The sequence below is a fragment of the Cupriavidus sp. GW822-FHT06G04 genome (assembly GCF_058799075.1).
The window spans coordinates 638,669-695,526 of the sequence record NZ_JBXALD010000002.1 but is presented as its reverse complement, the minus strand read 5'-3'; the positions used below and the strand labels follow the sequence as shown (position 1 = coordinate 695,526).

The 56,858-nt window shown below is 64.2% G+C and carries 52 protein-coding genes and 1 tRNA gene (2 of these 53 running past the window's edge); 35 read left to right on the top strand and 18 right to left on the bottom strand.

What is annotated here, in order from left to right; all coding sequences use genetic code 11:
* A protein-coding gene (locus tag AC1RKI_RS07225; RefSeq protein ID WP_061955244.1) for a long-chain fatty acid--CoA ligase crosses the window boundary here: on the top strand, positions 1-154 show its 3' portion. 1,529 nt of this gene lie to the left of the window's left edge; only the last 154 of its 1,683 coding nucleotides appear in the window; its start codon lies beyond the left edge, outside the window; it ends in the stop codon at positions 152-154.
* Between the two features lie 81 nt (positions 155-235).
* Here the strand turns inward: AC1RKI_RS07225 and AC1RKI_RS07220 are convergent, their stop codons facing one another.
* The 4 genes from AC1RKI_RS07220 to AC1RKI_RS07205 form a co-directional block, all read right to left on the bottom strand.
* On the bottom strand, positions 236-700 hold the full coding sequence (locus tag AC1RKI_RS07220; RefSeq protein WP_492794361.1) for a hypothetical protein: 465 nt from the start codon (positions 698-700) through the stop codon (positions 236-238).
* Positions 701-735: 35 nt separating this feature from the next.
* The gene (locus AC1RKI_RS07215; RefSeq protein WP_061955247.1) at positions 736-1,242 is read right to left on the bottom strand and encodes a MarR family winged helix-turn-helix transcriptional regulator; all 507 of its coding nucleotides are present in this window, start codon (positions 1,240-1,242) and stop codon (positions 736-738) included.
* Between the two features lie 74 nt (positions 1,243-1,316).
* A complete protein-coding gene (locus AC1RKI_RS07210) occupies positions 1,317-2,318 on the bottom strand; it encodes a Bug family tripartite tricarboxylate transporter substrate binding protein (protein ID WP_244786152.1) in 1,002 nt (333 codons plus the stop codon).
* Positions 2,319-2,481: 163 nt separating this feature from the next.
* The gene (locus tag AC1RKI_RS07205) at positions 2,482-3,666 is read right to left on the bottom strand and encodes a porin (protein ID WP_061955252.1); all 1,185 of its coding nucleotides are present in this window, start codon (positions 3,664-3,666) and stop codon (positions 2,482-2,484) included.
* A gap of 343 nt (positions 3,667-4,009) precedes the next feature.
* Between AC1RKI_RS07205 and coq7 the strand changes: the two genes are divergently transcribed.
* The 18 genes from coq7 (at position 4,010) to lpxC (ending at position 24,834) form a co-directional block, all read left to right on the top strand.
* Positions 4,010-4,633, top strand: coding sequence for a 2-polyprenyl-3-methyl-6-methoxy-1,4-benzoquinone monooxygenase (gene coq7, locus AC1RKI_RS07200; RefSeq protein ID WP_150979506.1), 624 nt, complete (start codon positions 4,010-4,012; stop codon positions 4,631-4,633).
* A gap of 526 nt (positions 4,634-5,159) precedes the next feature.
* Positions 5,160-5,588, top strand: coding sequence for a division/cell wall cluster transcriptional repressor MraZ (gene mraZ, locus AC1RKI_RS07195; RefSeq protein ID WP_061955256.1), 429 nt, complete (start codon positions 5,160-5,162; stop codon positions 5,586-5,588).
* 7 nt (positions 5,589-5,595) lie between these two features.
* Positions 5,596-6,573, top strand: coding sequence for a 16S rRNA (cytosine(1402)-N(4))-methyltransferase RsmH (rsmH, locus tag AC1RKI_RS07190; RefSeq protein ID WP_341249519.1), 978 nt, complete (start codon positions 5,596-5,598; stop codon positions 6,571-6,573).
* Positions 6,570-6,887 carry a cell division protein FtsL gene (gene ftsL / locus AC1RKI_RS07185; protein WP_061955260.1) on the top strand — a complete coding sequence of 106 codons (318 nt, stop codon included), beginning with the start codon at positions 6,570-6,572 and terminating at the stop codon, positions 6,885-6,887. The genes rsmH and ftsL overlap by 4 nt, the downstream gene beginning before the upstream one ends.
* On the top strand, positions 6,884-8,701 hold the full coding sequence (locus tag AC1RKI_RS07180; protein WP_061955262.1) for a peptidoglycan D,D-transpeptidase FtsI family protein: 1,818 nt from the start codon (positions 6,884-6,886) through the stop codon (positions 8,699-8,701). Before ftsL ends, AC1RKI_RS07180 begins: the two co-directional genes overlap by 4 nt.
* The gene (locus AC1RKI_RS07175) at positions 8,698-10,245 is read left to right on the top strand and encodes a UDP-N-acetylmuramoyl-L-alanyl-D-glutamate--2,6-diaminopimelate ligase (protein WP_492794813.1); all 1,548 of its coding nucleotides are present in this window, start codon (positions 8,698-8,700) and stop codon (positions 10,243-10,245) included. The genes AC1RKI_RS07180 and AC1RKI_RS07175 overlap by 4 nt, the downstream gene beginning before the upstream one ends.
* Positions 10,242-11,642, top strand: a complete 1,401-nt coding sequence (locus AC1RKI_RS07170) for a UDP-N-acetylmuramoyl-tripeptide--D-alanyl-D-alanine ligase (RefSeq protein ID WP_061955264.1) — start codon at positions 10,242-10,244, stop codon at positions 11,640-11,642. The genes AC1RKI_RS07175 and AC1RKI_RS07170 overlap by 4 nt, the downstream gene beginning before the upstream one ends.
* 15 nt (positions 11,643-11,657) lie before the next feature.
* Positions 11,658-12,827: a phospho-N-acetylmuramoyl-pentapeptide-transferase gene (gene mraY / locus AC1RKI_RS07165; RefSeq protein WP_061955266.1), complete on the top strand. Its 1,170-nt coding sequence runs from the start codon at positions 11,658-11,660 to the stop codon at positions 12,825-12,827.
* A 48-nt stretch (positions 12,828-12,875) separates the two neighbouring features.
* Entirely contained in the window at positions 12,876-14,387 is a 1,512-nt protein-coding gene (gene murD, locus AC1RKI_RS07160; RefSeq protein ID WP_492794365.1) for a UDP-N-acetylmuramoyl-L-alanine--D-glutamate ligase, read from the top strand.
* Positions 14,384-15,625 carry a putative lipid II flippase FtsW gene (gene ftsW, locus AC1RKI_RS07155; RefSeq protein WP_061955270.1) on the top strand — a complete coding sequence of 414 codons (1,242 nt, stop codon included), beginning with the start codon at positions 14,384-14,386 and terminating at the stop codon, positions 15,623-15,625. Before murD ends, ftsW begins: the two co-directional genes overlap by 4 nt.
* Before the next feature lie 225 nt (positions 15,626-15,850).
* Positions 15,851-16,921, top strand: a complete 1,071-nt coding sequence (gene murG / locus AC1RKI_RS07150; protein ID WP_150979511.1) for an undecaprenyldiphospho-muramoylpentapeptide beta-N-acetylglucosaminyltransferase — start codon at positions 15,851-15,853, stop codon at positions 16,919-16,921.
* Between the two features lie 10 nt (positions 16,922-16,931).
* Entirely contained in the window at positions 16,932-18,347 is a 1,416-nt protein-coding gene (gene murC, locus AC1RKI_RS07145; RefSeq protein WP_061955273.1) for a UDP-N-acetylmuramate--L-alanine ligase, read from the top strand.
* Positions 18,344-19,327, top strand: a complete 984-nt coding sequence (locus AC1RKI_RS07140; protein ID WP_492794368.1) for a D-alanine--D-alanine ligase — start codon at positions 18,344-18,346, stop codon at positions 19,325-19,327. The genes murC and AC1RKI_RS07140 overlap by 4 nt, the downstream gene beginning before the upstream one ends.
* Before the next feature lie 37 nt (positions 19,328-19,364).
* Entirely contained in the window at positions 19,365-20,255 is an 891-nt protein-coding gene (locus AC1RKI_RS07135) for a cell division protein FtsQ/DivIB (protein WP_061955277.1), read from the top strand.
* The gene (gene ftsA, locus AC1RKI_RS07130; protein WP_061955279.1) at positions 20,252-21,484 is read left to right on the top strand and encodes a cell division protein FtsA; all 1,233 of its coding nucleotides are present in this window, start codon (positions 20,252-20,254) and stop codon (positions 21,482-21,484) included. The genes AC1RKI_RS07135 and ftsA overlap by 4 nt, the downstream gene beginning before the upstream one ends.
* 188 nt (positions 21,485-21,672) lie before the next feature.
* Positions 21,673-22,863, top strand: a complete 1,191-nt coding sequence (gene ftsZ, locus AC1RKI_RS07125) for a cell division protein FtsZ (RefSeq protein ID WP_061955281.1) — start codon at positions 21,673-21,675, stop codon at positions 22,861-22,863.
* A gap of 394 nt (positions 22,864-23,257) precedes the next feature.
* On the top strand, positions 23,258-23,764 hold the full coding sequence (locus AC1RKI_RS07120; RefSeq protein WP_061955283.1) for a peroxiredoxin: 507 nt from the start codon (positions 23,258-23,260) through the stop codon (positions 23,762-23,764).
* Between the two features lie 152 nt (positions 23,765-23,916).
* Positions 23,917-24,834 carry a UDP-3-O-acyl-N-acetylglucosamine deacetylase gene (gene lpxC / locus AC1RKI_RS07115; protein WP_061955286.1) on the top strand — a complete coding sequence of 306 codons (918 nt, stop codon included), beginning with the start codon at positions 23,917-23,919 and terminating at the stop codon, positions 24,832-24,834.
* Positions 24,835-24,952: 118 nt separating this feature from the next.
* Here the strand turns inward: lpxC and AC1RKI_RS07110 are convergent, their stop codons facing one another.
* Entirely contained in the window at positions 24,953-25,456 is a 504-nt protein-coding gene (locus tag AC1RKI_RS07110) for a DciA family protein (RefSeq protein ID WP_061955288.1), read from the bottom strand.
* 106 nt (positions 25,457-25,562) lie between these two features.
* Here AC1RKI_RS07110 and AC1RKI_RS07105 point away from each other — a divergent pair, with 106 nt between their 5' ends.
* The 6 genes from AC1RKI_RS07105 to AC1RKI_RS07080 all read left to right on the top strand — a co-directional run bounded on the left by AC1RKI_RS07105 (position 25,563) and on the right by AC1RKI_RS07080 (position 34,392).
* Positions 25,563-26,495: a M23 family metallopeptidase gene (locus AC1RKI_RS07105; protein WP_061955290.1), complete on the top strand. Its 933-nt coding sequence runs from the start codon at positions 25,563-25,565 to the stop codon at positions 26,493-26,495.
* 253 nt (positions 26,496-26,748) lie between these two features.
* Positions 26,749-29,541 (top strand): preprotein translocase subunit SecA, encoded by a 2,793-nt coding sequence (secA, locus tag AC1RKI_RS07100; RefSeq protein ID WP_061955292.1) that lies wholly within the window; start codon positions 26,749-26,751, stop codon positions 29,539-29,541.
* 142 nt (positions 29,542-29,683) lie between these two features.
* Complete coding sequence (gene argJ / locus AC1RKI_RS07095) at positions 29,684-30,910, top strand: bifunctional glutamate N-acetyltransferase/amino-acid acetyltransferase ArgJ (protein ID WP_492794372.1); 1,227 nt, start codon at positions 29,684-29,686, stop codon at positions 30,908-30,910.
* A 39-nt stretch (positions 30,911-30,949) separates the two neighbouring features.
* Entirely contained in the window at positions 30,950-31,840 is an 891-nt protein-coding gene (locus tag AC1RKI_RS07090) for an ATP-binding protein (protein WP_061955295.1), read from the top strand.
* Between the two features lie 5 nt (positions 31,841-31,845).
* Entirely contained in the window at positions 31,846-32,292 is a 447-nt protein-coding gene (locus AC1RKI_RS07085) for an NUDIX domain-containing protein (protein WP_061955297.1), read from the top strand.
* Positions 32,293-32,361: 69 nt separating this feature from the next.
* Entirely contained in the window at positions 32,362-34,392 is a 2,031-nt protein-coding gene (locus tag AC1RKI_RS07080; RefSeq protein WP_492794375.1) for an OPT family oligopeptide transporter, read from the top strand.
* Positions 34,393-34,409: 17 nt separating this feature from the next.
* Here the strand turns inward: AC1RKI_RS07080 and AC1RKI_RS07075 are convergent, their stop codons facing one another.
* The 9 genes from AC1RKI_RS07075 to ltrA all read right to left on the bottom strand — a co-directional run bounded on the left by AC1RKI_RS07075 (position 34,410) and on the right by ltrA (position 43,564).
* Positions 34,410-34,601, bottom strand: a complete 192-nt coding sequence (locus AC1RKI_RS07075) for a DNA gyrase inhibitor YacG (protein ID WP_061955301.1) — start codon at positions 34,599-34,601, stop codon at positions 34,410-34,412.
* 5 nt (positions 34,602-34,606) lie between these two features.
* Entirely contained in the window at positions 34,607-35,365 is a 759-nt protein-coding gene (gene zapD, locus AC1RKI_RS07070) for a cell division protein ZapD (protein WP_061955303.1), read from the bottom strand.
* A 251-nt stretch (positions 35,366-35,616) separates the two neighbouring features.
* Complete coding sequence (coaE, locus tag AC1RKI_RS07065) at positions 35,617-36,240, bottom strand: dephospho-CoA kinase (RefSeq protein ID WP_492794377.1); 624 nt, start codon at positions 36,238-36,240, stop codon at positions 35,617-35,619.
* Between the two features lie 51 nt (positions 36,241-36,291).
* The gene (locus AC1RKI_RS07060; RefSeq protein ID WP_341249500.1) at positions 36,292-37,185 is read right to left on the bottom strand and encodes a prepilin peptidase; all 894 of its coding nucleotides are present in this window, start codon (positions 37,183-37,185) and stop codon (positions 36,292-36,294) included.
* Between the two features lie 18 nt (positions 37,186-37,203).
* Positions 37,204-38,469 (bottom strand): type II secretion system F family protein, encoded by a 1,266-nt coding sequence (locus tag AC1RKI_RS07055; RefSeq protein ID WP_061955312.1) that lies wholly within the window; start codon positions 38,467-38,469, stop codon positions 37,204-37,206.
* A 27-nt stretch (positions 38,470-38,496) separates the two neighbouring features.
* A complete protein-coding gene (gene pilB, locus AC1RKI_RS07050) occupies positions 38,497-40,221 on the bottom strand; it encodes a type IV-A pilus assembly ATPase PilB (RefSeq protein ID WP_061955314.1) in 1,725 nt (574 codons plus the stop codon).
* Between the two features lie 366 nt (positions 40,222-40,587).
* Positions 40,588-40,664 (bottom strand) — tRNA-Pro (locus AC1RKI_RS07045).
* A 106-nt stretch (positions 40,665-40,770) separates the two neighbouring features.
* Positions 40,771-41,700 (bottom strand): octaprenyl diphosphate synthase, encoded by a 930-nt coding sequence (ispB, locus tag AC1RKI_RS07040; protein ID WP_061955316.1) that lies wholly within the window; start codon positions 41,698-41,700, stop codon positions 40,771-40,773.
* Between the two features lie 163 nt (positions 41,701-41,863).
* Positions 41,864-43,564 (bottom strand): group II intron reverse transcriptase/maturase, encoded by a 1,701-nt coding sequence (gene ltrA / locus AC1RKI_RS07035; RefSeq protein ID WP_227458911.1) that lies wholly within the window; start codon positions 43,562-43,564, stop codon positions 41,864-41,866.
* A 1,579-nt stretch (positions 43,565-45,143) separates the two neighbouring features.
* Between ltrA and rplU the strand changes: the two genes are divergently transcribed.
* From rplU to proB, 4 genes are all read left to right on the top strand, one after another.
* On the top strand, positions 45,144-45,455 hold the full coding sequence (gene rplU / locus AC1RKI_RS07030; protein ID WP_008647259.1) for a 50S ribosomal protein L21: 312 nt from the start codon (positions 45,144-45,146) through the stop codon (positions 45,453-45,455).
* 51 nt (positions 45,456-45,506) lie between these two features.
* On the top strand, positions 45,507-45,767 hold the full coding sequence (rpmA, locus tag AC1RKI_RS07025) for a 50S ribosomal protein L27 (RefSeq protein WP_061955320.1): 261 nt from the start codon (positions 45,507-45,509) through the stop codon (positions 45,765-45,767).
* 244 nt (positions 45,768-46,011) lie between these two features.
* Positions 46,012-47,112: a GTPase ObgE gene (gene obgE / locus AC1RKI_RS07020; protein ID WP_150979520.1), complete on the top strand. Its 1,101-nt coding sequence runs from the start codon at positions 46,012-46,014 to the stop codon at positions 47,110-47,112.
* A 57-nt stretch (positions 47,113-47,169) separates the two neighbouring features.
* A complete protein-coding gene (proB, locus tag AC1RKI_RS07015) occupies positions 47,170-48,288 on the top strand; it encodes a glutamate 5-kinase (protein ID WP_061955324.1) in 1,119 nt (372 codons plus the stop codon).
* Positions 48,289-48,364: 76 nt separating this feature from the next.
* Here proB and AC1RKI_RS07010 read toward each other — a convergent pair whose 3' ends face one another.
* Together AC1RKI_RS07010 and AC1RKI_RS07005 are read right to left on the bottom strand one after the other, a co-directional pair.
* Positions 48,365-48,940, bottom strand: a complete 576-nt coding sequence (locus tag AC1RKI_RS07010) for a CNP1-like family protein (protein ID WP_061955326.1) — start codon at positions 48,938-48,940, stop codon at positions 48,365-48,367.
* A complete protein-coding gene (locus AC1RKI_RS07005) occupies positions 48,933-49,628 on the bottom strand; it encodes an RNA pyrophosphohydrolase (protein ID WP_061955328.1) in 696 nt (231 codons plus the stop codon). The genes AC1RKI_RS07010 and AC1RKI_RS07005 overlap by 8 nt, the downstream gene beginning before the upstream one ends.
* Before the next feature lie 184 nt (positions 49,629-49,812).
* Here AC1RKI_RS07005 and AC1RKI_RS07000 point away from each other — a divergent pair, with 184 nt between their 5' ends.
* The 6 genes from AC1RKI_RS07000 to AC1RKI_RS06975 all read left to right on the top strand — a co-directional run bounded on the left by AC1RKI_RS07000 (position 49,813) and on the right by AC1RKI_RS06975 (position 55,548).
* Positions 49,813-51,534, top strand: a complete 1,722-nt coding sequence (locus AC1RKI_RS07000; RefSeq protein WP_492794382.1) for a proline--tRNA ligase — start codon at positions 49,813-49,815, stop codon at positions 51,532-51,534.
* Positions 51,535-51,567: 33 nt separating this feature from the next.
* On the top strand, positions 51,568-52,332 hold the full coding sequence (locus AC1RKI_RS06995) for a lytic transglycosylase domain-containing protein (RefSeq protein ID WP_061955531.1): 765 nt from the start codon (positions 51,568-51,570) through the stop codon (positions 52,330-52,332).
* On the top strand, positions 52,329-53,237 hold the full coding sequence (locus AC1RKI_RS06990; protein WP_492794384.1) for a 2OG-Fe(II) oxygenase: 909 nt from the start codon (positions 52,329-52,331) through the stop codon (positions 53,235-53,237). The genes AC1RKI_RS06995 and AC1RKI_RS06990 overlap by 4 nt, the downstream gene beginning before the upstream one ends.
* Positions 53,201-54,019 carry an AraC family transcriptional regulator gene (locus tag AC1RKI_RS06985; RefSeq protein WP_244786138.1) on the top strand — a complete coding sequence of 273 codons (819 nt, stop codon included), beginning with the start codon at positions 53,201-53,203 and terminating at the stop codon, positions 54,017-54,019. Before AC1RKI_RS06990 ends, AC1RKI_RS06985 begins: the two co-directional genes overlap by 37 nt.
* 81 nt (positions 54,020-54,100) lie before the next feature.
* Complete coding sequence (locus tag AC1RKI_RS06980; RefSeq protein WP_492794387.1) at positions 54,101-54,757, top strand: LysE family translocator; 657 nt, start codon at positions 54,101-54,103, stop codon at positions 54,755-54,757.
* A gap of 149 nt (positions 54,758-54,906) precedes the next feature.
* Complete coding sequence (locus AC1RKI_RS06975; RefSeq protein WP_061955338.1) at positions 54,907-55,548, top strand: LysE family translocator; 642 nt, start codon at positions 54,907-54,909, stop codon at positions 55,546-55,548.
* Between the two features lie 23 nt (positions 55,549-55,571).
* Here AC1RKI_RS06975 and AC1RKI_RS06970 read toward each other — a convergent pair whose 3' ends face one another.
* Positions 55,572-56,114 (bottom strand): hypoxanthine-guanine phosphoribosyltransferase, encoded by a 543-nt coding sequence (locus tag AC1RKI_RS06970; protein WP_061955340.1) that lies wholly within the window; start codon positions 56,112-56,114, stop codon positions 55,572-55,574.
* Positions 56,115-56,178: 64 nt separating this feature from the next.
* Positions 56,179-56,858: the final stretch of a signal recognition particle protein gene (gene ffh, locus AC1RKI_RS06965; protein ID WP_061955342.1), read on the bottom strand. It continues 712 nt past the right edge of the window; only the last 680 of its 1,392 coding nucleotides appear in the window; the start codon falls outside the window, past its right edge; it ends in the stop codon at positions 56,179-56,181.

Here is a 56,858-nt window from a genome sequence, read left to right as displayed (position 1 = left end):
GGCGCTGTCGGAAGCCGATGTGATCGCGTTCTGCAAGGACCGCCTGACCGGCTACAAGCGGCCGAAGTACGTCGAGTTCCGTACCGAATTGCCGAAGACCAATGTCGGCAAGATCCTGCGCCGCGAATTGCGCGACAGCCGCAAGGCGGCCTGACGGGACTTCAGCGTCTGGCGTCGCGCGCGCCCTCCGGCCCGTCGCGCAGGAGGGCGTACGCTAACCGCGTCGCCGATCGATTCAGCATTCGTTGGACGGCGCCATTTGCGGCTGCGTCGAGCCATCGGCATAAATCAGCCGCACGCACGTGCCCGCTTCCAGGCCTGGCGCCGCCGGGCCATTGACCTGTGCCACCGTGCCATCGAGTGTCTTGACCGTGTATTGGTACAGGTCTATCTGCGGCGCCGGTTGCTGACGGTTCAGCAGCCGCGTCAGGTCCACCGAAAATCCCATTCCCACACCGCCGCCTCCGCCTCCGCCGCCGGCCACTCCGCCAACGCCAACCCCATAGCCGCCGTAGCTGCTGGCCTGCGGCACATCCACGCGCGACAGAAACGTTTTCCCGGTGACGCGGCCAAGCTTGATGGTGGCGTTGACCGGCGTGACCTGCGGGCCGGCCGGTGCGCTGCTGCATGCCGCCAGGGCGGTCAAGGCAACTGCGGTCACGGTGGCCACGGCGGCCGCGCGGACTGCGCCGGCTGGCATGGGCCGCGGGCTAAATAGACGAAATGGACGATAGATCATGGCGTGGTCAGGCTGGTCTTCAGGCGGCCAAGCACGCGAAACAGCGTGCGTCGATCCGTTTCGGCAAGCCCTGCGAACAATTGTTCCACCCAGCTTTCATGCGCGCGCGCCATGCGCGAAAACGCCTCCCGCCCGGCCGGCGTCAACCGGATCAGAAAGGCGCGACGGTCGGTGGGCAGGGCTTCGCGCGTGACCAGGCCCTCCTGCTGCAACTGGTCGGTGATGCCCGTGACATTGCCGCCCGTTACCATCATGCGGCGCGACAGCTCGCCCATCTTGAGGCCTTCCGGATGACGGTCGAGTTGCGACATCAGGTCGAAGCGCGGCAACGTGACGGCGAACTCCTGCCGCAGGCGCGAGCGGATGTCGCCTTCGATCAGCGTGGTGCAGGTCAGCAGGCGCAGCCAGAGTCGCAACGCCTCGTGGTCCGACTCGCCGGCGCTCGTTTCGAGATCGACCGGCGGGACATCGGCAGCACTGCCGGCGGCGGAAGGATTGGGCATCGTAATGGAGCAGGTTCGAACATTTGATGCCTCAAGTATATGCGCTGGCGGCGGCACCACCTTGTGGTTTGACGCTAGTCCACCTTGGCGCCCGAGTCCTTCACGACCTTGGCCCATTTGATGTGCTCCGCGCGAATGAACGCGGCGAACTGCTCGGGCGTGTTGCCGACCGGGTCCGCACCCTGGGCCATCAAGCGCTCGCGCACGGCGGGCGAGTTCAGGCTCTTGGAGACTTCCTGCTGGAGCCGGTTGATGATCTCGGGCGGCGTTCCCGCTGGCGCCAGCAGGCCAAACCACGAGCTGGCTTCGAAGCTGGGCAGGTTCGCCGCGGCGGCGACGGTCGGAATGCCCGGCAGCGCCGGCGACGGCTTGGCGCTCGTCACGGCCAGCGCCTTGAGCTTGCCGGACTTGATCAGTTGCATCGACGACGGCAGATTGTCGAACATCACCTGCATCGTGCCGCCGGTCAGATCGGTCAGCGCCGGACCGCTGCCGCGATACGGGAAGTGGACCATGAAGGTTTTGGTCTGCGTCTTGAACAGTTCGCCCGCCAGGTGGATCGACGTGCCGTTGCCGCTCGACGCCATGTTCAGCTTGCCCGGATTGGCACGGGCGTAGGCGATCAGGTCGTTGACGCTATTGATCTTGTTCTGCGCCGCGAAGGCGGGATTGACCACCAGCACGTTCGGCACCGACGCCACGGCGGTGATTGGCGCGAAATCCTTGATCGGGTCGAACGGCAGCTTGCCGTACAGCGACTGGTTGATGCCATGCGTACCAACCGTGCCCATCAACAGCGTGTAGCCGTCCGGCGCGGCCTTGGCCACGATGTCGGAGCCGATATTGCCGCCCGCGCCCGGCTTGTTGTCGACTACCACGTTCCATCCCGGCAGCTTCGATAGCTCGGCCGACACCGCGCGCGCCATGATGTCGGTGGTGCCGCCCGCGGGAAACGGCACGACCAGCCGGATCGGCCTGGCGGGATACGCGTCGCTGGCGTGGGCCGCCTGGATGGCCAGCGGGCTCAGCGCGAGCGACAGGAGCAGTGCGACGGTGCGTCGGCGGGGGTGATGCATGACAGGGTCTCCGAGGGATGGCGGCCGGTATTTCGGTCTGAGGGCATTCTAGTCGGGCGCGCCATACTTCTTGGATGGGGTGAAGCCCTTAAGACATGGCTCACGCGCATGAAAAAAGGCGCCCGAAGGCGCCTTCAAAATCAGGACAAAGTCGTGCCGCGGATCAGAACTTGTGGCGGATACCGACGGCCACGCCGATCTGGCTGTCCTTGCCTTGCTGCAGCGGGTAGCCGTTTGCAAAGCTCACTGCCGACGTGTCGAAGTTCAGGCCCGAGTTCTTCACGTAGCCAGCCGTCAGGTAGACGTCCGTGCGCTTCGAGAAGTTGTAGTCGGCCACGAAGCTGATCTGCCACGGGTTCTTGGGATTGTCGGCGGCAAACGCCGACGACGCACGCATCGTCTTCACGTCGTCGTAGAAGTACGCCAGCGTCAGGCCCAGCGGCGCCGTCACCTGATAGTTCAGGCCCAACCAGAAGTAGTTGTCGCGCAGCAGTTCGGCGCCCGCGTTGTCCGTGGTGCGGCCGTAGCGGTAGCCAGCCATCAGCTTGGCCGGGCCATACGTGTAGCTGCCGGCTGCGCCGATCTTGCGCGAACGGCCCGGTTGGCCGATCGTGATTGCCGGACGCCATTCGTCGTAGGCCACCGTCAGGCCCAGCGGACCGCTCAGGTAAAGCAGGCCCGCGCCGCCGCCGGCGTTGTTGTTGAAGTTGCCCGGCGTTTCACCGGCGCCCGAATTGGCGAGCGGCACCGGACCAATGGCTGCCACGCCCGTGCCGAAGCTCCAGTGCGCCTCGGCCGTGACCGGACCAACCACGGCCGTGTACTTGACGGTGTTGTCGGAGCGGAAGTTGGTGCCCAGCTGCGCCACCACCGGCTCATAAATCGTCGCGTAGCCGGTCGGCGAGAAGTTCGCGAACATGTCGAACATGGTCGTGTACTGGCGGCCGAACGTCACGCGGCCGTACGTATCGCTCTGCAAGCCGACGAATGCCTGACGACCGAACAGACGGCCGCCTTGCTGCGACCTGCCATCGTCAAGGCCGAAACCGCTTTCCAGCACGAACAACGCCTTCAGGCCGCCGCCCAGGTCTTCGGTGCCACGCAGACCCCAGCGCGAACCGGACAAGCCGCCGCCGGTCTGCAGTCCGACGCGGCTGCCGCCGCCAGCCAGCGAGGGCGGGCGGCCGTTCGGGCCCCATGTGGCGGGATTGGTGTTGAAGCCGGGTGCCAGATTGTTGTTGTATTCGATCGGCAGGTCGACGACGCCGTACAGCGTCACGCTCGTCTGCGCATTTGCAGCAGTGGCAAATGCGCTCATCGCGGCAAGCGCGAGTAGCGATTTTTTCATGCTGGGTGATCTCCACTTAAGAATTATTAGTAGTTGAAGCTATGCGGAAGGACCTCCTGTCAGCCCTCTACATCCTTCCGTGCTTGACTTCCTTGGAAGCTGCCGATCACTCTAGCAAAAGCGAACTTCTTTTGACCCTCAGGTAAACGTCTTGTCTTGTTTTCACAACTCAGGGTTTTTGAGTACCCGGCCGTAGCGCCAGCGCGCTTTCGCCGCGGGCGGGGCGGACCTGCACAAAGCGGCGCAGGTACAATGCGGGAAATCCCGAGGCACGCTAGAGGCGGACCCCTACTCGAGAGTGGGGCATGCGCGCCGGGCGTTTGCCGCTTTTTGACTGACACGCATGGATACGTTGATTCGAGAATTCGATGTCGCATTGCGCGCGATCGCCGGTGCCACGCGCGCCGGCCGAGCCAATCCCGCCGATCGGCTTGCCCCGGACACAGAAGGGATGAGCGCCGATGAGCGTCGCCACGTGGCCGGACTGATGCGCGTCAACCATGTCGGCGAGGTCTGCGCGCAGGCCCTGTACCAGGCGCAGAAGCTGACCGCGCGCAGCGCGCAGGTGCGCGCGCAAATGGATACCGCCGCGCAGGAAGAAGAAGACCATCTGGCCTGGTGCGCGGAGCGCCTGCGCGAACTGGGCTCGCGGCCGAGTCTGCTGAATCCGGTGTGGTACGCCGGCGCCTTTGCCATCGGCGTGCTGGCCGGCCGTGCGGGCGACCGCGTGAGCCTTGGCTTTGTGGCCGAGACCGAGCGCCAGGTCGAGCATCATCTGAACGGACACCTCGATCGCCTGCCCGAAGCCGATGGACGGTCGCGCGCCATTCTGGAGCAGATGCGCGATGACGAAGTCCGCCACGGCGATGCCGCTCGCGCGGCCGGCGGGGTGCCGCTGCCCGGACCGGTGCGGGCGCTGATGCGCGTAGCGTCCAAAGTCATGACCTCCACCGCCTACCGCATCTGATATTGCGCGCTGCCATTTTCGGCATCGCGCCTCGCAGGTAAAAGCGGGCGTTGCCATTTCATGTCCCACGCGATTATCGGAAGACCGCGCCGCTTTATCGTGGCGGTCCGCCGAAATCGCCGCCAGCCCCCGTCCCGCCGAGGCTCAAAGCAAAACGTTGTATCCTTCACCACGGCGCGGAACTGATTGCAGACCGCGCTGTCGGCAGTATTCCCTCGCTGGTTCTCAGGTGGTTTCTCTGCTTTCTTCCCCAAGTTCTTCATTTCATTAGGGATTCACGTTTACGGTGCGTGAAGTTGGCGCGCTAAGTCTTTGTTCTGATTAAAAAAATCCCTTTTCTTGCCCCATGGCGAGCCTTGACCGGCCAAAACGCTTCCTCTAAAGTGGGAAATAGTGTGAGGAAGTGTATTTTTGTGTGATTAACACGACTGTGTCTGCGATCATTTGCGCGTGACGAGACGGTTTCACACGAGACGAATCGACATGCCAACGACGCCAGACGTCGGCGGTTACCGGGGGAACGAGCTTGTTTCAGGGAGCATCGGCGCTGTCGCTGGATGCCAAGGGGCGGATGTCCATTCCGGCCCGGTATCGCGAAGCGCTGCAAACGCAGGCCGAGGGCCGGGTGACGCTGACCAAGCACCCGGACGGCTGCCTGCTGCTCTTTCCCCGGCCAGAGTGGGAAGTCTTTCGCGGTCGCATTGCCGCGCTGCCGATGGACGCCCACTGGTGGAAGCGGATTTTTCTCGGTAATGCCGCCGACGTGGATATGGATGGCGCCGGCCGCGTGCTGATTGCACCGGAATTGCGCAGCGCCGCCCTGCTGGACAAGGAAGTGATGCTGCTTGGCATGGGCAGCCATTTCGAAGTCTGGGATGCCGCCACGTATGCCGCCAAGGAGCAGGCTGCGATGGCGCAAGGCATGCCGGATGCATTGAAGAATTTCTCTTTCTGAAGAGGTCATGACCCCTACCGAAACGCCGGGGACCACCGCCCTGCGCCATCGCACCGTGTTGCTGGACGAGGCCGTCGAGGCGCTCGTCTGGCGGCCCGACGGCGCCTACGTGGACGGCACCTTCGGAAGAGGCGGTCACAGCCGGGCCGTCCTGGCGCGGCTGGGGCCGGCCGGCAGCCTCGTCGCCTTCGACAAGGATCCGGCAGCAATCGCAGAAGCGGGCACCATCAAGGATGCCCGCTTCTCCATTGAGCACGCGAGCTTTGCGGAAATGGGCGACCGTCTGCGCGATCGGGCCCCGGTGGCTGGTGTGCTGCTCGACCTGGGGATCAGCTCGCCCCAGATCGACGAGGCGGCGAGGGGATTTTCCTTTCGTTTCGAAGGCCCGCTGGACATGCGCATGGACACCACGCGCGGCGTCACCGCCGCCGAGTGGCTTGCACAAGCGGACGAGCACGACATTGCCAGGGTGATACGAGACTATGGGGAAGAACGGTTTGCTGTACAGATTGCAAAGGCGATTGTTGCTCGCCGGCGCGAATCCGACGATGGCGGCCCAATCGCCACTACTTCAGACCTTGCCGCGCTCGTGGCGAAAACCGTCAAGACACGCGAGAAGGGTCAGGACCCTGCGACCCGCACCTTTCAAGCTCTACGGATTCACATCAATCAAGAGCTTGCGGACCTCGAAAACGGCCTGAAGGCGGCGTACGACCTGCTCCAGCCGGGCGGGCGCCTGGTGGTGATCAGCTTCCACTCGCTCGAGGACCGCATCGTCAAGCGTTTCATGCAGGCGCACGCGAAGCCGGACCAGGACGCCGACCCGGCGCTGCGTCGCGCACCGCTGCGCGCGGCCGATCTGCCGCAGCCGACGATGAAACTGCTGGGCCGTTTCAAGCCCGGCGCCGAAGAAGTGGCTGACAACCCGCGCGCCCGTTCCGCGGTGATGCGCGTGGCCGAAAAGCTTGGAGCCCGGACGGCATGAACCGCCTGACCTTCTTCCTCCTTGCCGCCCTGATGCTCTGTGCACTGTCGCTGGTCAGCGCGCAGCATCAGGCGCGCACGCTGTTCGTCGCGCTGGAGCGCGCGCAGTCGGAAGAAAAGCAGCTCGATGTCGATTGGTCGCGCCTGCAATACCAGCAGAGTTCGCTCAGCAAGAGCGCGCGGATTGCCGACGCGGCGCGCGCGCAGCTTAAGATGTCGCCGGCCGTCGCGGGCCGCACCCAGTACCTCCAGGGCGTGGTATTGCCCGACACGCCTCCCGATGCACAGCAACCCGCAGGGGGCGCAAGCAAATGAGCATGGCCCGCCCCACCCTGAACCGCGCCCGCGCAGCCGGCAAGCCGCGTGGCGAGGCGGCGCGTCCGCGCACCGGCCAGTTTTCGGCCAGCCCGGTGCTGGGCCTGCGCCTGCCGATGTGGCGCTCGAAGTTCGTGGTGTTCCTGATGTTCGCCGCATTCCTGGCGCTGGCGGCGCGCGCCATGTGGATCCAGGGCCCGGGCAACCAGTTCTACGAGATGGAGGGCAAGAAGCGTTTCCAGCGCACGCTGGAACTGCCCGCCACGCGCGGCAAGATCCTCGACCGCAACGGACTCGTGCTGGCCACGAGCCTGCCCGTCAAGGCGATCTGGGCCGTGCCCGAGGATGTGCCCAACGACATCGAGCCGCAGCGTATGCGCCAGCTGGCCAAGCTGCTCGATTTGTCCGAAAAGGACCTGCGCGCCAAGCTTAACGAGGACAAGAGCTTCGTTTACCTGAAGCGCCAGGTGCTGCCGGACGCAGCCGACAAGATCGCCGCGCTCAAGGTCGAAGGTATTCACCAGACGCGCGAATACAAGCGCTTCTATCCGGAAGGCGAGGCGATGGCGCACATCGTCGGTTTCACCAATGTCGAGGACAAGGGCCAGGAAGGGGTGGAACTGGCCCGGGAAGCCGGGCTGGCCGGCCGTCCCGGCGCGCGCCAGGTGATCAAGGACCGGCTGGGCCGCGTGGTTGAGGACGTTGGCGTGCTCAAGACCCCGCGCGACGGCGAGGACATGCAGTTGTCGATCGACGCCAAGATCCAGTACCTCGCCTACAACGAGGTCAAGGCCGTGGTGGAGCGCAACAAGGCCAAGGCGGCCAGCGCCGTGGTGCTCGATGCGCAGACCGGCGAGGTGCTGGCGCTGGCCAACTGGCCCACCTACAACCCGAACGACCGCACCCGCCTGTCCGGCGAGCAGCTGCGCAACCGAGTGCTGACCGATACCTTCGAGCCCGGCTCGATGATGAAGCCGATCTCGATCGGCCTGGCGCTGCAGTTGGGCCGCGTGACGCCGTCGACGACCGTCGTCACGACCGGCAAGTACAACTTCGAGGGCGCGACGATTTCCGATACCCATAACTACGGCACGCTCACGGTGGGCGGCGTGATCCAGAAGTCGAGCAACATCGGCACGACAAAGATCGCGATGATGATGAAGCCGCAGGAAATGTGGGACATGTTCACCAGCGTCGGGCTTGGCCAGGCGCCGAAGATCGGCTTCCCGGGCGCCGTGGCCGGTCGCGTGCGGCCGTGGAAGAGCTGGCGTCCGATCGAGCAGGCCACGATGTCCTATGGCTACGGCTTGTCCGTGTCGCTGTTCCAGATCGCCCATGCCTATACGATCTTCGCGCATGATGGCGAACTGATCCCGGTGTCGATCTACAAGACCAACGGTCCGGTCACGGGCGAGCGCATCCTGTCGCCGACGGTGGCGCGCGAGGTGCGCGGCATGCTGGAAACCGTGACGGCGCCCGGCGGCACCGCGCCGGAAGCGCAGGTGATGGGATATCGCGTGGGCGGCAAGACCGGGACGGCGTACAAGCACGTCGGCCGCGGCTACGACCGCAGCAAGTATCGCGCATCGTTCATTGGCCTGGCGCCGATGTCGAATCCGCGCGTGATCGTCGCGGTCAGTGTCGACGAACCGACGGCCGGCAGCCACTACGGCGGCGCGGTGGCCGGACCGGTGTTTTCGGCGATCACCGGCGGCGCGCTGCGATCGCTGAACGTCCAGCCCGATTCGCCGATCCGCCAATTGATGGTGACCGACAAGGTGCCCGAGAGCGAACCATGGAGCGCGACGCCATGACGGCCCAGCCGCTTCTGCCTCTCGAAGTCTCCGTCCAGGCCAGCAACGCGCTGGCCTGGCTGCATGCGCATGCGCCGGCCGGCGCAAAGTTGACCGGCGACACGCGCCGGCTGCAGCCGGGCGACGTCTTCTTCGCGTATGTGCTGGGCAACGAACGCCTGGCGACCGACGGCCGTCCGCACATCGACAAGGCGATCGCGGCCGGCGCCAGCGCGGTGATCTACGAAGCCGAGGGCTTCACGTGGACGCACGGTGACGGCGTGCCCCATCTCGGCATCCCGCGCCTGCATGAGCTGGCCGGGCCGATCGCGGCGGGCTGGTATGGCGTCGCCGCGCGCGGGCTCACGGTCACCGGCATCACCGGGACCAACGGCAAGACGTCGTGTGCCCAGTGGCTGGCGCGTCTGCTGCAGGCCACGGGCACGCCGTGCGCCACCATCGGCACGCTCGGCACCGGGTTTCCCGATGCGTTGCGGGCAACCGGCTTCACCACGCCGGACGCCGTGCAGTTGCAGGCCAGCCTTGCCGATCTGAACGACGCCGGCGCGCGCGCCATCGCCATGGAAGTTTCGTCGCACGGACTGGAACAGGGCCGCGTGGCGGGCACCGGGTTTGCCGTTGCGGTGCTGACCAACCTGACACAGGACCACCTCGACTATCACGGCACGATGGCCGAATACGAGGCCGCCAAGGCGCGCCTCTTCAAATGGGACGGGCTGCGCGCCGCCGTGATCAATCGCGATGACGACATGGGTCGCCGTCTGCTCGATGGCAACGCGATGGCGGTCACCGCCGCGCAGGTCATCGAATATGGCATCGACGGCCGCGCCGGCGCCTCCGCCACGCGCGGACAGTGGCTGCGCGCCACGGGCGTACGCGCCACCGCTACCGGCACGGCCTTCCACGTCGACGGCAGCTTTGGCAGCGCGGACGTAACCACGCCGATGATCGGCGCTTTCAACGTGAGCAACCTGCTGGCCGTGCTCGGCGCCGCGCTGGCGCAGGGCGTGGCGTGGGACGCGGCCCTTGCTGCGCTGCGCACGCTCACGCCCGTCGATGGCCGCATGGAACTCTTCGGCGGCCACGATGCGCCGCTGGCCGTGGTCGATTACGCCCATACTCCGGATGCGCTGGCGCAGACGCTGGCCGCGCTGCGTCCCGTCACCGATGCGCGCCAGGGTAAGCTGTGGTGCGTGTTCGGCTGCGGTGGAGATCGCGATGCCACCAAGCGTCCGCTGATGGGCGGCGTGGCCGAGCGGCTGGCCGACGAAGTCGTGCTGACCAGCGACAACCCGCGCAGCGAAGACCCGCGCGACATCCTCGAACAGATCGCCGATGGCATGCAGGATCGCGGCCGGGTTCGCATGATCGAGGATCGCGCGGCCGCCATTCTCCACGCCATCAAGCACGCCGCCCCGGCCGATGTGGTGCTGGTGGCCGGCAAGGGCCACGAATCCACGCAGGAGATCCAGGGCCGCAAGCGTCCATTTTCGGACCGCGAGCACGTACGCCTGACCCTGGGCACGCGGGGGGTGTCGGCATGAACGGACACCACATGACCAATTTGCAGCAAGCCGCCGGCTGGATGGCCGGCGCGCGTATTTCCGGCGATCCGTCGTGCACGTTTTCACGCGTGCATACGGACAGCCGAACCGTCGAACCGGGCGACCTGTTCGTCGCCCTGAAGGGCGAACGTTTCGACGCCCACGATTTTCTGGCCGATGTGGTCGCGCGCGGCGCGGCCGCCGTGCTGGTGAGCCGCGATATCGACGCCGGCATTCCTGCCCTGATCGTGCCCGACACGCGGCTCGGCCTGGGCGAGCTGGCCGCGGGCTGGCGCCGCCAGTTTGCGCCACCCACCGTGGCGGTGACTGGCAGCAACGGCAAGACCACGGTCAAGGAAATGATCGCGGCGATCTTCGCCGCCGCGGTTGGCGACGACGACCGGCTGGCCACTGGCGGCAACCTGAACAATGACATCGGCCTGCCGCTGACCGTGCTGCGCATGCGCGCGCACCATCGGCTGGCCGTGCTCGAGCTGGGCATGAACCATCCGGGCGAAACGGTTTATCTGGCCGCAATCGCCCAGCCCACCGTGGCCGTGATCACCAATGCGCAGCGCGAGCATCAGGAATTCATGGTCAGCGTGGAAGCCGTGGCGCAGGAGCACGCCAGCGCGCTGGCCGCATTGCCCGCCGACGGCGTGGCGGTGTTCCCGGTCGATGCCGAGAGCGGCGGCGCGCACGCCCGGATCTGGCGCGAGGCGGCTGGCGCGCGGCGCGTGCTGGCATTCGGCACCGATGCCTCGGCCGATGTGCGCGCCACGGTCTCGCTCGACGACGGCGTGCAGGTGCTGCACGTCACGGCGCCCGGGCAGACATTCGATTTGCGCTTGCAATTGCTGGGCATGCACAACGTGCGCAATGCGCTCGCTGCCACGGCGTGCGCGCTGGCGGCTGGCGTGGGCGTCGACGCGATCCAGCGCGGCATCGCAGGCTTCGCGGCGGTCAAGGGCCGCCTGCAGGTCAAGCACACGCCGGCCGGCACGGTGGTGATCGACGATACGTACAACGCCAATCCCGATTCCGTGCGCGCCGCCATCGACGTGCTGGCGGGGTTTGCCGCGCCGCGCGTGCTGGTGCTTGGCGACATGGGTGAGGTTGGCAACCAGGGGCCGGCGTTCCATGCCGAGATCGGCGAGTACGCGCGCCAGCACGGTATCGAGACGCTCTGGGCCACCGGTGAGCTGGCGCCGCATGCGGTGCAGGCCTTTGGCGCGGGCGCGCGTCATTTCGCTACGGCCGAAGGCCTGATGCAGGCGCTGCAGGAAGACAGGGAGAGCGTGGTGGCCGGTGCGGCCGCCGTGCTCGTGAAGGGGTCGCGCTTCATGCGCATGGAACGGATGGTCGCTGCGCTGGTCGCAACACCTTCCGCTCACTAACGAATAAGACAAACGATGTTATTGGCACTGGCCCAGTGGCTGCAAAACGATTACAGCTTCCTGCGGGTCGTCAACTATCTGACTTTCCGCGCGGTGATGGCCAACCTCACCGCGCTGGTGATCGGCCTGGGTTTCGGGCCGTGGGTGATCCGTCGCCTGACGGAGCTCAAGATCGGGCAGGCCGTGCGTACGATCGGTCCGCAGACCCATCTGGTCAAATCGGGCACGCCCACCATGGGCGGTGTGCTTGTGCTGATCTCGATCGCCATCTCCACGTTGCTGTGGTGTGACTGGGGCAACCGTTTCATCTGGGTGGTGCTGCTGGTCACCCTCGGCTATGGCGCGATCGGCTGGGTCGATGACTATCGCAAGGTCGTGTATCGCGATCCGCGCGGCATGTCGAGCCGCGAGAAATTTTTCTGGCAGACGCTGATCGGCCTGATCGCGGCGGTTTATCTGGCGTTCTCAGTGTCCGAGGCCAGCAACGTGCGGGTATGGAGCCTGTTCCTCGGCTGGATCGAGGGCGGCATGTTTGCCGACGTGCCTTACAAGACCAACCTGATCGTTCCGTTCTTCAAGGAAATCAGCTACCCGCTGGGCGTGACCGGTTTCATCGTCCTCACGTACCTGGTCATCGTGGGATCGAGCAACGCGGTGAACCTGACCGATGGCCTCGACGGCCTGGTGATCATGCCCGTGGTGCTGGTGGGCGGCGGCCTCGGCGTATTCGCCTACGTGATGGGCAGTTCGGTCTACAGCAAATACCTGCTGTTTCCCCATATCCCGGGGGCGGGCGAGCTGCTGATCTTCTGTTCCGCGATGGCGGGGGCCGGGCTGGCATTCCTTTGGTTCAACGCCCATCCGGCGCGCGTGTTCATGGGCGATGTCGGCGCACTGGCACTGGGCGGCGCGCTTGGCACCATCGCCGTGATCGTGCGCCAGGAAATCGTGCTGTTCGTGATGGGCGGCATTTTCGTGGTCGAAACGCTGTCGGTGATGCTGCAGGTCACGTGGTTCAAATTTACGAAGAAGCGCTATGGCGAAGGCCGGCGCTTGTTCCGCATGGCGCCGCTGCATCACCATTTTGAACTCGGCGGCTGGAAGGAAACGCAGGTCACCGTGCGCTTCTGGATCATCACCATGCTGCTCGTGTTGATCGGGCTGTCGTCGCTGAAACTGCGCTGAGCTGCGCGGCATTGAATAACTGACGGACTCTGAAGGCAGGAAATCGAAGTGTTTGGCGTGTTGCAAAAACCTCATGTGCTGGTACTTGGCCTCGGCGAATCGGGGCTGGCCATGGCGCGTTGGTGCGGCCTGAACGGCTGCCGCGTGCGTGTGGCCGACACACGCGAGGCGCCCGCCAATCTTGCGCTGCTGCAGTCCGAGCTTGCCACCGCGCAGTTTGCCGGCGGCCCGTTTGCCGAAGGATTGCTCGACGACATCGGCCTGGTGGCGATCAGCCCCGGCCTGTCGCCGCTCGAAGCCGGCACCAGCGCGCTGCTGGCAGCGGCGCGCGCGCGCGGCATCCCGGTCTGGGGCGAAATCGAACTGTTCGCGCAGGCGCTGGGCTATCTGGAGGCCACCTCGGGGTACGCGCCCGCCGTGCTGGCGATCACCGGCACCAACGGCAAGACCACCACCACCGCGCTGACCGGCCGGCTGATCGAGCGCGCCGGCAAGAGCGTCGGGGTGGCCGGCAATATCAGCCCGTCCGCGCTGGACAAGCTCTCGGCGTGCATCGCCAGCGCCACGCTGCCAGACGTGTGGGTGCTGGAACTGTCGAGCTTTCAGCTTGAATACACGTTTTCGCTGGCGCCGCATGCGGCGACGGTGCTCAATATCTCGCAGGATCACCTCGACTGGCACGGCAGCATGGAAGCCTATGCCGCCGCCAAGGCACGCATCTTCGGCCCGGTCGGCAAAGGGTGCGTGCAGGTACTGAATCGCCAGGACCGCCTCACGCTCGATATGGCGCGCCAGGGAGCGACGCTGGTCACGTTCGGCACCGATTTGCCTGAAACGCCGGGCAGCTACGGCGTCCTGCGCGAAGGCGGCATGCCGTGGATCGTACTGGCCGAGCCGGACACCGAATCCGACAGCGAACCGAAACCGCGCCGCCGCAAGAAGGACGAGGTCGTGGACCAGGCGGTGCCGGTGCGGCACAAGCGCCTGATGCCGGCCGACGCCCTGCATATCCGCGGCATGCACAACGCCACCAACGCGATGGCCGCGCTGGCGCTGTGCCGCGCCATCGACCTGCCGATGAATGCGTTGCTGCACGGGCTGCGCGAGTACCGCGGCGAACCGCATCGCGTGGAATGGGTGGCGACGATCGACGAGGTCGAGTACTTCGACGACAGCAAGGGCACCAATGTCGGCGCGACCGTGGCCGCGTTGAACGGCCTGGACAAGCGCGTGGTGCTGATCGCCGGCGGAGAAGGCAAGGGACAGGATTTCTCGCCGCTGGCGGCACCGGTCGCGCAATATGCGCGCGCCGTGGTGCTGATCGGCAAGGACGCCGGCGCGATCCGCGCGGCGCTGGCTGGCTGCGATGCGCCGATCGTCGACGCGCAGTCGCTCGATGAAGCGGTGGAGAAATCGGCCAGTCTGGCGCAAGCCGGCGATGTCGTACTGCTGTCGCCGGCTTGCGCCAGCCTCGACATGTTCCGCAACTATGTCCATCGCGCGCAGGTGTTCCGCGGCGCGGTGGAAGAACTGGCCCTGTCCCGGGGGATCATGCCATGAGCGAATCGCAGGTCAAGCGCAGCGGATTCATCGGCGCCACCATCGGCAACGCCTGGGGTGGACTGCGCGACGCCGTGTCGGGCGTCAAGCCGACACGGTCGCGCATGATGGAATACGACCAGCCGCTGCTGTGGGTGGCGATCGTGCTGCTGACGTTTGGCCTGGTGATGGTCTACTCGGCGTCGATCGCGCTGCCCGATTCGCCGCGCTACGCCAACTACCGCGAGGCGCATTTCCTGGTGCGCCACGCCTTCGCGCTGTTCATCGGCCTGTCGATGGGCCTGGTGGCGTTCCAGATTCCGGTCAAGGTGTGGGACAAATACGCGCCCAAGCTGTTCGTCATCTCGCTGATCCTGCTCGTCATCGTGCTGGTGCCGTTCGTCGGCAAGGGCGTGAACGGCGCCCGGCGCTGGATTCCGCTCGGCGTCATGAACTTCCAGCCGTCGGAACTGATGAAGCTGGCCGTGGTGCTCTACGCGGCCAACTACACGGTGCGCAAGCAGGAATGGATGCAGACGGTGTCCAAGGGTTTCCTGCCGATGGGCGTCGCGGTGGTGGTGGTTGGCATGCTGCTGCTGCTGGAGCCAGACATGGGCGCGTTCCTGGTGATCGCCGCCGTGGCCATGGGCATCCTGTTCCTGGGCGGCATCAACGGCAAGCTGTTTGCGGGCCTGGTGGGCGTGGCGGTGGGCGCGTTCGGCCTGCTGATCACCGCATCGCCGTGGCGTCGGGAGCGGATCTTTGCGTACCTCAATCCCTGGGAAGAGAGCAACGCCCTGGGCAAGGCCTATCAGCTTACCCACTCGCTGATCGCCTTCGGTCGCGGCGAATGGACGGGCGTCGGCCTGGGCGGCAGCATCGAAAAGCTGCACTACCTGCCCGAAGCCCACACCGACTTCATCCTCGCGGTGATCGGCGAGGAATTCGGGTTTGTCGGCGTGCTCGTGATGATCGTGCTGTTCTACTGGCTGGTGCGACGCTGCTTCAACATCGGCCGCACCGCGCTGCAGCTGGACCGCACGTTCGCCGGCCTGGTGGCCAAGGGCATGGGCGTGTGGATCGGCTGGCAGACCTTCATCAACATGGGCGTGAATCTGGGCCTGCTGCCGACCAAGGGCCTGACGCTGCCGCTGGTGAGCTACGGCGGCTCCGGCATCTTGATGAACTGCGTGGGCCTGGCCATTGTGCTGCGGATCGATTATGAAAATCGCGTGCTGATGCGCGGAGGGAAGGTATGACCGCAGCGCATCTCAGCACGCGATTTCGGCGAAGGCTAACTTCCTGCGCGAGCAGGAAGTTAAGCGCAGCGGCCGGAGCCAAAATCCTTCTACCGATGCGCGGAGGCAAGGTATGACCGCAGCGCATCAGCACGCGATTTCGGCGAAGGCTAACTTCCTGCGCGAGCAGGAAGTTAAGCGCAGCGGCCGGAGCCAAAATCCTTTTTCGATGCGCGGAGGCAAGGTATGAGCGCGCGCACGCTGCTTGTCATGGCGGGCGGTACTGGCGGCCACGTGTTTCCGGGGCTGGCGGTGGCGCGCGCGTTGCGTGACGAAGGCTGGCGTGTGGTCTGGCTGGGAAATCGCGCGGGCATGGAAGCCACGCTGGTGCCAAAGCACGATATTCCGATGGAATACATCCAGTTTGGCGGACTGCGCGGCAAGGGCCTTGTGACCAAGCTGTTGTTGCCGCTGAACCTGTTGCGCGCGTTCTGGCAAAGCCTCGGTGCGCTGCGCCGCGTCAAGCCGGACGTCGTGCTTGGCATGGGTGGATACATCACGTTCCCGGCGGGGATGATGGCGTCGCTGCTGGGCCGGCCGCTGGTGCTGCACGAACAGAACTCGATTGCCGGACTGGCCAACAAGGTGCTGGCGAAGGTCGCGGATCGCGTGCTCTGCGCGTTCCCCGATGCCCTGCCGCACAGCGAGTGGACTGGCAACCCGGTGCGCGCGGAACTGGCTGACATGCCGGCGCCCGAGTCGCGCTACGACCATCGCACCGGGCCGCTGCGGATTCTGGTGGTCGGCGGCAGTCTCGGCGCCGCAGCCTTGAACGACGTGGTGCCCAAGGCGCTGGCGAAGTTGCCCGAAGCGCAGCGGCCGTCGGTCAAACACCAGGCCGGCGCCAAGCAGATCGACCAACTGCGTGCCAACTATGCCGCCGCCGGCGTGGCCGGCGAGACGGTGCCGTTTATCGACGACATGGCGGCGGCCTATGCCGACGCCGATCTGGTGATCTGCCGCGCCGGCGCGATGACGGTGTCGGAAGTCGCCGCCGCGGGTGTGGCCGCGTTGTTCGTGCCGTTTCCGCACGCGGTGGACGATCACCAGACCACCAACGCAAAGTTCCTGTCGAAGCAGGGCGCGGCCCTGCTGGTGCCGCAAAACGAATTGAGCGCGGAAGGCCTGGCGAAAACCATCGCCGGCCTGTCGCGCGAGCAACTGAAGGACATGGCGCGCGCTGCGCGCAGCCTGGCCAAACCGGAGGCAACCCGGCGCGTCGCCGAGATTTGCCGCCAGATGGCGGGTGACAAGTGAAACGAATTCAATGAAGCATATCGTCAAGAACATCCACTTCGTAGGCATTGGCGGCGCCGGCATGAGCGGTATCGCCGAAGTCCTGCTGAACCTGGGCTACAAGGTCTCGGGCTCCGACATGGGCAGCAACGCTGCCACGCGGCGCCTGACCTCGCTCGGCGCCCGGGTGGCGCACGGGCACGACGCCGCCAACGTGGAAGGCGCCAACGCCGTGGTGGTATCCACCGCGGTGACCAACGACAACCCCGAAGTGCTGGCCGCGCGCGCCAAGCGCATTCCCGTGGTGCCGCGCGCCGTGATGCTGGCCGAACTGATGCGCCTGAAGCAGGGTGTCGCCATCGCCGGCACGCACGGCAAGACCACCACCACGAGCCTGGTGGCGTCCGTGCTGGCCGAAGGCGGGCTCGATCCGACCTTCGTGATCGGCGGCCGCCTCAATTCCGCGGGCGCCAACGCGCGCCTGGGCACTGGCGACTTTATCGTGGCCGAAGCCGATGAATCGGATGCGTCGTTCCTGAACCTGTTTCCGGTGATGGAAGTCATCACCAACATCGACGCCGACCACATGGACACCTACGGGCACGACTTTGCCCGTCTGAAGCAGGCGTTCGTGGAGTTCACGCAGCGTCTGCCGTTCTACGGCATTGCCGTGCTGTGCGTCGACGATCCGAACGTGCGCGAGATCCTGCCGTTCGTCTCCAAGCCAGTGGTGCGCTACGGCTTTGCCGAAGACGCGCAGATCCGCGCGATTAATGCGCGCGCCGTCGATGGCCAGATGCATTTCACCGTGCTGCGTCAGCTGAACGGCCATGCCGAGCCGCCGCTCGACATCGTGCTGAACCTGCCCGGCCTGCACAACGTGCAGAACGCGCTCGCAGCCATCGCCATCGCCACCGAACTCGAAGTGCCGGACGCATCGATCGTCAAGGCGCTGCGCGAGTTCCACGGCGTGGGCCGCCGCTTCCAGCGCTATGGCGAGGTGGCAACGCCCGACGGCACCGGCACGTTCACGCTGGTGGACGACTACGGCCACCATCCCGTCGAAATGGCCGCCACACTGGCCGCCGCGCGCGGCGCTTTCCCGGACCGCCGGCTGGTGCTGGCGTTCCAGCCGCACCGCTTTACCCGCACGCGCGACTGCTTCGAGGATTTCGTCAAGGTACTGGGCACGGTGGACGCGCTGCTGCTGGCCGAAGTCTATGCCGCGGGCGAGGCGCCCATCGTGGCCGCGGACGGCCGGGCGTTGACCCGGGCGCTGCGCGTGGCCAACAAGGTAGAACCCGTTTTTGTCGAGCAGATCGAAGATATGCCGCAGTCGATCCTGAATGCCGTGCGACCTGGCGATGTGGTCGTGACAATGGGCGCCGGTACGATCGGCGCTGTCCCGGGACAGCTGGTCTCGCATCAGACGGGAGGTCAGCAATGAGCTTCGTGGCCCATCCCAATATCGATCCGAAATCGCTGGGCAAGGTTGGCGTGCTGCTGGGCGGCCGCTCCGCCGAGCGCGAGATCTCTCTGATGTCAGGCAACGGCGTGCTGGCCGCGTTGAAGTCGCGCGGCGTCGACGCACATCCGTTCGATCCGGCGCTGCAGTCCGTCGCCGAGCTCGCCGCGGCGAAGTTCGACCGCGTATTCATCGCGCTGCACGGCCGCTATGGCGAGGACGGCACGATGCAGGGGCTGCTCGAACAACTGGGCGTGCCGTACACCGGCAGCGGCGTGCTGGCGTCCGCGCTGGCCATGGACAAGCAGGCTACCAAGCGCTTGTGGACCACGCACGGCCTGGCCACGCCGCGCTTTGCGATGTTGCAGGCGGGCACCGATTTCGACACCGTGGTGCGCGACTTGGGGCTGCCGCTGATCGTTAAGCCGGCGCGCGAAGGGTCCTCGATCGGCCTGACCAAGGTCACCGCCGCAGACCAGATGCGCGAGGCATTCGAGAAGGCGGCAGCGCTCGATGCGGACGTCATCGCCGAGACGTTTATCGACGGCGCGGAGCTGACTTGCCCGGTTGTGGGCGAGGGCGCAACCGCCGAAGCGCTACCGGTCATCAAAATTGTCGCGCCCGAGTCGAACTACGACTATCAAAATAAGTACTTTACTGACGATACCCAATACCTGTGCCCCTCGACTTTGCCCGAAGCACTTGAGAACGAAGTGCGCGCGCTGGCCGTCGAAGCATTCCGCGTGCTGGGTTGCCGGGGCTGGGCCCGCGCGGACGTGATGCTGACGCGCGACGGCAAGCCCTATTTGCTCGAAATGAATACGTCGCCTGGCATGACCGGCCATTCGCTGGTGCCGATGGCCGCGCGCGCGCAGGGCATCAGCTATGAGGACTTCGTCATGCAGGTGCTTGCGCTCGCCACGCTGGACCTGCATCCGAACGAGCACTGGAAACCCGAATAACCGCATTACCAACCGGCTTATCGCCTGACCGAAAACCATGTGGCAAAACGCGCGCCTGCTTAACCTGATCGCCTCAGCGCTTTACGCGCTGGTGGCGCTCATGGCGCTTGGCGCTGGCCTGTTGTGGCTGGCGCAACGGCCAGTGTTTGCCATCACCCACGTGGAACTGACAGCGATGGGCGGCGGGCCGCTGCGCCATGTGAACGCGCCGAGCGTACGTGCCAATGCGCTGGGCAAGCTGTCGGGCAATTTCTTCACGCTCGACCTCAATACCGCGCGGCAGGCGTTCGAATCGGTGCCCTGGGTGCGCCACGCGAGCGTGCGGCGCGAGTGGCCCAATGGTCTGGCGGTGCAGGTCGAGGAACACGAGGCGCTGGGCACCTGGGGTAATGCGGACAGCGGCCGGCTGATCAACACCTACGGCGAAGTGTTTGTCGCCAATACCGCCGAAGCCGAGGAAGACGCGCAACTGCTGGCGCTGGATGGCCCGCCCGAGAGCGAGGAGGACGTCGTCGAGAAGCTCGAGACCATGCGCGACTGGTTCAAGCCGCTGAAGCTCGAACCACTCGCGGTGGCCCTGTCGGGCCGCTATGCGTGGCGCGCCAAGCTGTCCAACGGCATGGTGGTCGAATTTGGCCGCGAGCAGAACGACGAGGACCGCGCGGCCATGGAAGCGCGGGTCAAGCGTTTCGTGGCGTCGTGGCCGCAGCTCACTGAGCAGTGGGGCAAGCAGATCGACTATGCCGATCTGCGCTACCCGAACGGCTTTGCGATCCGCACGGCCAGCGTGCGCTTTTTGACGGATGCACAGGCGGCCGCAGCGGCCAAGGCAGCCGCCAAGGCGGCAGCCCCCCAGGCGGCTTCGGCCGGTAACACCAATAACAATCCGACGCGACTCAAGAGTAAGAACGCGGAGAAAACTCGATGAGCAAGGAATACAAGGACCTGTTGGTCGGTCTCGACATTGGCACCTCCAAGGTGGCCGCGGTGGTGGCGGAATTGCGCCCCGACGGCAGCTACGAGGTGATCGGGATGGGCCAGTCCGAGTCCAAGGGTTTGAAGAAGGGGGTCGTGGTCAACATCGAAGCCACCGTTCAGTCGATCCAGCGCGCGCTGGAAGAGGCCGAACTGATGGCCGATTGCAAGATCGCCGAGGTCTTCACCGGTATCGCCGGCAGCCATATCCGCAGCTTCAATTCCAGCGGCATGGTGGCGATCAAGGACAAGGAGGTCACGCAAACCGACGTGGCGCGCGTGATCGAGACCGCCAAGGCGGTGAACATCCCGACGGACCAGCAGATCCTGCACATCCTGACGCAGGAATTCATCATCGACGGCCAGGAAGATGTGCGCGAGCCGATCGGCATGAGCGGCATCCGCCTGGAAGTGAAGGTGCATATCGTGACCGGCGCGGTCAGCGCGGCCCAGAACATCGTCAAGTGCGTGCGCCGTTGCGGCCTGGAAGTGCATGACCTGATCCTGCAGCCGCTGGCGTCCAGCCTGGCGGTGCTGACCGAAGACGAGAAGGAACTGGGTGTGGTGCTGGTCGATATCGGCGGCGGCACGACCGACATCGCGATCTTCAGCGAGGGCGCGATCCGGCACACGGCCGTGATCCCCATTGCCGGCGACCAGATCACCAACGACATCGCCATGGCGCTGCGCACGCCGACGCCCGACGCCGAGGACATCAAGATGCAGTACGGCATCGCCAAGCAGGCCATCGCCGATCCGGAAGACATGATCGAGGTGCCCGGCGTGGGCGACCGCGGCACCCGCACGTTGAGCCGCCAGGCGCTGGCGGCCGTGATCGAGCCGCGTATCGAGGAACTTTACTCGCTGGTGCACCAGGTGGTGCGCGAGTCCGGCTATGAAGAACTGTTGTCGTCGGGCGTGGTGATCACCGGCGGCACGGCGATGATGCCCGGCATGGTGGAACTGGGCGAGGACATCTTCCTGAAGCCTGTGCGCGTGGGCGTGCCCGAATACCGCGGCAATCTGCACGAAGTGGTGAAGAGCCCGCGCTATTCGACCGTGATGGGACTGCTGCAGGAAGGTTGCGTACAACGCATGCGGGGCCGCAAGGTGGCCGTGCAGAGCGGGCAGGTCAAGCAGGTGTGGACACGCATGAAGGAATGGTTTGTCGGCAACTTCTGATGCCGATGCGTGTCAGGAAAGTTTCCGCGTTTCGATCCACCGCATGGAGCGATACGGGTCGCGGCGCATCGAGCAAGGTTGTTCCAGTTTTTTTGGCTAGTGGTTCTTTGAAGGTTTCTTGTTCAGGAACCAAGGGTTGCGGCGGGGAGGCCGCAGCGTTTGGGGACTGATTTTTCTCGGAGGCAGTGATGGACTTTGACATGATCGAAACGGAGATTCAGGACGGCACCATCATCAAGGTGGTGGGCGTGGGCGGTGCTGGCGGCAATGCCGTGCAGCACATGATCAGCCGCGGTGTGCAGGGTGTGGAGTTCATTTGCATGAACACCGATGCCCAGGCGCTGAAGCGGTCGACGGCTTCGCGCGTTCTGCAACTCGGCAATTCGGGTCTGGGCGCCGGCGCCAAGCCGGAAGTGGGTCGCAATTGCGCAGAGCAGGCACGCGAGCAGATCGCCGATGCGCTGCGCGGCGCGCACATGGTTTTCATCACTGCCGGCATGGGCGGCGGCACCGGTACGGGCGCGGCCCCGATCGTGGCGCAGGTGGCCAAGGAGATGGGCATCCTGACCGTCGGCGTGGTCAGCAAGCCGTTCGACTTCGAAGGCGCCCGCCGCGCCAAGGTTGCCGAACATGGTTCGGGCGAGCTGGAATCGTCGGTCGATTCGCTGATCGTTGTGCTCAACGAGAAGCTGTTCGAAGTGATGGGCGACGATGCCGAGATGGACAAGTGCTTCCAGTGCGCCGACGACGTGCTGCATAACGCGGTGGCCGGCATCGCCGAAATCATCAATGTCGACGGTCTGGTGAACGTCGACTTCGAAGACGTGAAGACGGTGATGGGCGAGCAGGGCAAGGCGATGATGGGCACGGCAACCGTGTCCGGCGTCGACCGCGCCCGTCTGGCCGCGGAACAGGCAGTGGCCAGCCCGCTGCTGGAAGGCGTCGATCTGTCCGGTGCGCGCGGCGTGCTGGTCAACATCACGGCAAGCCGCTCGCTCAAGCTGTCGGAAACCAAGGAAGTCATGAACACGATCCGCAGCTATGCCGCGGAAGACGCGACCGTGATTTTCGGTACGGTGTACGACGATTCGATGGGCGACGCGCTGCGCGTGACGGTGGTGGCGACTGGCCTGGGCCGTTCGGCCAAGAAGCAGCAGCCGATGACGTTGCTCAAGACCGGTACGGACAATATCCCCGTGCAGATGATGGCTGGCCTGACCGCCGCGCCGTCGCATGCGTCGCCGGACTACAGCAACCTGGATACGCCCGCCGTGTGGCGCAGCTCGCGTGAGTCGGCATCGGCCCACGTGGCAGCATTGCAGGAAAAGGGTGTGGATACGTACGACATTCCGGCCTTCCTGCGCAAGCAGGCAGACTGAGTTGGCTTCCGGCAGGGCGGCGGCAGTGGCCGTGCGCCTGGCAGGTTGTTGGCGGTCCTTCCCGCGTCGCCCGAGCGCTCCCTATCCGCTCGACGATCGCCTGGACTGACGCAACTCGTCAGCGCGCCCGGCTGCGCCGCACCCGCGCCGCATGTCGTCCATCGCATCCCGTTGCCGGGAAAGGCGGGCCATCGGCCGCCTCCCCGGACTGCTTTCCCGCGCACCGGCGGCGGGATGCCATCGTCCGCGCGGCGCGTCCAACCGACGCGCCGCGCGGCCTTTTCAGCAAGGTGTTTCCCCTGCACCTGGAGCGCGCCATGGCGCTTCACGCTTGGTGGATGATCGCATCCGCCCCTATGATGCAGGCAGGGTTTTCCCCACAGGATCTAATACCATGATCGCCGTTGGCCAACGCGTCCCGGACGCGACGTTGTACGAATTTTTCGAAACCGAGTCCGGCGGCTGCGCGCTGGGACCCAACGCCTTTTCCGTGGCTGAACTGGTCAAGGGCAAGAAAATCGTGGTGTTTGGCCTGCCCGGCGCATTCACGCCGACCTGCTCGGCCAAGCATGTTCCGGGATTCGTCCAGGCGCACGACCAACTGCGCGCGGCCGGCGTGGATGAAGTATGGTGTCATGCGGTCAACGACGCCTTCGTCATGGGCGCGTGGGCACGCGATCAACAGACTGGCGACAAGGTCCGGATGATGGCCGACGGCGCGGCGCAATGGGCCAGGGCGCTGGGCGTCGATCAGGATCTGAGCCAGCGCGGACTGGGCGTTCGCGCAAAGCGCTACGCGATGATCGTCGAGGACGGCGTGGTGAAACATCTGGCCGTCGAGGCGCCCGGTGAATTCAAGGTCAGCAGCGCGGAAGCTGTATTGGAAGCGTTGCGCTCCTGATACGAACGCGCAAATATTGTGGCGTTTAGTTATCTTTGACGGCGTTGCCTAACACTCGGAAACAATGTGGTGCGTCGCAATATACCGAGTGATGGTAGTATCGCATTATTAGAATTTACGCCCAATAGCTTTTTATAATAGTTGAGGCCGTCATGCTCAAACAGCGCACTATCAAATCCCTGGTGAAGACGGTTGGCATTGGTTTGCACTCGGGTCGAAAAGTGACGCTGTCGCTGAGGCCCGCTCCCGCCGATGCCGGCATCGTCTTTACCCGCGTCGACCTGCCCGAGCCGGTGGAAATCCCGGTGGCCGCGTCGGCAATCGGCGATACCCGCCTGGCTTCGGTGCTGCAGAAGAATGGTGCACGTGTCTCCACCGTGGAGCACTTAATGTCGGCTTGCGCCGGGCTTGGCATCGACAATCTTTATGTGGACGTCGATGCCGAGGAAATCCCGATCATGGACGGCAGTGCCGCCTCGTTCGTGTTCCTGCTGCAATCGGCCGGTATCGAAGAGCAATCGGCCGCCAAGCGCTTCATCCGCGTGAAGAAAGCCGTGGAAGTCCGCGAAGGCGACAAGCTGGCGCGGCTGGAGCCGTTCTTTGGCTTCAAGCTCGCCTTTACGATTGACTTCCGTCATCCCGCAGTCGACAAGACTGGGCAGACGTTTTCGATCGACTTCGCCGACACGAGCTACGTGCGCGAGATCGCCCGCGCCCGCACTTTCGGTTTTGCCCATGAGGTGGAAGCGTTGCGCGAGATGGGCCTGGCGCGTGGCGGCAGCCTGGACAACGCCATCGTGCTCGACGAGCACCGCATGCTCAACAATGAGGAACTGCGCTACGGCGACGAGTTCGTCCGCCACAAGATCCTGGATGCGATCGGCGACCTGTACGTGGTCGGCCATCCGCTGATCGGTTCGTATATTGCGCACAAGTCGGGCCACGGCCTGAACAACCAACTGTTGCGCGCGCTGCTGGCGGACCAGGAAGCCTATGAGTTTGTGACCTTCGATAAGGTCGAGGAAGCACCGACCGCTTTCCTGCCGCAGGTGCAGCCAGCCTTCGCCTGACCGCCGCCCGGCCTTCGGGCTGCTGCAAGAAAAAAACCCCGCAATCGTAAGAATGCGGGGTTTTTGCTTGGGAGAGCCCGACTTTGCGTGGGCCAGGGCGTGCGATGTCGACGCCGGTCTAGCGGTGCCGCGACAGCAGCGTCTGCAGCGCGTCCTTCAGCGGCGATTCGGGCAGGCTGCGCGCCAGCGCGTCCATGCTCTGCAGGCCGTTAGAGGGAATATTTGCGGTGCGCGGCTTGCGCTCGACGGGGCCGACGTCCCAATCGGCGCGCCCAACCTCCGGTTGTACCCGCACACGGATTGCAGTAACCTGCGAGCCGCGTTGCTGCAGCCTTGAAAGCAAGGTCGGCACCACTTGCCGGACGCGGGCGGCCGCCGCGCCATGTGCGGCCAGCAAGAGCAAAGTCTGCTCCGCCTGAGGTCCCCGGGTGTCGGTCTTCACGCCTGCCACGGCAATGCCGGCCCGCATGCCCGGCGGCAGCAGCGACAGTACTTCTGCCTCCAGCGATGCCAGTTGCCGCGCCGTCTGCATCAGCGCCGAAACCGGCCCGGCTTTCGTCAGCCAGTCATTGAGCGGCTTGGCGGCGGGTGTCTGGAGGGCATGGTGGGTGAACAAGCGCATGCGCGCATTCTAGCGCGCAATCCTCGCTGTCCGGGCGCGGGGACGTGATGGCCGCATGCGCGTCGGCGCCAACTGGCACCGATCCTGGGAGATTGGGGCAAGTCTCATGCAAATCATCGTTCTGCATCCGCGCGCACCGCGGGTGTTCCGCATGCAATTGACGCGGACACGCGTCGCGCTGCTAGGTCTCGCGCTGTGCCTTCTGGTGGCCGCTGCGTCGTCTGGCCTGACGTGGCTGTTGACCCGTCACAACGCCGCCCCGCAGATTGCCCGCCAGGCGCATGACAACGCATATCTGCGCGAAAACCTTGCGGTGCTGGCCGCGCGCGTGGGCGAGTTGCAGGCGCAGATGGTGCGGCTCGACGCCCTCGGCGAGCGCGTCTCGGGCCTCGCCGGCATTTCGCCGCAGGATTTCGATTTCAGCCGGCTGCCTGCGCGCGGAGGGCCCGCCAGCCCGGCGCTGTCCCGCGAATTGACGCTGCCCGAATTGCGCGCCGAACTGACGCGGCTGGGCGAGCAGGCCGGACACCGCACCGACTATTTCGATGTCATCGAGACGGCTCTGATGGATCGCCAGATGCGCGAGCGGCGCCAGCCGAACGTTGTCCCGGTGGCGACGGGCTACGATGGATCGAGCTTCGGTGCGCGCATCGACCCGTTCACCGGACGGCGCTCCCAGCATGAGGGTGTGGATTTTGTGGCGCCGTCGGGCACGCCGATTCTTGCCGCGGCCGGCGGCGTGGTGGTGGCCGCGGAATGGCACCCCGAGTACGGCAACATGATCGATATCGAGCACGGCGACGGCCTCAAGACGCGCTACGCCCACCTGTCGAAATCGTTGGTGAAAGTGGGCGATCTGTTACGTCCCGGGCAAATGATCGGGCGCGTCGGCAGCACTGGCCGTTCGACCGGCGCCCATCTCCATTTCGAGGTCCATGTGAACGGCATGCCACGCAATCCCGCGACTTTCCTGCGCGCCGCAACCCCGGCGCCGCTCGCGCTGGCGCCGGTCGCCACGGACCGCACCGCCATCCGCTGAGCCGCTGGGCCGTTGGGCCGTCCCTTCGGCGGCGGGCGCCCGGAACATTGAAGATCTTGCCATTGTCCCAACCTGCTGGATTTGCAACTCGGCACTACGGCGAGGCTGTTGCACCTGTGCAGATTCTGTGCTGGCAACAGGTCGGGCCAGCTCATCGGCACATGATAAACTCGGCGTTTCGCGCCAATCTACCCATTCCTCACGCGTGGCCGCACGGTTTCCTACCGGGCGTTCAGGCAGGTGAAAGCACTCGATGATCACGGGCCTTCTCAAGAAAGTCTTCGGCAGCCGCAACGAACGGCTGATCAAACAATATCGGCGCACGGTTGCGCAGATCAACGCGCTGGAGCCGAAGTTCGAAACGCTTTCGGACGACGAACTGCGCGGCATGACCGAGACGTTCCGCCAGCGCCACGCCGGCGGCGAATCGCTCGAGTCGTTGCTGCCCGAAGCATTTGCCGTTTGCCGCGAGGCCAGCAAGCGCGTCATGAAGATGCGCCACTTCGACATGCAGCTGATCGGCGGCATGGTGCTGAACGACAACAAGATTGCCGAAATGCGTACCGGCGAAGGCAAGACGCTGACCGCCACGCTGCCCGTCTATCTCAATGCGCTGACCGGCAAGGGCGTGCATGTGGTGACGGTCAACGATTACCTGGCCCAGCGCGACGCCGAATGGATGGGGCGCCTGTACAACTTCCTGGGTCTGTCGGTGGGCGTGAATCTGTCGCAGATGCCGCACGACCAGAAGCAGGTGGCGTACAACGCGGACATCACCTACGGCACCAATAACGAATTCGGCTTCGACTATCTGCGCGACAACATGGTCTACGACCCGTCGCAACGTGTGCAACGCCCATTGCATTACGCCATCGTCGACGAGGTGGACTCGATCCTGATCGACGAAGCGCGTACGCCGCTGATCATTTCGGGTCAGGCCGAAAACCAGACCGATCTCTATCAGCGCATGAACGGCATTCCGCAACTGCTGGAACGCCAGATCGGCGAGGAAAAGGCCGACGGCACCGGCGTGGAAAAACCGGGCGACTATTACGTCGACGAGAAGGGACACCAGGTCTACCTGACCGAAGCTGGCCACGAAAAGGCCGAGCAGGTGCTGGCGGCCCAGGGTTTGATCGCCGAAGGCGAATCGCTCTATGCGCCGCAGAACATCACGCTGATGCACCACCTGTATGCGGCATTGCGCGCGTACTGCCTGTTCCATCGCGACCAGCACTATGTGGTCCAGAACGACGAAGTGGTCATCGTCGATGAATTCACCGGCCGCCTGATGACCGGCCGCCGCTGGTCCGACGGGCTGCACCAGGCCGTGGAAGCCAAGGAAGGCGTCACCATCCAGCAGGAAAACCAGACGCTGGCGACCATCACGTTCCAGAACTACTTCCGCATGTACGAGAAGCTGGCCGGCATGACCGGCACGGCCGACACGGAAGCGTACGAATTCCAGGAAATCTACGGCCTGGAAGTGGTCGTGATCCCGACCAATCGTCCGGCGCAGCGCAAGGACCTGCAGGATCAGATCTACAAGACCTCGAAAGAGCGCTACGACGCCGTGGTGCGCGACATCCGCGACTGCTACGAGCGCGGCCAGCCGGTGCTGGTCGGCACCACCTCGATCGAGACGTCCGAATATCTGTCGGACCTGCTGAACAAGGAAAAGCTGCCGCACCAGGTGCTGAACGCCAAACAGCACGCGCGTGAAGCGGAGATCGTGGCGCAGGCCGGCCGTCCGAAGATGATCACCATTGCCACCAACATGGCTGGCCGTGGCACCGACATCGTGCTGGGCGGCAACGTCGAGAAGCAGGCCGGCTTTATCGAGGCCGACGCCAGCCTGTCGGACGCAGAGAAGGCGGCCAAGATCGCGCAACTCAAGGACGAATGGCAGTCGCTGCACGAGCAGGTCAAGGCTGCGGGCGGCCTGCATATCGTCGGGACCGAACGCCACGAATCGCGCCGTATCGACAACCAGCTGCGCGGCCGCGCCGGTCGCCAGGGCGATCCGGGCTCGTCGCGCTTCTATCTGTCGCTGGACGACCAGCTGCTGCGCATTTTCGCGGGTGATCGCGTGCGCGCCATCATGGAGCGCCTGAAGATGCCGGAGGGCGAGCCGATCGAGGCGGGTATCGTCACGCGTTCGATCGAATCGGCGCAGCGCAAGGTGGAAGGTCGCAATTTCGACATCCGCAAGCAACTGCTGCAGTACGACGACGTCGCCAACGACCAGCGCAAGGAAATCTACAAGCTCCGTAACGACGTGTTGGAAGCGCAGGATGTGGGCGACATGGTTGCCAATCTGCGCGAAAGCGTGATTGTGGAACTGTTCCGCGAATACGTGCCGGCCGACACCATGGAAGAGCAATGGGATATCGCCGGCCTGGAGCAGCGCCTGCGCGACGACTGGAGCCTGGACGTTCCGCTGGCCAAGACCGTCGAGGCCGCGCAGAGCATCGAAGACGAAGACCTGCTGAACCTGATCCTCAAGACAGCGCGCGAAACCTACGACGCCAAGGTGGCTCAGGTGGGGCGCGAATCGTTTGCCGGCTTCGAGCGCTCGGTCATGCTGCAGAGCATCGACACGCACTGGCGCGAACATCTGGCGGCGCTCGATCACCTGCGTCAGGGCATCCACCTGCGCGGTTATGCGCAGAAGGATCCGAAGCAGGAATACAAGCGCGAATCGTTCGAGTTGTTTGCGCGTCTGCTGGATGTGATCAAGAGCGAAGTCACGCGCGTGGTGTTCAACGTGCAGATCCAGTCGCCAGAGCAACTGGAGCAGGCTTCCGAGCAGATCGAGGAAGGACTGTCGCATCTGGAGAACATTCAGTACAAGCATGACGAATTCGCGGAAGGTGGCGAATCTGTTGAAGACGCAACCGCGCGCCGCAGCACGTCAACCGCGGCGATGGCCGCGATGGGCGGCGCCGACCTCGCGCTGGCCGGCATGCCGAAGGTCGGCCGCAACGATCCTTGCCCGTGCGGATCGGGCAAGAAGTTCAAGCAGTGCCACGGCAAGCTGAGCTGATCACGCCAGCCTGTTGCCCGATGACCGCGCCCATGCCACGCTGAAGCGCTGATCATCGACCCCGTTACAAGGACATGCCCGCTCGACCCCTGTGTCAGCGGGCATCTTCGTCAGATGCGTCAGAAGAATTGAGGATACGAACATGCCCGTGAACCTTCCCCTTCCCCAGGCAGAAAACCTGAAAGCCGTCGCCGGCGTCGAACTTGGCTGGGCAGAGGGCGGTATTCGCAAGGCCAATCGGAAGGATGTGCTCGTGGTGCGTGTCGACCAAGGCAGCACCGTGGCCGGCGTTTTCACGCAGAACCGCTTCTGCGCCGCGCCGGTACAGGTGTGCCGCGAACACCTGGCCGCTGGCGCCGGGATCCGCGCGCTTGTGGTCAACACCGGTAACGCCAATGCCGGCACTGGCGAGCAAGGCCTTGCCGCGGCACGCGCCACGTGCGATGCCCTGGCCAAGCAGCTCGGCATCGCCGCCAACCAGGTGCTGCCGTTTTCCACCGGCGTGATTCTGGAACAACTGCCGGTGGACCGCCTGACCGCGGCGCTGCCCACGGCCATCGCCAATGCGCGCGCCGACAATTGGCTGGCCGCGGCTGAAGCGATCATGACCACCGACACGCAGCCGAAGGCAGCATCGCGCACGGTGCAGATCGACGGAAAGACCGTGACGATGTCGGGCATCAGCAAAGGCGCGGGAATGATTCGCCCGAACATGGCCACGATGCTCGGCTTTATCGCCATGGACGCGGCCGTGCCGCAGGCCGTGCTGCAGAAGCTGGTGGCGCATGCAGCGGATCATTCGTTCAACAGCATCACGATCGATGGCGATACGTCCACCAATGATTCGTTCGTGCTGATCGCCTCGGGCAAATCGGGCGCGCGCGTGGACAGCGCGGAAGGCCCCGCTTTCGAGGCGCTGCGCAACGCCGTCACCGACCTGGCGCAGGAGCTCGCGCAGATGATCGTGCGCGACGGCGAGGGCGCCACCAAGCTGATGACGATCCGCGTCGAAGGCGGCAAGGACGTCGCCGAGTGCCGCCAGATCGCATATGCAGTGGCGCATTCACCGCTGGTGAAGACCGCTTTCTACGCGTCGGACCCCAACCTCGGCCGCATTCTTGCGGCGATCGGCTATGCCGGCGTGAACGATCTCGACGTCAACCCCGTGAACATGTGGCTGGACGATGTCTGGGTAGCGCGGGATGGCGGCCGCAACCCCGACTATCGCGAAGAGGACGGCCAGCGCGTGATGAAGCAGGCCGAGATCACCGTACGGATCGCCCTGGGCCGGGGCAACGCCGACGCCACGGTATGGACGTGCGACCTGTCGCATGACTACGTGTCGATCAACGCCGACTACCGTTCGTAACATCGCCGCTTCACCGTCCGTTTTCTGAAGAATCGCCCCATGTCCGATCTCGCAGCACGTCTCGACAGCTTTCTTGCCCGTCTTGAACAATGGCTTCCGCCGGAATTGACCGATGCGGACTGGAAAGAGGCGGTAGCGTTCCGCTGGCGCAAGCGTCAAAGCCTGTTTGGCAATATTGGCTACCTGCAGGCGATTCGCCAGCTGCCGCCGATATACCTGAACGATCTGAAGAACATTGATCGCCAGAAGGATGCAATCGTCGCCAATACGCGCCAGTTCGTGGGCGGCCTCCCCGCCAACAATGTGCTGCTGACTGGCGCGCGCGGCACGGGCAAGTCGTCGCTGATCAAGGCGTGCCTGAACGAGTTCGTCAAGAATGGCCTGCGTCTGGTCGAGGTCGACAAGGACGACCTCGGAGATCTGGGCGATATCGTGGAAAGACTGGCGTCGCGTCCGGAACGGTTCGTGGTTTTCTGCGACGACCTGTCCTTCGAGGACGGCGAATCGGGCTACAAGTCGCTGAAGTCGGCGCTCGATGGCTCGGTGGCGGCGCAATCGGACAACGTCCTGATCTATGCCACGTCGAATCGCCGCCATTTGCTGCCCGAGTACATGAAGGACAACGAGACCTACCACCACACGTCCGATGGCGAGATCCATCCGGGAGAGGTGGTCGAGGAAAAAATCTCGCTGTCCGAGCGCTTCGGCCTGTGGTTGTCGTTCTACCCGCCCAAGCAGGACGAGTATCTGGCGATCGTGGGGCACTGGCTGGCGCACTTCGGTTGTACGCCGGCGGATGTCGAGGCGGCACGCGGCGACGCGCTGGTCTGGGCGCTGGAGCGCGGTTCGCGTTCGGGGCGGGTGGCCTGGCAGTTTGCCCGTGACTGGGGCGGCAAGCATGGCAAGCCGTTTCTCGCCGGCAAGGAATGATGGGCATGACGGATGTCGCAGTGGAAACCGTGACGACGGCCGACGGGCAGACGCGCAAGGTCACGGAAGTGGCGGTTGGCGTGATGATCCAGCCCGATGGCCGCTTCCTGCTGGCGCAGCGGCCGGCGGGCAAGCCCTATGAGGGCTACTGGGAATTTCCTGGCGGCAAGCTCGAGCCCGGCGAGAGCGTCGAGGCGGCCTTGGCGCGCGAACTCCACGAGGAACTGGGCCTGGACATCCTGCGCAGCGAACGCTGGCATATCCTTGAGCATGACTATCCGCACGCGTATGTGCGGCTGTATTTCTGCAAGATCACCGAGTGGCGCGGCGACCCGGTCGGCAGGGAGGGCCAGGCCTTTTCCTGGCAGGCGGTGCCGGTCGACGTCGGGCCGCTGCTGCCCGCGACGATTCCGGTCGTCGAATGGCTGGCGCAAGAGTCGCGCCCCGTCTGAAACTGCAACAAATAGTGCCCGGTCCCGACCGGGCTTTTTTTTACTTCGCAACACGAATCAGGAGGATCAATGCAACGTGTCGATCGTATCGATGACGCTGTTTCGCTGCCCGAACTGACGCTGCGCGGCATCATTCTCGGAGCCTTGATCACGGTGGTGTTCACCGCCTCGAACATTTACCTTGGTCTCAAGGTCGGGCTGACGTTCTCGTCGGCGATCCCGGCTGCTGTGATTTCGATGGCCGCGCTTCGCCTGTTTCCGGGGGCCAATATCCTCGAGAACAACATGGTGCAGACCCAGGCGTCGGCCGCGGGGACCCTGTCATCCATCATCTTTATCCTGCCAGGCCTGGTGATGCTCGGTCACTGGCAGGGATTCCCGTTCTGGCAAACGCTGGCGATCTGCGCCGCAGGCGGCATGCTCGGCGTGATCTTCAGCATTCCGTTACGCCACGCGATGGTGGTGCAAAGCGATCTGCCATACCCCGAAGGCGTAGCGGCCGCCGAAATCCTGCGAGTCGGCAGCGCCGGCACCGATGCTTCCGGCAAGAAGCAGGCGACCGGCCTGGCGGACTTGATGGCCGGCGGCCTGGCAGCGGGTTTGTTCAGTTTTGCCGCGGGCGGACTGCGCGTGCTCGCCGAAGGCGCGAACGCCTGGTTTGCCGTCGGCGCTTCGGTGGTGCGCCTGTCGATGGGATTTTCGCTCGCCCTGGTGGGAGCCGGCTATCTGGTAGGCATCGTCGGCGCCCTGGCAATGCTGCTTGGACTGGTCCTGACGTGGGGCATTGCAGTGCCATGGCTGACGGCGATCACGCCGATGCCGGCCGATGCGACCCTGCAGAGTTTCGGCACGTCGATCTGGAGTTCGCAAGCTCGCTTTATCGGTGCGGGCACCATCGGCATCGCGGCGATCTGGACGCTCGGCACGCTCTTCAAGCCCATGCTCGATGGCGTGCGCGCGTCGATGGGCGCCCTGCGCGGCAGCGCGGCGAGCGCGGGTGGTGAGGTGCCTCGCACGCAGCGGGACATGCCGGCGCGCTGGATTGGCGCGATCACGCTGGCACTGCTCGTGGTGATGGTCATCACGTTCGGGCATTTCCTCGCACCCGCGCCGCTCGATGGCGCTGCGCAATGGAAGTTGGTCGGTTGCGCGGTATTGTTCGCGTTTGCCTTCGGCTTTCTCGTCGCGGCGGCGTGCGGCTATATGGCGGGACTGGTCGGGTCGTCCGCCAGCCCGATTTCCGGGATCGGCATCATTGCGGTGATCCTCGTGTCGTTGCTGATTCTCGCGCTGGGCTCGCTCAACGGCCTGCTCGATACGCCTGCGGGCGGCAAGTTTGCTATTGCCCTGGCCATCTTCACCACGTCCGCGGTGGTGGCCGTGGCATCGATCGCCAACGACAACTTGCAGGACCTGAAGACCGGCTGGCTTGTCGGCGCCACGCCGTGGCGTCAGCAGGTTGCGTTGCTGATCGGCTGCGTGGTGGGCGCCGCGGTCATTCCGCCGGTGCTTGACCTGCTCTACAACGCCTATGGATTCGCGGGCGCATTGCCGCGCGCGGACATGGATCCCAACCAGGCGCTGGCTGCGCCGCAGGCGACGCTGATGACCGCGATCGCCACCGGCATTTTCACCCACAAGCTGAACTGGACGATGATCGTGATTGGCGTCGGCGTGGGCGTCGTGCTGATCGCGATCGACGAGATGTTGCGCCGTCGCGGCGGCGTGGCACGCCTGCCAGTGCTGGCCGTGGGGATCGGGATTTACCTGCCGCCGACGATCAGTTCCGCGCTGGTAGTCGGCGCGGTCCTGTCATGGTGGCTGAAACGGTCGGAGCGGCGACGGGCGCTGGCGCGCGGAGAAGAAGTCAAGACCGCGCTCGATCACGCCGAGAGAAGGGGCACGCTGCTGGCGTCGGGGCTGATCGTGGGGGAAAGCCTGGTCGGCGTCGCGCTGGCGGCCGCCATCGGCTTGTCGGGCAAGGAAGCGCCGCTGGCGCTGGTGGGTCCCAATTTTGGCGTGATGGCCCAGTGGCTGGGCCTCGCCGCATTCATCGTGGTTTGCCTGGCGTTCCGCCGTCGCGTTCTAGCGGCAAGGTAGGGCGGCAATACAGGAGGTCAGTCCTCTTCGTCCGCGGGCAGGTCCGGCGAGGGTGTTTCGCCGGGCTTGCCGCCGATGACATATTTTTCCGAAGCCCACGCGCCAAGGTCGATCTGTTTGCAGCGATCGGAGCAGAAAGGGCGGAACTTGTTCTCCTGCACCCAGGCAACATCCTTGCCGCAGGTGGGACATTTGACGACAGCTGGCATGGACTTCAGAAATTACAAAGCTTGAGCAGGAACGGAATGTCCGCATCGACCGAGCGCGGCCGCATGTCGCCGTCCTGCTGCGTGAAGCGCACCCAGAGCATGTACTTGTTGGCGCTCATCTCGGGGATGAATGCCAACAGCGACTCGTCCAGGTACACCTGCATCAGCTGATGGCTGCGGCCCGATAGCATTTGCTGGTAGCTGCCGCCGGTGGCGATGACCTTGCCGCTCTGGCCTGACTCGCGCAGCAGGCGTAGCACGATGGTCGCACCCATGCGCAGCGACGCCAGCGGGCGCGCCCATTTGAGGATGTCGGCACGCCGGTCCTCGGCCGGCCGGTGTTGCCATGCAAAATACGCAGGCAGATCGAACTCGCACGTCCCGCCGGGAATGATGGCGCGACTGCGGATGCTCGTCAGCCATTCATTGTCGGTCAGCAGTTGTCCGGCCTTGCCGACAGTCTGGTTCAGCGCCGCAATGCCCTGCTCGATTTCCGAAATGACGCTGGCCAGCGCATCCTGATCGATCTGCGGATTTGCGCGCAGCGGCGCCAACGCCTGGCGCTGACGCTCCAGCTCCTTGATCAGGTCGGTCTTCAGGTCGGCACGTCCCGCCACATCGATGATCTCGAAGATCGTCGTGATGGCAACGTGATGCTGGAGTGGATGTTCCTGCGCGAGGAAATAATCCAGCCGATCGAACAGATCCTCCAGGCGCAGGAGCGTCCTGATGCGTTCGTTGAAAGGATATTCGTACAGGATCAAGTCGGTGTCCGTGCTACGCGCCGATTGGCGGTTCGTTTCAGTCGGAGGCAAGGGGGGCCGTCCGCGGCGGGTTTCCTCGATGCATCGGCCAGCATCAGCGACATTCCCAGCAAGCCGCCCGCGCCGGAAACCGTCACACAACGTACTTTTGCCGGCATGTTTCAGCGCATTCTATGCGAGTCAGGGCGCGAGGACAAATCGAATTCTGTCCAAGCGGCGTTGGCGGGACGTGAGCGGCATCGTGCCATCGCCTAAACGCTGCCGGCGGCGCCGGACAGCCGTCGATAGGCGGCATCGAGCATGTCAACCTGGGGCGCCAATGCCTCCGGCGGCCCGTCGTTGTCGATCACATCGTCGGCCACCGCCAGCCGCTGCGCGCGAGACGCCTGTTTGCGCATGATTGCCTGAACCTGTTCGCGCGTGAACCCATTGCGCGCCATCACGCGCGATATTTGGGTTTCCTCACGGCAGTCCACCACCAGTACGCGGCCGACGCGCGTGCGCCACGTGCCGGATTCCACCAGCAGCGGCACGACGTAGATCAAGTATGGGTATGCGCCGGATTCTCGCAGCGCCGCCGCGTGCGCTTCGGTGAGCTGGCGGATCAAGGGATGCGTGATCGCTTCGAGCTTCGCTTTGGCCAGCGGATCCGAGAACACCAGAGCGCGCATGGCGTCGCGGTCCATGGCGCCGTCGGGGCGCAGGCATTGCGGGCCAAATGCATCCACCAGCGGAGCGATGGCGGCGCCGCCCGGCGCGGTAATCTCGTGCGCGAGCAGGTCCGTATCGATCAAGGCAGCGCCGCGTGCCGCCAACATGTCGGCAACGCGGGTCTTGCCGGAGCCGATGCCGCCGGTCAGGCCTATTTCCAGCATGGGAAAGAATTGTTCGTGTGGCGAATGCCGCCAACGATACCAGTTTTGAGACTATCGCCCGGCAACGAGGCCCAGCGGCAGCACGTCCGGGCCGAAAAACAGAATGATCAGGCCCGCACCGGCGATGTAAGGTCCAAACGGAAATGTCGTCTCGCTGCCCTTGCGCTGGAGCAGCAGCATCGCGCCGCCCAGCACCGCGCCCACGATCGACGACATCAGGATGAGCGCCGGTAACGCCTGCCATCCAAACCATGCCCCGAGCGCACCCATCAGCTTGAAATCGCCGTAGCCCATGCCTTCGCGGCCGCGGATCAGCTTGTACAGCCAATAGACGCTCCATAGCGACAGATAGCCTGCCGCCGCGCCGATCACGGCGTCCTGCAGCGGCACGAACCATCCCTGCAGGTTGAGCAGCAGGCCAAGCCACAGCAGAGGCAGCGTGATCTGGTCCGGCAGCAGCTGCGTGTCGGCGTCGATCATGAACGCCGCGATGAGCGCCCAGATCATTACGATGGCCGCCAGCGCCTGGACGGTCGGACCGAAATGCCACATCGCCAGCGCGCTGAGCACGCCGCTGACCGCTTCTACCAGCGGATAGCGGATGCTGATCGGCGCCTTGCAAGCCGAACACCTGCCGCGCAGGAATACGTAGCTGACGATCGGAATGTTCTCCCACGCGGCGATCTGGTGACCACAATGCGGGCAAGCGGAGCGCGGCGCCATGAGGTTGTAGCGCGCCGGATGCGGCAACGGTTCGCCGCGTACTTCGGCGATGTAGTTGGCCTCGTCGAAGTCCATCATCCGGGGCAGGCGATGAATCACCACGTTGAGAAAGCTGCCCACAATCAGGCCGACCGCCCCGGCCATTCCGATCAGCATCGCCGGCGGCAGCGCGGCCAGCGACGCCAGCGTGACGGCGCCGCCTGCGCCAAATACAGATTCCATGCTTGAAAGCTTCCGACGTTAAACCACCTGGCCCAGCTTGAAGATCGGCAGATACATGGCCACCACCATGCCGCCGATCAGCACGCCAAGAATGACGATGATCAGCGGCTCGATCAGGCTGGAAATGGCGGCCACGGCGTCGTCGACTTCGCGCTCGTAAAACTCGGCCACCTTGAGCAGCATGTTGTCGAGCGCGCCAGATTCCTCACCAATTTGTGTCATCTGCAGCACCATGTTGTCGAACACGTGCGTGGCCTGCATGGCGTTGGTCAGGCTGGTGCCGATGCGCACCGACTGTTCGATCTCGCGCGTGGCGTCGTAGTACAGCCAGTTGCCCGCGGCGCCCGCCACGGACTCCATCGATTCCACCAGCGGCGTGCCGGCGGCGAACATCGTGGCCAGCGTGCGCGTCCAGCGGGCAATCACGGCCTTGCGGAACAGGCTGCCAAAGATCGGCATCCTGAGCAGCGCCTTGTCATGCCAGCGCTGCACCTTTTCCGATTTTCTGCGCGCGTGGATGTAGCCGATGATGGAGAAGATCGGCACGCCAATGATCAGATACCAGTGGTCGACAAAGAAGTCGGACATGCCGATGACCATCTGGGTGGGCGCGGGCAGCGCGGCGCCGAAGCTTGAGAACACCCCCTTGAAGGCCGGGATCACGAAGATCATCAACACCACGGTCACGGCAAAGGCCACGGTCAGCACCGCGATCGGATAGATCATCGCGGACTTGATCTGGCTCTTCAGCGCGATGCTCTTTTCCATGTAGAGCGAAAGGCGTTCCAGCAGGGCGTCGAGAATACCGCCCTGTTCGCCGGCGTCGATGAGATTGCAATAGAGCGTGTCGAAGTAGCGCGGATGGCGGCGGAACGCCGTGGCCATGCTGCTACCGGCTTCGATGTCGAAGCGGATGATGTTGAGCAACTGCGTGAAATTCGGGTTGGCGTGGCCGCGCGCGATGATGTCGATGGACTGCAGCAGCGGAATGCCGGCCTTGAGCATTGTCGACAGCTGGCGCGTGAAGTACGCGATGTCCTTTTCGGTGATCTTCTTGCCGCGCGCCGCCTTGCGCTTTTTCATCTTGACGACGGTCAGCCCCTGCTTGCGCAGGGTGGCCGTGACTTCGGCCTGGCTCTCGGCCCGCTGCTCGCCCTTGAAGGACTTGCCTTTGCGGTCCTTGGCTTCCCATTCAAAGATGTATTGCGTGGGCGCCTTCTGCCCCGATTTGGCCCGCGACGGCGCTGCCGTCCGGGCGCTCGCCGCTGGTGCGCGCGTCGCCATGATGTTGACCCCCGACTAACTATTGTTTTACGTGTTTGTGGTCGCCAGCACTTCTTCGAGTGACGTGACGCCCTGCTTGACCTTCTTGAGTCCAGCTTCCCGCAACGATAGCACGCCCTCCCGACGGGCTTGTTCGGCTATCTGCAGTGCCGTGCCGTGCGACAGAATGATCTGCTGCATCGGCTCCGAAATCGGCATCACCTGATAAATGCCGCAACGTCCCTTGTATCCGCTGCCGTTGCAGCGCTCGCAGCCGACCGGATGGTAAGGCTGCCAGCTGCCGTCGATGTCGGCCTCCGAGAAGCCGGCGTCGATCAGCACCTGCGGCGCCAGCTCGCCGGGCCGCTTGCACGTGCACAGCCTGCGCGCCAGCCGCTGTGCGGTGATCATCAGCACCGACGAGGCGATATTGAACGGCGCCACGCCCATGTTCATCAGCCGCGTCAGCGTGGTCGGCGCATCGTTGGTGTGCAGTGTGGACAGCACGAGGTGGCCCGTCTGCGCCGCCTTGATCGAGATGTCGGCCGTTTCCAGATCGCGGATTTCGCCCACCATGATGATGTCCGGATCCTGGCGCAGGAAAGACTTCAGCGCTGCCGCAAAGGTCAGGCCGGCCTTGTCGTTGACGTTGACCTGATTGATGCCCGGCAACTGGATTTCCGCCGGATCCTCGGCCGTGGAAATATTGATGTCGCCCTGATTCAGCATGTTCAGGAACGTATAGAGCGATACGGTCTTGCCGCTACCGGTCGGGCCGGTGACCAGCACCATCCCGTACGGCCGCTTGATCACGTCGAGCAGCAACTGCTTCTGTTCGGGCTCGTAGCCGAGCTGGTCGATGTCGAGCTTGTCGGATGACGAATCGAGAATCCGCATCACGATTTTTTCGCCGAACAGCGTAGGCAGTGTCGACACGCGGAAGTCGATCGCCTTGTCGACCGTTTCCTTGCTGTCCTTTTCCTTCGGCACAGAGATCAGAAGCTTCATCCGGCCGTCTTGCGGCACGCGCTTTTCGGAAATATCGAGCCGCGACAGTACCTTGATGCGCGTGGCGATCTTGTCGCGGATATCGAGCGGCGGCCGCGCAACCTCCTGCAGCACGCCGTCGACGCGGAAACGCACGCGATAGAAGAATTCGAATGGTTCGAAGTGCAGGTCCGATGCGCCGCGATGGAAGGCTTCGGTCAGCAGCTTCTGCAGGAAGCGCACCACGGGCGCATCGTCGATGTCGTTGGACGGGCCCTTGCGCGCGCTTGCCGCGGCCGCTGTCGGGTCGTACTCGATCATCTTCTGCACCGTGGGCGTAACGGGCGAGATGTTCTTGAGCGTGCCGACGGATTCGCCAGCCGCGCGCACGTGCTTCATCAGCTTGTCGTGCTCGACGACGACGGTTTCCACCGGCAGGTTGAACTTCTGGCGGATCGCGTCGATGCCGGTTTGATTCGCCGGGTCAGACATCGCTACGATCAGCCGGTTTTCGCGCCGGCCCAGCGGCAGCAGGCGATGGGCGTGGAACTCCCGATTACCGGCCAGCGCCGGCGGCACGCGATTAAGGTTGTATTGCGACAGGTCCAGCAGCGGCAACTGATACTTGTCCGCGGCAAAGATCGCGACGTCATGAGCCGACATCGTGCCGGTGCCGATGATTTCATCGATCAACTGCGTTTTCTTTTCCCGTGCCGACTGCTCCAGCTGAGCTAGCAGCGCTGGCGCGATCCGCCGGCTCTGGGCAAGCGCAAGGCCTAGTGTCATGGCGAAATACTGTGCAAGTTGCGCTCGCTCGGCCCTGAAACCAGCAAGGCGGGCGGCGCGGTTGACTGCGGCGGGATCGAGCGGGGCGAGGGTCCCGGATCGGGGCAGTTTGCAGCCGGGGTCACTTTTTGTAAAGCCGGCCCGCGCGCGCGTTGGCGTTTGCGCGACACGGCTGCAACCCTACTTGCGCGGGGCAAAAAAACGGAGGCGGGAGCAAGGCGGGGCGGAGCGCCCGGCCGCGGCGGACAGCGCTGCGCGCGAAGGCAGCCAAAGGCGGGATCGGGCAGCAAATGCAAAAAAGCCGCACATTGCTGCGCGGCTTTTCTGTTGATGCTTGGGATGACCGGCGTGCCGATCATCGAAATCTGGTCGGGGTGAGAGGATTCGAACCTCCGGCCTCTACGTCCCGAACGTAGCGCTCTACCAGGCTAAGCTACACCCCGATTTCGTTTGCCGTGCAACTTGCGTCGCGAGCAGCAAAGAACAAAATTCTAGCAGCGTTTTTTGCGGATGGGAAGTGAAAAGCCAAAGAAAAGGCGTCACCGATCTTTAGCTCTGGCGTTGCAGCGAATAGGCGCAGAGTTCCACCAGGGTCGTCTTGAGGTCCGAATCGGGAAATTGCCGTGCGGCTTTTTCCGCGGCTTCGGCTTCGCGCTGGGCGGCCGCGAACGTTACCTCGAGCGCGCCGCTGGCGTGGATCGCGGAGAAAACGGCGTCGAAATGTTCGGTGCCGCCTTGCACGATCGCGTCGCGCGCCAATTCACGCTGCTCGCGGGTGCCGTGTTCCAGCAAGTGCAGCAGCGGCAGCGTGGGCTTGCCCTCGCGCAGGTCGTCGCCAGCGTTCTTGCCCATCTGTTCCGCACTGGCCGTGTAGTCGAGCATGTCGTCAATCAACTGGAACGCGGTGCCGATGCGGCGCCCGTATTCGGCGGCGGCTTCTTCCATTTCCGCGTCCGCGCCGGCCAGCACGGCGCCGAGTTGTGACGATGCCTCGAACAACTTGGCGGTCTTGTAGCGGATGACCTGGAGGTATCGTTCGACCGTCACATCGGGGTCGTGCATGTTCAGCAACTGCAGCACTTCGCCTTCGGCGATCACATTGGTGGCGTTGGAGAGAATCTCCATGATCCGCATGCTGCCGGCTTCCACCATCATCTGGAAAGCGCGCGAATAGAGGAAATCGCCCACCAGCACGCTGGCCGCATTGCCGAATACCGCGTTGGCGGTCTCGCGGCCGCGACGCAGCTCGGATTCGTCCACTACATCGTCATGCAGCAGCGTGGCGGTGTGGATGAATTCCACGACGGCGGCCAGTTCGTGGTGGCGGTGGCCCTCATAGCCGAACGCGCGCGCGGACAGCAGCAGGATGACCGGGCGCAGGCGCTTGCCGCCCGCGCCGATGATGTATTCGCCGATCTGTTCGATCAGCGGAACCTCCGACGACAGGCGTCGGCGGATAACGGCGTCAACGGCGCGCATGTCGGCAGCGACCGGGGCAAGCAAGGCAGTGGCGGAAGACTGGGACAAGATGAGATCACCGTTTCGGGAGGGTAGGAGGAGCCCATTGCTAGACCCCTCCCCCCTAAGAACCGTACGTGCGAGTTTCCCCGCATACGGCTCAAGCCTCTACAAAATGTATGAGTTATTCAAACACCGGCTTCACTGCGACTCTTCCGTAGTGATGAACCTGGACATGGCAGTCGGGATGTACCAGTACACGATTGCTTAGAGCGTCGGACCCACCTACTACTCGGGGTTCGATGTGATGGTCATGCCACCCGGTCTCTTTGCTTATCGCGCTGTGACACACCGCGCACAAGCCTCGCTGGGACATGAACAGCTTTGCCCACTGCTTCCGGTACGCCATGCTTTCTGCCATGCGTTCCTGTCGCAGCGTTTCGCCATACATTTCCTGCGCTGGGTCGAAAGGGTTGTAGTCCCCCCGCACCTTCTTGTGCCTCCGGATTGGCGTACTCGGGATCGAATACAGTCCTTTCCAGTAGCGTTCGCCAGCCTTGTTCACTTCCGTGGAACCGAACACCCAATTCCGATCATCGATTGATGCGAAATATTTCTTTCGCACCCAGTCAACTTTCTTTCTTCGATGTCGCCGTTTTGCCCACCGCCACAGAGCCCTAAAAATCAGGTGCTCCATTCTGGTGAACGTCGCCTTCGCAACCACTGGGCTGTGATACTGCGCCCAGCCCCTAAGCATCGGGTTCAGCGTTTGGACCAGGTCCGCCTGCTTTCGCCCGCTGTGAGTACTGATGACCTCCTTCACCTTGCAATAAAACGTTTGTGCGTTCTTCTTGCTCGGTTTGATGAGCAGGGTTCCCGAGTACTTCCGGAAATTCCACCCAAGGAAGTCAAAGCCTTCAGCGATGTTGACGATTCGCGTTTTCTCCGTGGACAGCGAAAGCCCCCTTGTTGCTAGGAACTGTTCCACCCACGGCTTCACTTCGTTTTCTAGAACTTCCGGCGTGTAGCCGGTGATCACGAAGTCATCCGCATATCGTACGACATTCACTTTCAACTTCTTAGTGTTGGTTACTCCCAGCTTTGCCCGTAGGGACTCGACCAGTTGTTGTTCCAACCCATTCAGTGCCACGTTAGCCAAGGTCGGGGAAATGATGCCCCCCTGTGGTGTTCCAGCGTCGGTCGCCTGAAACTGGCCTTGAAATACCACGCCAGCTTTCAGCCACTTCCGCAGGATTGCTTTGTCCATAGGGACATTGCGTTCCAGCCAGTCGTGGCTGATATGGTCGAAACACCCTTTGATATCCGCTTCTAGGATCCATTGGGCCGAAGCCTTTCTGGATAAGTTGACGAATAGCTGGGACATGGCATCCGCCGTGGATCGATTGATCCGGAACCCATAGGAGTTCGGATCGCTCGTCCCTTCGGACACTGGTTCCAGCGCCAGCAGATACAACGCCTGCATGGCTCTGTCCAACATGGTCGGAATACCCAGAGGGCGTTCCTTCCCGTTGGCTTTGGGGATAAAGACCCGCCGTAATGGCATGGGCCGATACCCCCGGCGCTTCAACCGCCCAATGGCTTCCCATCGGACCTCAGGCGATTTCCACTTTTCGCGGTCGACTCCTGCCGTCCGCGCACCTTGGTTCATCGCCACTCGCCTTACCGCCGATGCTTTGGCGGAAAACGAGCGGGTCAGGGATCGTTGCAAGGCTTTCACCCTGCGCCAGTCCCTTTCCTGTGTTGCCTTCGCAATTCGAATCTGCATTGCCCGAACATTCCGATCGACGCGGCGCCAATTGATGTCGCCCCATCGTTGCGGGATGCCGGAGGGCGCAGATTCATCCTCTCGGATCAATGCTTCCATGCTGCTCTCCTATCTTGAGGACTTCCCCAAACAGCAGAGACAACATGCCCCCTTGGGGGCATGTCACCCCCCAAGGGAAGAAAATTAAACAAGCGAGTTCAGTCAGCCGCCTTGCGACGAAAGACCAGTTGGAAGTCTGCTCGCTTTCGCGTGGGATGATGTTTCAACCCCTATCCGGACCATTACAGCCTGGCGTTCGCTTTCTCCAACCTCCCATACCCGCACAGCCAACAGCGTTCCTTACGGTTCGCCTGCCTGAGTCAAACTGCACTCCGGCAGCCATACGGGCTTACCACGTTCCCTGCGCATTACACGACTGGGTTAGGGCCTGCCTCTCCGCCGGTGGTCATACTAGCGACGTGTCCCGAGTTTTGAGCGGGGCATCCGACCACGTACCTTTTGGTTAGTGCCTATCAGCAGCTTTGGCACCGCAATCCTTACGACGTTTATCAGCAGTTCACTGCGTTACCCATACCAGCCAGCCCGCACCTCGACCCCTTTGCTGCTTGGAGCCTTTACATCCCCGCCTCACGGCATGGACGCACCCTTACGGGGGCAGCGTTGTCAGAAGAGCTTCACACCCCACCGTTACCAGTGACGCATGTCTCCCTAGGCTACTGCTAGTCGCATAGCAGGTTCTCTATCGAGGCACCCTCGCGGGTGTATTCGACCGAACCATAACGCGCAGAGCTATACGCTCCGGGAAACCTCACTTCATTACTTCAGTGCCTCCGTGCTGGCAGGCGCTTGACAACAGACGGGCTCTTACGAGCGCATGGCCTGTGTCCCAAAGAACGTAGCGCCGACCCTATTGGGTCGGTTTAAATGCTATGTAGCGAACACGCAGCGAAACTGCCGCTGCATGTCCACCCGCACCCTCCGGGGAGAGCGCGTACTGCAAAGACACCTGCCCAAAGGCAAGCGTCCCCGCCTTTGGGCAATGGCTGGAAATCCATCCAGCAAATAGCAAGCTGCGAGTTAGCCGATACGCTGGCCTTCCCGCAACACATGGACTCGCTCCAACCTTGCGGCTGGGCTTGTCAAAGCAAGAAATGGTTGAGATTGGACGGTTCAGGCCGAGGCTTTCCCCTTGTCTCAACGGAAGGTCGATGCTCCTTACGTTGGAGCTACCCGGACACGAGTGTGCGTGTCGCACCAAAACCGGAGGATTATATGCGATGCGCGTGAGGCCATGACGGTCCATGCGCCGCATTGGAAGGGTTTATCGGCCGTCTCACGCGGTAGCAGCCGCCTCTATAATCCCGTCATGAACAAACAAAGGGTGACTCGACGGCCTGTCCGCCGCTCCGCCTGGTGGGTGGCGTTTGCTGCGCTTGCCGGGTTCCTGCTGGCCGACTTGACCTGACACATCGCGCCACGAAGTGCGCAGTCCGCCGCAGCATGCGCCGCGGCGACGTATCTTATTGTTTTCTTTGCGCTTTTCTTTGAACCGGTCTATAATCGCCGGTTCCTTCGGTCGCGCTCACGCGCGCACCGTCTGCGGCGCACGAAACGGCGCCGGCTCCGGAAGGTCTCGGAGCAGCATTCAACGTTTCACTCAACATCGAGAGGTTCGACAATGTACGCGGTCGTAAAAACCGGCGGCAAGCAATACAAGGTTGCTGCTGGCGAAAAACTGAAAGTAGAACAGATACCGGCTGACATTGGCGCAGAAATCACGCTGGACCAGGTGCTCGCAGTGGGCGCTGGCGACCAAATCAAATTTGGTACGCCGCTGGTGAGCGGGGCTTCCGTCAAGGCTACCGTTATCGCCCAAGGTCGTCACGACAAGGTGAAGATCTTCAAGATGCGCCGTCGCAAGCACTACCAGAAGCGTCAGGGCCATCGTCAGAATTACACCGAACTGCGCATCGAAGCCATCGTGGCCTGAGCTGGCGCTCAACCACAGGCAACATCGCAATAGGTCAACTGGAGTTAAGACATGGCACAGAAAAAAGGCGGCGGTTCTACGCGGAACGGCCGTGATTCGGAATCGAAGCGTCTGGGTGTGAAGGTGTACGGTGGCCAGGCCATCAACGCCGGCGGCATCATCGTTCGTCAACGCGGCACGCGCGTGCACGCCGGTGACAACGTGGGTATCGGCAAGGACCACACCCTGTTCGCGCTGGTGGACGGCCACGTGCAGTTCGCCGTCAAGGGCGCTGCCAAGAAGCAGCAAGTCAGCGTCGTCCCGGCGGCCTGATAACAGCCTTTGCAGCACGAAGGCCCCGCATCGCATGCGGGGCTTTTTGTTTTCCGGCGCCCAGAAGCGCCAGTCAAACGCTTCTGGCGTCGTGGTGCGGCCTTGCCGTACCATTTGCTCTGTCTGCCGCCATGCAGACGGCCCGTGCGCGGGCCGAAACCTTGCCGCGCGCTTGCCGGCACCGCTTCGCTTCGTTATGTCGACGTTTCCGGAGCGGGAGTCTGACCCACCACGGAAAACCAACATGAAGTTCATTGACGAAGCCCGTATCGAAGCGATCGCCGGCAATGGCGGTAACGGAAGCGCTTCGTTTCGGCGCGAGAAATTTGTGCCCTTCGGTGGCCCCGATGGCGGCGACGGCGGCCGCGGCGGCAGCGTGTTCGCGCAGGCCGACCGGAATATCAATACGCTGATCGACTTCCGCTACGCCAAGAAGCACGTGGCCAAGAACGGCGAAAACGGCCGCGGCTCCGACTGCTATGGCGCGGCCGGCGAAGACATCACGCTGCGCATGCCGGTGGGCACGCTGATCACCGACATGGATTCCGGCGAGGTCATTGCCGATCTGACCGAGCATGGCCAGATCGTGTGCCTGGCCGAGGGCGGCATGGGCGGCTGGGGCAACCTGCATTTCAAGTCGAGCACCAACCGCGCGCCGCGCCAGCAGGTCGACGGTAAGCCCGGCGAGCGCCGCATGCTCAAGCTGGAACTGAAGGTGCTGGCCGACGTCGGTCTGCTGGGCATGCCGAATGCCGGCAAGTCGACGTTCATCTCGCATATTTCTAACGCCCGGCCGAAAGTTGCCGATTACCCGTTCACCACGCTGCACCCGAACCTGGGCGTGGTGCGCGTCGACCACGAACAATCGTTCGTGGTGGCCGACATTCCCGGCCTGATCGAAGGCGCGGCCGAAGGCGCCGGGCTGGGACATCAGTTCCTGCGCCATCTGCAGCGCACCGGCCTGCTGCTGCATATCGTCGACATCGCGCCGTTCGATGAAACCGTCGATCCCGTGGCCGAAGCCAAGGCGATCGTCAACGAACTGAAGAAGTACGACGAAACGCTCTATCACAAGCCGCGCTGGCTGGTGCTGAACAAGCTGGACATGGTGCCGGACGAAGAGCGTGCCACGCGGGTCAAGGACTTCATCAAGCGTTACAAGTGGAAGGGCCCGGTGTTCCATATTTCGGCACTGACCGGCGAAGGCTGCCGCGAGCTGATCTATGCGATCAAGGACCATCTGGCGGCGCTCAAGGCCGAAGAGGCCGCGGCCTTGGCCGAGCCCGACATCCGCCTGGACGACCGCCTGCATAACGTCGAACGCGGCGACGGCAGCGAAGCCTAAAGCCCGCACGCATCGCCACAACCATAACAATCCGTTCCCCGAGACAGGAAATTCGTCATGCAATCGGTCATCGCCCAGGCAAAACGTATCGTCGTCAAGGTGGGTTCGAGCCTGGTTACCAACGACGGCAAGGGCTTGGACCACGACGCCATCGCGCGCTGGGCGGCGCAGATCGCCAAGCTGCGCGGCGCCGGCAAGGAAGTGGTGCTGGTCAGCTCGGGAGCGATTGCCGAAGGCATGCAGCGTCTGGGATGGGCGCGTCGTCCGAAAGAAATCCACGAGTTGCAGGCGGCGGCGGCGGTGGGGCAGATGGGACTGGCGCAGGTCTATGAGAGCCAGTTCGGCCGCTACGGCATTCGTACCGCGCAGGTGCTGCTGACCCACGCCGACCTGGCCGACCGCGAGCGCTACCTGAACGCGCGCTCCACGTTGCTGACGCTGTTGTCGCTGGGCGTCGTGCCGATCATCAATGAAAACGACACGGTCGTGACCGACGAAATCAAATTCGGCGATAACGACACGCTCGGCGCGCTGGTCACCAATCTGATCGAGGGCGATGTCCTGGTGATCCTGACCGATCAGCAGGGCCTCTACACCGCCGATCCCCGCAAGGACCCGAACGCCACGTTTGTCCACGAGGCGCTGGCCGGTACACCGGAGCTCGAGGCCATGGCCGGCGGCGCCGGTACGTCGATCGGGCGCGGCGGCATGCTGACCAAAATCCTGGCGGCCAAGCGCGCGGCGAAGTCCGGCGCGCATACGACCATCGCATCGGGGCGGGAGCCCGATGTGCTGGGCCGGCTGGCCAACGGCGAGGGCATCGGCACGCAACTGCTGGCGCCGACCGGGCGGCTCACCGCGCGCAAGCAATGGATGGCGGACCACCTGCAGCTGCGCGGCCGCGTGGTGATCGATGCCGGCGCGGTCGAGAAGCTGACCAGCGGCGGCAAGTCGCTCCTGCCGATCGGCGTGACAGAGGTGCAGGGCGAGTTCGCGCGCGGCGAAGTGATCGCCTGCGTGGATGGCGCCGGCCGGGAGGTCGCGCGTGGCATCACCAACTATTCCAGCGCGGAAGCGCGCCTGATCGCTCGTAAGCCATCGTCGGAAATTGAATCGGTGCTTGGCCACCTGAACGAGCCGGAACTGATTCATCGCGACAATCTCGTGCTGGTCTGAGCGCGCCGAGGCGACCAAACAAAAAGGCGAGTCCCGTAACAGGCCTCGCCTTTTTTCGTCTGCGGACGCCGCCGGATCAGTGGCTCGGCGCGTAGGCCTTCAGATCGCGGATCAGCTTTTCCGGCTTGCCCGCAACGGTGCGGCCTTCGCAGAAATAGTCCGTCGCCAGGGTGGCCGCATAGGCATTGCGGGACCGCGTCTCCATGCGGCGCCACAGGTCACGGTCCTCGCCGAGATTCGGCACCCAGGCCGTCGCGCCCTTCGGCAGCGTGGCGTAGATGCGCCGCTCGAATGCGTCGCAGCGCATGCCTTCGTAGGTCACGTTGCGTCCACCGCCAGCACTGGTGATCACGACTGTGTAGCGCACGACTCTGTCTGCGCCGACCGAAATCGACTTGGGATCCACTGCGAAACGGAAACTGTCGGATCCATTGACCGTGAATGGGATCAGGTCCTCGTCGCGCGGCAGCGCGGGCAAGGTGAACTCGTTTTCCTTGAACGGCTTGTCCTCGAAGGGATTGATCCAGGCGCTATCGGCCTGCTGTTCTTCCTCGGGCATGCCCTTGCCGGTGGTCTTGCAGCCGGCCAGGGCCAGGCAGGCCATGGCCAACAACAGGCCGGCGCGAATGCCCCGGCCGCTGAAACTAGTCATCGGAACTCCGTGAGGTGGTTGCCGGCGTGGCCGGCGATACGGGTGCTGCGGCCGCTACATCCTGCGCGGCCCCCTGAATGGTAGCCGATGCCGTGACCGTCACGCTCACCGTGGTCGACGCCACCGCCGCCACCGCCGGCGCGCGGGCCTGTCGGCCGCCGTCGCCGTGTCGTCCATGGCCGCCGTGATGCCCGTACGGGCTCAGTGGCGCGCGCCCGCGATGCAGGAAGCGCGACAACTCCGTCAGCGCCAACTGGTACACCTCGCGCTTGAATTCGATCACCGCGTCCAGCGGCACCCAGTAATCGCTCCAGCGCCACGCGTCGAATTCAGGATGATCGGTCGCGCGCAGGTGGATGTCGCAATCGCGGCAGACCATGCGCAGCAAAAACCAGATCTGTTTCTGGCCCCTATAGTGGCCGCGGATCTCGCGGCGGATGAACTTGTCCGGCACCTCATAACGCAACCAGTCGCGCGTGCGACCGACGATCCTGACGTGCTCCGGAAGCAGGCCGACCTCTTCATGCAGCTCGCGGTACATGGCCTGTTCCGGCGTTTCGCCGTACTTGATGCCACCTTGCGGGAACTGCCAGGAGTGTTCGCCGATTCGCTTGCCCCAGAAAACCTCGTTACGTGCGTTGATGAGGATGATGCCGACGTTCGGGCGAAAGCCTTCACGATCGAGCATGACTGCACCTCGAATCCTTTAGAATTACGTCGATTATAAAGGATGCGCGCGCGACGGCCTGACACCGGGGATGCTGGTTTTCCCCGACGAAATGGGCAGTTTCAGGCGCGTCCGACCCAATGGATGCCGCGCGAGCGGCAAGTCGGGAAGCCCAGCCGGCGCCCGGCCTTACGAGAAAGCACGCATGAAAGCCTCGCAATTCTTTATTTCCACCCTCAAGGAAGCACCCGCCGACGCGGAAATCGTGTCGCACAAACTGATGATGCGCGCCGGCATGATCAAGAAGCTGGGCGCCGGCATCTACAGCTACATGCCGGTGGGATTGCGCGTGATCCGCAAGGTGGAAAACATCGTTCGCGAGGAAATGAACCGCGCCGGCGCGGTCGAGCTGCTGATGCCGGTGGTCCAGCCGGCCGAGCTGTGGCAGGAAACCGGCCGCTGGGACAAGATGGGCCCCGAACTGCTGCGCCTGAAGGATCGCCACGAGCGCGACTTCGCCGTGCAGCCGACTTCCGAGGAAGTGGTGACCGATATCGCCCGCAGCGACATCCGCAGCTACAAGCAGTTGCCGGTCAATTTCTACCAGATCCAGACCAAGTTCCGCGACGAGCGCCGCCCCCGTTTCGGCATCATGCGCGGCCGCGAATTCACGATGAAGGACGCGTATTCGTTCGATCGCGACATCGACGGCCTGAAGGTTTCGTACCAGAACATGTACGACGCCTACGTGCGCATCTTCAAGCGGTTCGGCCTGGAATTCCGCGCGGTGGCTGCCGATAACGGCGCCATCGGCGGCTCGGGCTCGCACGAATTCCACGTCATCGCCGATACCGGCGAGGATGCCATCGTCTACTGCCCCACGTCCGATTACGCGGCCAACATGGAAGCCGCCGAGGCCCTGCCGCTGCAGGCCGAGCGCCCTGCACCCGCCGAGGACCTGGTGAAGGCGTCGACGCCCGGCAAAGCCAAGTGCGAGCACGTGGCCGAATTCCTGAACATCCCGCTGGCGCGCACGGTCAAGTCGATCGTGCTGGCCACCGACGGCGACGCCGGCACGCAGATCTGGCTGCTGCTGATCCGCGGCGACCACGAACTGAACGAGGTGAAGGCGTCGAAGGTCGCGGGCCTGGCTGAATTCCGCTTCGCCACCGAAAGCGAGATCGTCGAGACCTTCGGCACGCCGCCCGGCTACCTCGGCCCGATCGGCACCAAAAAGCCGGTGAAGGTCGTGGTCGACCGCACCGTCGCCAACATGAGCGATTTCTGCTGTGGCGCTAACGAGCGCGATTATCACTACACCGGCGTGAACTGGGGCCGCGACCTGCCCGAACCCGTCGTGGCGGACCTGCGCAACGTGGTGGTCGGCGATGCATCGCCTGACGGCAAGGGCACGCTCGAGATCTGCCGCGGTATCGAAGTCGGCCACGTATTCATGCTTGGCACCCGTTATTCGGAATCGATGAACGCCGTGTTCCTCGACGAAACCGGCAAGACGCAGCCGATGCAGATGGGCTGCTACGGGATCGGCGTCACGCGCATTCTGGGTGCCGCGATCGAACAGAACTACGACGAGCGCGGGATTATCTGGCCGGCCGCGATTGCGCCGTTTGCAGTGGTGGTGTGCCCGGTCGGTTACGACCGCAACGAGGCTGTGAAAGCCGAGGCGGACCGCATCCACGCCGAGCTGCTGGCAGCCGGCATCGACGTGATGCTGGACGACCGCGGCGAACGGCCGGGCGTGATGTTTGCCGACTGGGAACTGATCGGCGTGCCGCATCGCGTGGTGGTGGGCGACCGCGGCCTCAAGGAAGGCAAGGTCGAATACCAGGGCCGTCGCGATGCGCAGGCCACGCAGGTCCCGGTGGCCGACGTGGTTGCGCACGTGCGTAACCTGCTGGCCAATTGATCGACGGATGACCGACCTTTGATCGCCTTCGCCATGCGTGCTGCCGGCCTGCAGACCTCCCGCCGATGGACCGCCGCAATCGCGGGAGGACTGCTTTGCGCCTTGCTGGCCTCGGCCGCTCACGCCGGCGCGCAGAAGGAAGAGGCGCTGGCCGATTCCGTGCGCAGCGCGCTGGCATCGGCCATTGCCGACAACCGGCCGGTGCGTCCGACTTTTGTCTCCGGCGCCGAAAAGCTTGGCTACCTGAAGTGGTTGGGCGAAATGTCGCGCCGGCTCGAAGCCCGCATGCCGGACCCGCAAACGCGTGTCGAGTTGATCGAATCGGTCTACTACGAGGCCAAGCGTGCCGGCCTGGAGCCGTCGCTGGTGCTTGGGCTGGTGCAAGTGGAGAGCGGCTTTCGCAAATATGCGATCAGCTCTGCCGATGCGCGCGGCCTGATGCAGGTGATGCCGTTCTGGGTGCGCACCATTGGCGATGGCGATACGCGCAAGCTGTTTCATTTGCAGAGCAACCTGCGCTACGGCTGCACGATTCTGCGCCACTATCTGGATCGGGAAAACGGCGATCTATTCCTGGCGCTGGGCCGCTACAACGGTAGCCGTGGGCGTCCCGAGTATCCCAATGCGGTGCTGGCCGCGTGGAAGCGTTGGCAGTATTCCGAGGCCACCGTAACGATTGCGGGCGATCCGGACGGCGCCGCGGCTGCCGCGGCCGCTGCGCCCGCGCGTCGCGCATTGCCGCCAGAGGCGCCGGCGCGCAATCCTTTTTCTCCGCAACGATTGACCAATCCATCATGACCCGCGAACCCCGCGCGGGATACAGCGCATCGTCGCCGGAGCTCGAGCGTTGGCTCGCGCGGCATATCGAACAGGGCTTCGACGCGGAGTCGCTGGTGCTGTCGATGCTGCGCTCCGGCTACGATGCCACCTTTGCGCGCGATATGGTCAACGCGGCGCTCGCCTCTCCCGCATCGCCTCGCGAGCGGCCATCGCCCCTGCCGCCCCCGGCGCGCCAGCCCGCGATGCGTCCGGGGCCGGCCACACCGCAAGCCATGGCTGCCGGCGGCAATGTTTTCCGCCACGAAGGCCGCGACATTCCCATCCTGTTCGCGATGGAAGCGCCGCGCATCCTGCTGCTACAGAATCTGCTCGACGGTCCCGAATGCGATGCACTTGTTACGCTGGCGCGCGACCGCCTGCAGCGCTCGCCGGTGGTCAATCCCGATACCGGCGACGAAAACCTGATCGATGCACGCACGAGCATGGGCGCGATGTTCCAGGTGGGCGAGCACCCGCTGATCGCCGGCATCGAGGCGCGCATTGCCGCCGTGACTGGCTTGCCCGTCGATCATGGCGAAGGGCTGCAGATCCTCAACTACAAGCCCGGCGGCGAATATCAGCCGCATTTCGATTTCTTCAATCCGCAACGCCCTGGCGAGGCGCGCCAGCTGCGCGTCGGCGGCCAGCGCGTGGCCACGCTGGTGATCTACCTGAACAGGCCGCCCGCGGGTGGCGCCACCGCGTTTCCGCGGCTCGGCCTGGAAGTTGCGCCGGTCAAGGGCAATGCGGTGCTGTTCGGCTACAAGCTGCCCGACGGCTCACTCGACGAGCGCACGCTGCATGCCGGGCTGCCCGTCGAATCCGGCGAAAAATGGATTGCCACCAAATGGCTGCGCGAGCATCCGTACCGCAGCCGCGGTTGAGCCGCTGCTGGTTCGATACGGCGCTGCCCATGGTGGAAAGCCGGCGCGCCTGCGACAGCCGCGCCGCTTATCAAAGTCACACGCATCCCACGCTGTCCGTGGGCGCAGTCGACGCCGGCAGCAGCGTGTTCAGTCACGATTCGCTGACGTCGGCGCTGCGTCCAGGCGCGGTCGTGTGGGTGCCGGCAAACTGCGTGCACGCGTGCAATCCCGCGCCGGATAGCCGCTGGAGCTACCAGATGATCCACATCGATGCGCAATGGGCCGACGCGGTGCTCGATGAAGCGGGGCGTGGGCGCGTGCGCCGCATTCACGTCAAGCACGATCCGGCAGCCTACCGGATGGTGTGCGCGCTCAATGCGATGTTGTTTTCCGAAGCCGATCCGGCCGAAAAGGAAGCCGCGCTTATCGCGTTTGTCGGCGACATGCAGCAATTGCTCGGCGAAGGCGCCGAGGCGGCGCACAGTGCGTCCGCAAATCTCACCTCCGTAACGGCGATTTTGCGCGCGCGCCACGACGACCGCCTACCGCTGGCAGATCTCGCCGCCGCGGCCGGCGTGAGCCGCTATCAGCTGATCCGGCAGTTTCGTGCGCAGTTCGGCATGACGCCGCATGCATTCCAGCTCGACCTCCGCATCAACCAGGCGCGGCGGCTGCTGCGTCGTGGCGACGCGCCGGCCGATGTGGCGCAACGGCTCGGGTTTGTCGACCAAAGCCACTTTCATCGCGCTTTCCAGCAGCGCGTCGCCATGACTCCGGGCGCCTATCAGCGCGCGCGCTGACGCCGCAATTTTCTACAATCCGCGCCGCGCCAATTTGGCCAGACTGCTTGCCTTTGCGGGATTTACCGCGCGGAGGCAGCGATGGTTTTCGATCAGGTGTCCTGGCAGCAGTTTGCGATGGTGGCCGGCGCGCACGCGCTGGCGCTGCTCAGTCCGGGGCCGGACTTCTTTCTCGTGGTGCGCGCCGCGATGGTATTCGGCGTGCGCCACGCCAGCGGTGTATGCCTCGGCATTGCGCTCGGCAACGGCGCGTATATCGCGATGGCGGTCGCCGGCCTGGCCGCCTCGGCCGGGGTTCACGACTTGTTTTCCGCACTGCAATGGATGGGCTGTATCTATCTGGCGTGGCTGGGATGGAAGTTCCTGCGCTCGCGCGGTGATGTGGCGCTGTCGCCGCAGCCAGCGGAGCCACCGCCGCCGCGCGCCTATATGCCCCAGGTCGGCACGGGCTTTCTCAGCGCGATCCTGAATCCCAAGAATGGCTTGTTTTACGCGAGCCTGTTTGCCGTGCTGACCGGCACGCATACGCCGCTCGCGGTGCAAGTCGGATATGGCGTCTGGATGTTCGGCCTCGTGCTGGCGTGGGATATCGCTGTGGCGGCGGCCGTGCGCCATCCGGCCGTGATGCGGCGCTTTGCGCGATCGGTGCGTATGGTCGAGCGCGTGACCGGAGCGGTGCTGCTATGTATGGCGGTGGGCGTGGCCGCGAGCGTGGCGAAGGGATTGGGCGGCCGCTAGGCGCAACGGCGTGTCGAAGCGGTGGCGTCCAGGCTGGCTGGCGTGGGCCGGACGATCAGTATTGGCAGTTTTCCGGCCAACTGTACCGGTACTGTTTTATAAAGTGTGCGTAGCCTGACTCCCTGGATTTCTTGCCGAGTCGTGTTGCCATGCACCTTCCTGTTTCCCTGTCGAATAGCTTGCCCGGTTCCAGCGTGTTGATCGCGTTTTGCGCCTTCGTGCTGGTGTCGTCGATCACGCCGGGCCCGAACAACACCATGCTGCTGGCCTCGGGTGTGAATTTCGGATTCCGACGCACCGTGCCGCATCTGTTCGGCATCTGCGTCGGCATGATTTTCATGCTGACCGTGGTGGGTTTGGGTCTCGGATCGGCCTTCACGGAATTTCCGTGGACCTGGCACGTGCTGCGCGTGGCCGCCACGATTTACCTCGTGTGGCTGGCATGGAAGCTGGCCACCGCCGGGCAGTTACAGGACCGCGACGTGGCGCGCCCGATGAGCTTCCTGCGCGCTGCGGCGTTCCAATGGGTCAATCCCAAGGCGTGGGTGATGGCGGTGGGCGCATGCACGGCTTACGTGCTGCATCCGAACATCTGGATCAACGCCGCCGTGATGGGGGGAGTGTTCGCTGCGATCAACCTGCCCAGCATCACCACGTGGGCGGTTTTTGGCGCCGGGCTGCGCCGTTGGCTGGCGCAGCCGCGCGTGTTGCGGGTGTTCAACCTGGTGATGGCGCTGCTGCTGCTCGCATCGTTGTGGCCGATCCTCGGCGCCCAGCCACACGGGGCGTAGGCGTGCCGCGCATGCGGCGTGGTTCAGACCAGCGCGCGGATGGCGCCGAGATTGCGCCAGTAGCCCTTGACGTCCATGCCGCAGCCAAAGACATAGCGGTCCGGCACCTTGAAGCCGCAGAAATCGGGATGCATCGGCTTGAGCTTGGTGAGGGTCTTTTCGCACAGCACGGCAGCGTGGAATTCCTTGGCGCCCATGTCCATGATGCGCTGGCGAATCGCCGCCATGGTCTCGCCTTCATCGAGGATGTCGTCGAGCACCAGCACCACGCGATCCTTCACCGATTCGCGCGGCGCCACGCGCCATTGCATCTCGCCGCCCACGGTCTTGTTGTTGTAGCGCGACAGGTGGATGTAGTCGAACTCCAGCGGAAATTGCAGCTTGGGCAGCAGCATGCCGGTGAACACCACGGCGCCGCCCATCACGGACAGCACCAGCGGGAAGGCGTCGCCCATCTTCTCGGTGATGTCGCGCGCCATGCGGTCCAGCGAGTCTTGCACTTCCTGGGCGCTGACGATTTCCTCGGAGCTGGTCCAGAGCTCGCGGGCCTGTTCGGCAGTCATCATGATAGGTGTCCTGTTTGTCTTTTGCGGGAAAGAGCAGGGCGCGGGCGGCCCTGGCGTTCAGCGTTCAGCGGTTGAAAAGGCCTTTCATGCCGCCTTTCATCGCGCCCATCTGGCGCATCATCTTCATCATGCCGCCGCCCTTGAGCTTCTTCATCATGCCTTGCATCTGGTCGAACTGGTTCAGCAGGCGGTTGACCTCCTGAACGGGCACGCCGGCGCCGGCCGCGATGCGGCGTTTGCGGCTGGCCTTGATCAGTTCGGGCTTGGCCCGCTCGGCGGCCGTCATGCTGTTGATGATGCCTTCCATGCGGCGCACCTGCTTTTCCGCCTGATCCATGTTGGCGCCTTGCGCCTGCTGGGCGAACTGCGCCGGCAGCTTGTCCACGAGGCTGCCCAGCCCGCCCATCTTCTTCATCTGGCCGATCTGCGCCTTGAAGTCTTCGAGGTCGAAGCCGCCGGTCTTCTTGATCTTCTTGGCCAGCTTCTCGGCCGCTTCCATATCGACGCCGCGCTGGGCTTCTTCCACCAGCGCGAGGATGTCGCCCATGCCCAGGATCCGCTGGGCCATGCGGTCGGCGTAGAACGGCTCGAGACCGTCGAGTTTTTCGCCGACGCCGACAAACTTGATCGGGCGGCCGGTGATATGGCGCACCGACAGCGCGGCGCCGCCGCGTGCATCGCCATCGAGCTTGGTCAGCACCACGCCGGTCAGCGGCAGGGCGTCGTTGAACGCCTTGGCGGTAT

Excerpts from the sequence above, each read along its gene's own strand:
- AC1RKI_RS07220 (WP_492794361.1), bottom strand. The coding sequence starts at position 700 with ATGCCAGCCGGCGCAGTCCGCGCGGCCGCCGTGGCCACCGTGACCGCA.
- AC1RKI_RS07215 (WP_061955247.1), bottom strand. The coding sequence starts at position 1,242 with ATGCCCAATCCTTCCGCCGCCGGCAGTGCTGCCGATGTCCCGCCGGTC.
- AC1RKI_RS07210 (WP_244786152.1), bottom strand. The coding sequence starts at position 2,318 with ATGCATCACCCCCGCCGACGCACCGTCGCACTGCTCCTGTCGCTCGCG.
- AC1RKI_RS07205 (WP_061955252.1), bottom strand. The coding sequence starts at position 3,666 with ATGAAAAAATCGCTACTCGCGCTTGCCGCGATGAGCGCATTTGCCACT.
- coq7 (WP_150979506.1), top strand. The coding sequence starts at position 4,010 with ATGGATACGTTGATTCGAGAATTCGATGTCGCATTGCGCGCGATCGCC.
- rsmH (WP_341249519.1), top strand. The coding sequence starts at position 5,596 with ATGACCCCTACCGAAACGCCGGGGACCACCGCCCTGCGCCATCGCACC.
- ftsL (WP_061955260.1), top strand. The coding sequence starts at position 6,570 with ATGAACCGCCTGACCTTCTTCCTCCTTGCCGCCCTGATGCTCTGTGCA.
- AC1RKI_RS07180 (WP_061955262.1), top strand. The coding sequence starts at position 6,884 with ATGAGCATGGCCCGCCCCACCCTGAACCGCGCCCGCGCAGCCGGCAAG.
- AC1RKI_RS07175 (WP_492794813.1), top strand. The coding sequence starts at position 8,698 with ATGACGGCCCAGCCGCTTCTGCCTCTCGAAGTCTCCGTCCAGGCCAGC.
- AC1RKI_RS07170 (WP_061955264.1), top strand. The coding sequence starts at position 10,242 with ATGAACGGACACCACATGACCAATTTGCAGCAAGCCGCCGGCTGGATG.
- mraY (WP_061955266.1), top strand. The coding sequence starts at position 11,658 with ATGTTATTGGCACTGGCCCAGTGGCTGCAAAACGATTACAGCTTCCTG.
- ftsW (WP_061955270.1), top strand. The coding sequence starts at position 14,384 with ATGAGCGAATCGCAGGTCAAGCGCAGCGGATTCATCGGCGCCACCATC.
- murG (WP_150979511.1), top strand. The coding sequence starts at position 15,851 with ATGAGCGCGCGCACGCTGCTTGTCATGGCGGGCGGTACTGGCGGCCAC.
- murC (WP_061955273.1), top strand. The coding sequence starts at position 16,932 with ATGAAGCATATCGTCAAGAACATCCACTTCGTAGGCATTGGCGGCGCC.
- AC1RKI_RS07140 (WP_492794368.1), top strand. The coding sequence starts at position 18,344 with ATGAGCTTCGTGGCCCATCCCAATATCGATCCGAAATCGCTGGGCAAG.
- AC1RKI_RS07135 (WP_061955277.1), top strand. The coding sequence starts at position 19,365 with ATGTGGCAAAACGCGCGCCTGCTTAACCTGATCGCCTCAGCGCTTTAC.
- ftsA (WP_061955279.1), top strand. The coding sequence starts at position 20,252 with ATGAGCAAGGAATACAAGGACCTGTTGGTCGGTCTCGACATTGGCACC.
- ftsZ (WP_061955281.1), top strand. The coding sequence starts at position 21,673 with ATGGACTTTGACATGATCGAAACGGAGATTCAGGACGGCACCATCATC.
- AC1RKI_RS07120 (WP_061955283.1), top strand. The coding sequence starts at position 23,258 with ATGATCGCCGTTGGCCAACGCGTCCCGGACGCGACGTTGTACGAATTT.
- lpxC (WP_061955286.1), top strand. The coding sequence starts at position 23,917 with ATGCTCAAACAGCGCACTATCAAATCCCTGGTGAAGACGGTTGGCATT.
- AC1RKI_RS07110 (WP_061955288.1), bottom strand. The coding sequence starts at position 25,456 with ATGCGCTTGTTCACCCACCATGCCCTCCAGACACCCGCCGCCAAGCCG.
- AC1RKI_RS07105 (WP_061955290.1), top strand. The coding sequence starts at position 25,563 with ATGCAAATCATCGTTCTGCATCCGCGCGCACCGCGGGTGTTCCGCATG.
- secA (WP_061955292.1), top strand. The coding sequence starts at position 26,749 with ATGATCACGGGCCTTCTCAAGAAAGTCTTCGGCAGCCGCAACGAACGG.
- argJ (WP_492794372.1), top strand. The coding sequence starts at position 29,684 with ATGCCCGTGAACCTTCCCCTTCCCCAGGCAGAAAACCTGAAAGCCGTC.
- AC1RKI_RS07090 (WP_061955295.1), top strand. The coding sequence starts at position 30,950 with ATGTCCGATCTCGCAGCACGTCTCGACAGCTTTCTTGCCCGTCTTGAA.
- AC1RKI_RS07085 (WP_061955297.1), top strand. The coding sequence starts at position 31,846 with ATGACGGATGTCGCAGTGGAAACCGTGACGACGGCCGACGGGCAGACG.
- AC1RKI_RS07080 (WP_492794375.1), top strand. The coding sequence starts at position 32,362 with ATGCAACGTGTCGATCGTATCGATGACGCTGTTTCGCTGCCCGAACTG.
- AC1RKI_RS07075 (WP_061955301.1), bottom strand. The coding sequence starts at position 34,601 with ATGCCAGCTGTCGTCAAATGTCCCACCTGCGGCAAGGATGTTGCCTGG.
- coaE (WP_492794377.1), bottom strand. The coding sequence starts at position 36,240 with ATGCTGGAAATAGGCCTGACCGGCGGCATCGGCTCCGGCAAGACCCGC.
- AC1RKI_RS07060 (WP_341249500.1), bottom strand. The coding sequence starts at position 37,185 with ATGGAATCTGTATTTGGCGCAGGCGGCGCCGTCACGCTGGCGTCGCTG.
- AC1RKI_RS07055 (WP_061955312.1), bottom strand. The coding sequence starts at position 38,469 with ATGGCGACGCGCGCACCAGCGGCGAGCGCCCGGACGGCAGCGCCGTCG.
- pilB (WP_061955314.1), bottom strand. The coding sequence starts at position 40,221 with ATGACACTAGGCCTTGCGCTTGCCCAGAGCCGGCGGATCGCGCCAGCG.
- ispB (WP_061955316.1), bottom strand. The coding sequence starts at position 41,700 with ATGCGCGCCGTTGACGCCGTTATCCGCCGACGCCTGTCGTCGGAGGTT.
- ltrA (WP_227458911.1), bottom strand. The coding sequence starts at position 43,564 with ATGGAAGCATTGATCCGAGAGGATGAATCTGCGCCCTCCGGCATCCCG.
- rplU (WP_008647259.1), top strand. The coding sequence starts at position 45,144 with ATGTACGCGGTCGTAAAAACCGGCGGCAAGCAATACAAGGTTGCTGCT.
- rpmA (WP_061955320.1), top strand. The coding sequence starts at position 45,507 with ATGGCACAGAAAAAAGGCGGCGGTTCTACGCGGAACGGCCGTGATTCG.
- obgE (WP_150979520.1), top strand. The coding sequence starts at position 46,012 with ATGAAGTTCATTGACGAAGCCCGTATCGAAGCGATCGCCGGCAATGGC.
- proB (WP_061955324.1), top strand. The coding sequence starts at position 47,170 with ATGCAATCGGTCATCGCCCAGGCAAAACGTATCGTCGTCAAGGTGGGT.
- AC1RKI_RS07010 (WP_061955326.1), bottom strand. The coding sequence starts at position 48,940 with ATGACTAGTTTCAGCGGCCGGGGCATTCGCGCCGGCCTGTTGTTGGCC.
- AC1RKI_RS07005 (WP_061955328.1), bottom strand. The coding sequence starts at position 49,628 with ATGCTCGATCGTGAAGGCTTTCGCCCGAACGTCGGCATCATCCTCATC.
- AC1RKI_RS07000 (WP_492794382.1), top strand. The coding sequence starts at position 49,813 with ATGAAAGCCTCGCAATTCTTTATTTCCACCCTCAAGGAAGCACCCGCC.
- AC1RKI_RS06995 (WP_061955531.1), top strand. The coding sequence starts at position 51,568 with ATGCGTGCTGCCGGCCTGCAGACCTCCCGCCGATGGACCGCCGCAATC.
- AC1RKI_RS06990 (WP_492794384.1), top strand. The coding sequence starts at position 52,329 with ATGACCCGCGAACCCCGCGCGGGATACAGCGCATCGTCGCCGGAGCTC.
- AC1RKI_RS06985 (WP_244786138.1), top strand. The coding sequence starts at position 53,201 with ATGGCTGCGCGAGCATCCGTACCGCAGCCGCGGTTGAGCCGCTGCTGG.
- AC1RKI_RS06980 (WP_492794387.1), top strand. The coding sequence starts at position 54,101 with ATGGTTTTCGATCAGGTGTCCTGGCAGCAGTTTGCGATGGTGGCCGGC.
- AC1RKI_RS06975 (WP_061955338.1), top strand. The coding sequence starts at position 54,907 with ATGCACCTTCCTGTTTCCCTGTCGAATAGCTTGCCCGGTTCCAGCGTG.
- AC1RKI_RS06970 (WP_061955340.1), bottom strand. The coding sequence starts at position 56,114 with ATGATGACTGCCGAACAGGCCCGCGAGCTCTGGACCAGCTCCGAGGAA.